Origin of the sequence: Nocardia neocaledoniensis (assembly GCF_029868625.1) — a bacterium.
GTDB lineage: Bacteria > Actinomycetota > Actinomycetes > Mycobacteriales > Mycobacteriaceae > Nocardia > Nocardia neocaledoniensis_A.
In genome coordinates, this window is the sequence record NZ_JARWOJ010000345.1 from 1 (window position 1) to 42,816 (window position 42,816).

Annotated in this window: 34 protein-coding genes and 3 pseudogenes; 20 read left to right on the forward strand and 17 right to left on the reverse strand. The window is 70.1% G+C overall.

Annotated features, from left to right (window positions below):
* Positions 1-494 precede the first annotated feature (494 nt).
* The 4 genes and pseudogenes from QH270_RS26805 to QH270_RS26820 all read right to left on the reverse strand — a co-directional run.
* Positions 495-4,994 (reverse strand): annotated as a pseudogene (locus tag QH270_RS26805) (amino acid adenylation domain-containing protein); the annotation flags it as partial.
* 146 nt (positions 4,995-5,140) lie between these two features.
* Positions 5,141-5,554, reverse strand: coding sequence for an AMP-binding protein (locus QH270_RS26810; protein ID WP_280346838.1), 414 nt, complete (start codon positions 5,552-5,554; stop codon positions 5,141-5,143).
* 181 nt (positions 5,555-5,735) lie between these two features.
* Positions 5,736-6,995: a PQQ-binding-like beta-propeller repeat protein gene (locus QH270_RS26815; protein WP_280346839.1), complete on the reverse strand. Its 1,260-nt coding sequence runs from the start codon at positions 6,993-6,995 to the stop codon at positions 5,736-5,738.
* 731 nt (positions 6,996-7,726) lie between these two features.
* Positions 7,727-8,530: a VOC family protein gene (locus QH270_RS26820; RefSeq protein ID WP_280346840.1), complete on the reverse strand. Its 804-nt coding sequence runs from the start codon at positions 8,528-8,530 to the stop codon at positions 7,727-7,729.
* 326 nt (positions 8,531-8,856) lie between these two features.
* Between QH270_RS26820 and ctaD the strand changes: the two genes are divergently transcribed.
* From ctaD to QH270_RS26865, 9 genes are all read left to right on the forward strand, one after another.
* On the forward strand, positions 8,857-10,599 hold the full coding sequence (gene ctaD, locus QH270_RS26825) for an aa3-type cytochrome oxidase subunit I (protein ID WP_280346841.1): 1,743 nt from the start codon (positions 8,857-8,859) through the stop codon (positions 10,597-10,599).
* A gap of 82 nt (positions 10,600-10,681) precedes the next feature.
* The gene (gene serB / locus QH270_RS26830) at positions 10,682-11,911 is read left to right on the forward strand and encodes a phosphoserine phosphatase SerB (RefSeq protein WP_280346865.1); all 1,230 of its coding nucleotides are present in this window, start codon (positions 10,682-10,684) and stop codon (positions 11,909-11,911) included.
* Between the two features lie 81 nt (positions 11,912-11,992).
* Complete coding sequence (locus QH270_RS26835) at positions 11,993-12,415, forward strand: protease inhibitor I42 family protein (protein WP_280346842.1); 423 nt, start codon at positions 11,993-11,995, stop codon at positions 12,413-12,415.
* A 78-nt stretch (positions 12,416-12,493) separates the two neighbouring features.
* Complete coding sequence (locus tag QH270_RS26840) at positions 12,494-13,273, forward strand: peptidyl-tRNA hydrolase (protein ID WP_280346843.1); 780 nt, start codon at positions 12,494-12,496, stop codon at positions 13,271-13,273.
* A gap of 59 nt (positions 13,274-13,332) precedes the next feature.
* Positions 13,333-14,166 carry an ABC transporter ATP-binding protein gene (locus QH270_RS26845; protein ID WP_110036206.1) on the forward strand — a complete coding sequence of 278 codons (834 nt, stop codon included), beginning with the start codon at positions 13,333-13,335 and terminating at the stop codon, positions 14,164-14,166.
* A 141-nt stretch (positions 14,167-14,307) separates the two neighbouring features.
* Positions 14,308-15,114, forward strand: coding sequence for an NUDIX hydrolase (locus QH270_RS26850; protein WP_280346844.1), 807 nt, complete (start codon positions 14,308-14,310; stop codon positions 15,112-15,114).
* 10 nt (positions 15,115-15,124) lie between these two features.
* Positions 15,125-15,901: an enoyl-CoA hydratase-related protein gene (locus QH270_RS26855; protein WP_280346845.1), complete on the forward strand. Its 777-nt coding sequence runs from the start codon at positions 15,125-15,127 to the stop codon at positions 15,899-15,901.
* Positions 15,902-15,988: 87 nt separating this feature from the next.
* Positions 15,989-16,966 (forward strand): class I SAM-dependent methyltransferase, encoded by a 978-nt coding sequence (locus QH270_RS26860; protein WP_280346846.1) that lies wholly within the window; start codon positions 15,989-15,991, stop codon positions 16,964-16,966.
* Complete coding sequence (locus tag QH270_RS26865; RefSeq protein WP_280346847.1) at positions 16,967-18,325, forward strand: THUMP-like domain-containing protein; 1,359 nt, start codon at positions 16,967-16,969, stop codon at positions 18,323-18,325.
* Here the strand turns inward: QH270_RS26865 and QH270_RS26870 are convergent.
* From QH270_RS26870 to QH270_RS26880, 3 genes are all read right to left on the reverse strand, one after another.
* Positions 18,257-18,946, reverse strand: coding sequence for an NUDIX hydrolase (locus QH270_RS26870; RefSeq protein WP_280346848.1), 690 nt, complete (start codon positions 18,944-18,946; stop codon positions 18,257-18,259). The genes QH270_RS26865 and QH270_RS26870 overlap by 69 nt on opposite strands.
* 95 nt (positions 18,947-19,041) lie before the next feature.
* Complete coding sequence (locus QH270_RS26875; protein WP_280346849.1) at positions 19,042-19,581, reverse strand: DUF1697 domain-containing protein; 540 nt, start codon at positions 19,579-19,581, stop codon at positions 19,042-19,044.
* A gap of 66 nt (positions 19,582-19,647) precedes the next feature.
* Complete coding sequence (locus QH270_RS26880; protein ID WP_280346866.1) at positions 19,648-20,385, reverse strand: acyltransferase; 738 nt, start codon at positions 20,383-20,385, stop codon at positions 19,648-19,650.
* Between the two features lie 146 nt (positions 20,386-20,531).
* Between QH270_RS26880 and QH270_RS26885 the strand changes: the two genes are divergently transcribed.
* The gene (locus QH270_RS26885; protein ID WP_280346850.1) at positions 20,532-21,827 is read left to right on the forward strand and encodes a PQQ-binding-like beta-propeller repeat protein; all 1,296 of its coding nucleotides are present in this window, start codon (positions 20,532-20,534) and stop codon (positions 21,825-21,827) included.
* Here the strand turns inward: QH270_RS26885 and QH270_RS26890 are convergent.
* Positions 21,821-22,822, reverse strand: coding sequence for a polysaccharide deacetylase family protein (locus tag QH270_RS26890; protein ID WP_280346851.1), 1,002 nt, complete (start codon positions 22,820-22,822; stop codon positions 21,821-21,823). The genes QH270_RS26885 and QH270_RS26890 overlap by 7 nt on opposite strands.
* A gap of 188 nt (positions 22,823-23,010) precedes the next feature.
* Between QH270_RS26890 and QH270_RS26895 the strand changes: the two genes are divergently transcribed.
* On the forward strand, positions 23,011-24,276 hold the full coding sequence (locus QH270_RS26895) for a putative glycoside hydrolase (RefSeq protein ID WP_280346852.1): 1,266 nt from the start codon (positions 23,011-23,013) through the stop codon (positions 24,274-24,276).
* Between the two features lie 17 nt (positions 24,277-24,293).
* Here QH270_RS26895 and QH270_RS26900 read toward each other — a convergent pair whose 3' ends face one another.
* From QH270_RS26900 to QH270_RS26920, 5 genes are all read right to left on the reverse strand, one after another.
* Complete coding sequence (locus QH270_RS26900) at positions 24,294-26,234, reverse strand: TerD family protein (protein ID WP_280346853.1); 1,941 nt, start codon at positions 26,232-26,234, stop codon at positions 24,294-24,296.
* Between the two features lie 190 nt (positions 26,235-26,424).
* Entirely contained in the window at positions 26,425-26,787 is a 363-nt protein-coding gene (locus QH270_RS26905) for an STAS/SEC14 domain-containing protein (protein ID WP_280346854.1), read from the reverse strand.
* 107 nt (positions 26,788-26,894) lie between these two features.
* Entirely contained in the window at positions 26,895-28,148 is a 1,254-nt protein-coding gene (locus QH270_RS26910) for a glycosyltransferase family 4 protein (protein WP_280346855.1), read from the reverse strand.
* An 8-nt stretch (positions 28,149-28,156) separates the two neighbouring features.
* On the reverse strand, positions 28,157-29,701 hold the full coding sequence (locus tag QH270_RS26915; protein ID WP_280346856.1) for a glycoside hydrolase family 57 protein: 1,545 nt from the start codon (positions 29,699-29,701) through the stop codon (positions 28,157-28,159).
* Positions 29,698-30,486 carry a class I SAM-dependent methyltransferase gene (locus tag QH270_RS26920; protein WP_280346857.1) on the reverse strand — a complete coding sequence of 263 codons (789 nt, stop codon included), beginning with the start codon at positions 30,484-30,486 and terminating at the stop codon, positions 29,698-29,700. The genes QH270_RS26915 and QH270_RS26920 overlap by 4 nt, the downstream gene beginning before the upstream one ends.
* A gap of 184 nt (positions 30,487-30,670) precedes the next feature.
* On the opposite strand from QH270_RS26920, the gene QH270_RS26925 reads away from it, so the two are divergent.
* The 6 genes from QH270_RS26925 (at position 30,671) to QH270_RS26950 (ending at position 35,221) form a co-directional block, all read left to right on the forward strand.
* Positions 30,671-31,456: an electron transfer flavoprotein subunit beta/FixA family protein gene (locus tag QH270_RS26925; RefSeq protein ID WP_280346858.1), complete on the forward strand. Its 786-nt coding sequence runs from the start codon at positions 30,671-30,673 to the stop codon at positions 31,454-31,456.
* A gap of 36 nt (positions 31,457-31,492) precedes the next feature.
* On the forward strand, positions 31,493-32,449 hold the full coding sequence (locus tag QH270_RS26930) for an electron transfer flavoprotein subunit alpha/FixB family protein (RefSeq protein WP_280346859.1): 957 nt from the start codon (positions 31,493-31,495) through the stop codon (positions 32,447-32,449).
* A 154-nt stretch (positions 32,450-32,603) separates the two neighbouring features.
* The gene (locus QH270_RS26935) at positions 32,604-32,867 is read left to right on the forward strand and encodes a phosphoribosyl-ATP diphosphatase (RefSeq protein WP_110041330.1); all 264 of its coding nucleotides are present in this window, start codon (positions 32,604-32,606) and stop codon (positions 32,865-32,867) included.
* A gap of 61 nt (positions 32,868-32,928) precedes the next feature.
* Complete coding sequence (hisG, locus tag QH270_RS26940; protein WP_110041259.1) at positions 32,929-33,780, forward strand: ATP phosphoribosyltransferase; 852 nt, start codon at positions 32,929-32,931, stop codon at positions 33,778-33,780.
* Between the two features lie 179 nt (positions 33,781-33,959).
* Positions 33,960-34,094, forward strand: coding sequence for a hypothetical protein (locus QH270_RS26945; RefSeq protein ID WP_261774652.1), 135 nt, complete (start codon positions 33,960-33,962; stop codon positions 34,092-34,094).
* The gene (locus QH270_RS26950; RefSeq protein WP_280346860.1) at positions 34,094-35,221 is read left to right on the forward strand and encodes a YeiH family protein; all 1,128 of its coding nucleotides are present in this window, start codon (positions 34,094-34,096) and stop codon (positions 35,219-35,221) included. The genes QH270_RS26945 and QH270_RS26950 overlap by 1 nt, the downstream gene beginning before the upstream one ends.
* A 139-nt stretch (positions 35,222-35,360) precedes the next feature.
* Here the strand turns inward: QH270_RS26950 and QH270_RS26955 are convergent, their stop codons facing one another.
* The gene (locus tag QH270_RS26955) at positions 35,361-36,257 is read right to left on the reverse strand and encodes a RecB family exonuclease (protein WP_280346861.1); all 897 of its coding nucleotides are present in this window, start codon (positions 36,255-36,257) and stop codon (positions 35,361-35,363) included.
* 77 nt (positions 36,258-36,334) lie between these two features.
* Between QH270_RS26955 and QH270_RS26960 the strand changes: the two genes are divergently transcribed.
* A complete protein-coding gene (locus QH270_RS26960) occupies positions 36,335-37,486 on the forward strand; it encodes a DUF7373 family lipoprotein (protein ID WP_280346862.1) in 1,152 nt (383 codons plus the stop codon).
* A 79-nt stretch (positions 37,487-37,565) separates the two neighbouring features.
* Positions 37,566-38,399, forward strand: a complete 834-nt coding sequence (locus tag QH270_RS26965) for a tRNA (adenine-N1)-methyltransferase (protein WP_280216562.1) — start codon at positions 37,566-37,568, stop codon at positions 38,397-38,399.
* Positions 38,400-38,712: 313 nt separating this feature from the next.
* Here QH270_RS26965 and QH270_RS26970 read toward each other — a convergent pair.
* Positions 38,713-39,759 (reverse strand): annotated as a pseudogene (locus QH270_RS26970) (acyltransferase family protein); the annotation flags it as partial.
* A 92-nt stretch (positions 39,760-39,851) separates the two neighbouring features.
* Positions 39,852-40,382 carry a hypothetical protein gene (locus QH270_RS26975; RefSeq protein ID WP_280346863.1) on the reverse strand — a complete coding sequence of 177 codons (531 nt, stop codon included), beginning with the start codon at positions 40,380-40,382 and terminating at the stop codon, positions 39,852-39,854.
* 187 nt (positions 40,383-40,569) lie between these two features.
* Between QH270_RS26975 and arc the strand changes: the two genes are divergently transcribed.
* Positions 40,570-42,330, forward strand: a complete 1,761-nt coding sequence (gene arc / locus QH270_RS26980; RefSeq protein WP_280346864.1) for a proteasome ATPase — start codon at positions 40,570-40,572, stop codon at positions 42,328-42,330.
* A 231-nt stretch (positions 42,331-42,561) separates the two neighbouring features.
* Here arc and QH270_RS26985 read toward each other — a convergent pair.
* Positions 42,562-42,816: pseudogene (locus tag QH270_RS26985) on the reverse strand (hypothetical protein); the annotation flags it as partial.

A 42,816-nucleotide genomic window follows, 5' to 3' on the forward strand; every position in this document is an offset into this window, starting at 1 on the left:
ACCTCGAGCAACTGGACTTCGCGCTGGTACGCGAGGCGCTGAAAGAGCGTGGGCTGCTGCTGAACACGCTCGCCCCGCACCTGGTCCATCCGGTGCCGTTCCTGTTCCCGCTGCAGCACCGCGTCTGGGAACGTGCCTACATCGGGGAGATCTTCCGTTCGGGCATCCAGTCGGTGGAGGCCGGCCAGCTCGAGGCGGCGCGGGCCATGGGCTTCGGGTACCGGCAGGCGATGACGCTGGTGGTGGGGGGGGAGGCGCCGCCGGTGGGCCGCGCGGCGCATGGGGGGGGCGTCGACCGTGCCCGCGAGGGTGAGCAGGGACTGCACCGTGTAGCCGTCGGCGGTGTCGGAGTCGTAGAGGGCGTGGAAGAGTAGGCCGTATTGCAGCGGGGACAGCGGCCAGACGTCCGCGAGCTGAGGGTAGGCGTGCTCCCACCGCTCGATCTGCGCCTGGTCGAGCGTGACCAGGGGGAAGTCCGACGGGGAGCGGCCGCCCGAGTCGGCGCCGCCCGTATGGGTGACCAGCGCGTCGAGCGCGGCGGACCAGAGATCGGCCAGCTCCCGCACGGCGGTCTCGTCGAGCAACCGGCTCGCGAAGGCCCAGGTGACCTCGAGACCCGCGTCGGTGTGCACGGCATTGATGTCGACGACCGCGGCCAGGGGCGCGTCGTCGTCGTTGGTCGCGGCGAAGCGGCGCGGGATCCACGGATCGGTGCCGCCGGTCACCGCGCGGCCGAGGTAGTTGAAGCTCAGCTGCGGTGTCGGGGCGTCGGCGAGTGCCAGCGCGGTCTCGTCGTCGAGGTAGCGGAGCAGACCGTAACCGACTCCTCGGTCCGGGATCGCGCGCAGCTGCTCCTTGGTGGTCTTGATCGCTGATCCCGCCGACCGGCCGCCGGCGAACGCGTCGGCGAGGTCGATCCCGGTCAGGTCGACCGCGACCGGGTAGACACTGGTGAACCAGCCGATCGTGCGCGCGACATCCGCGCCGGGCAGCAGGGATTCGTCGCGCCCGTGGCCCTCCAGTGTCAGCAGCGCGCCGGTGCGCTCGCGCCACCGGCACACCGCCAGCGCGAGCGCGGCGAGCAGCACATCGTCGGCGCCGCAATGGAATCGCTCCGGCACGGTGGTGAGTACCGAGTGCGCGAGCTCGGCCGGGATCGTCGTGCGGCACTGCGCCATGGTGGCGACGGTGTCACGTGCCGGGTCGAAGGCGTCGCTGCCGTACGCGGTGTCGGGAGTGGCGAGAATCCTTTGCCACAAAGCCAATTCGCCGCGCCGCGCCGTCGCCTGCTCGGGCTGGCTGTGCGCCCAGCGGCGGAACGAGGTGCCGACCGGATCGAGCGTGCCGCCGTAGGCGGCGCTGGCCAAGTCGGGCAGCAGGATTCGCCACGAGACGCCATCGGTGACGAGGTGGTGCAGAACCAGCCAGCACAGGGGTGAGTCATCCGGCCGTTCGATCAGGACGTACCGGGCGACGACACCGGAGGCGGGGTCGAGGCGGTCGGCGGCCTGCTGGAGTGCGTGGTCGATCGCGTCGCCGGGCGATACCGCGCTGGGATCGGTGTCGTCGCCCGCCGGTGCGTGGACGACCTCGATCAGCTGGCCGGCATCGACCGAACCTCGCTCGGACACACTCCATTCCCAGCGACCGTCGACCTGTCGCAGTGACGAGCGGAGCAGGTCGTGGTGCTCGGTGAGTGCCTGGATCGCCGTAGTCAGTGCCGCGCGATCGGTGCCTTCGGGCAGGCCGATGAGGACAGCTTGGGCGTAGCGGTGCCAGGTGTCGCCGTGTTCGAGCATGGCGTGCACGATCGGGGTGAGTTCCACCGAACCGACACCGCCGCCGGGCAATTCGTGTACCACCGTGGCTTCGGCGGTGGTGGCGACCGCCGCCAGGGCCGCGACGGTCTTGCGCTCGAAGACATCACGGGCACTGAAGGCCAGTCCGGCTGCCTTGGCGCGGGAAACCAGCTGGATGGAGACGATGCTGTCACCGCCGAGCGCGAAGAAGCTCTCGTCGACACCGACCACGTCCAGCCCGAGGACGTCGGCGAACAGGCCGGCCAGGAGTTGCTCACGGGGGTTCGATGGCGCCCGCAGCTCGACCGCTCTGGCGCTGAAGTCCGGTGCGGGCAGTGCCTTGCGGTCGACCTTGCCCAGCGGGGTCAGTGGCACCCGATCGAGCACCATCACCACCGACGGAACCATGTACGCCGGAAGCCGCTCGCCGACAGCGGCTTTCACCGCCTCGGGATGGACCTGCGCGCCCGGCGCCGCCGTCACATACGACACCAGTGCCGTCGCGCCCGACGGCGACTCCACGCCGAGGGTGATCGCGAAATCGATCTCGGGCAGCCGCTGCAGCGCGGCATCGATCTCGCCCAGCTCGATCCGGAACCCGCGTACCTTCACCTGGAAATCGCTGCGACCCTGGTAGGCCAGGGTGAGCCGGCCGTCGGACGCCGTCCACCGGACGAGATCGCCCGTCCGGTACATCCGCTCACCCGGCGCATGCGGATTCGGGACGAACCTGCTCGCCGTCAACCCGCTGCGACGGTGATACCCGCGCGCCACCCCGGGGCCGGCGAGATACAGCTCGCCCAGGCTGCCCGGCGCGACCGGACGCAGCCACGGATCGAGCACCAGCCCGGTGACACCGCGGACGAGCCCGCCGATGGTCATCGGCGCCCCCGGCGTCAGCGGATCGCTCAGCGTGGTGGTGATCGTGGTCTCGGTGGGCCCGTACCCGTTGAGCAGCACGCGGTCCGACCACTTCGACACCAGCTCCGGCGGGCAGGCGTCGCCGCCGACCACGATGGTGCGCAGGTCGGGCAGCGTCGCCGGGTCCAGTGAACCGACCACCGCCGGTGTGACATTGAGATGGGTGACCCGATGCGCGCGCAGCACCTGCGCCATGTCCTCGCCCGCGTACGCCGACGGCGGCACGATCGCCAGCGCGGCGCCGCTCGCGAGCGCCACCAGGATCTCCTCGACGGAGATGTCGAAACTCGGCGAGACAGCGTGCGCGACAACCGAACTCGACGTGACACCGAACCCCGCACTCGAACCCGCCACGAGATTGGCCAGGCCGCGATGCGACACCAGCACGCCCTTGGGCAGGCCGGTCGAGCCCGACGTGTAGATGATGTAGGCCGCCTGATCCAGGTGCAGCGCACCGCGCCGTTCGGCATCGGTGAGCGGTCCGGCATCCTGCTCGGCGATCCGCCGGATCATGGACTCGTCGTCGAGGCAGAGCCAGGAAACGTTGTCCGGCAGAGACTTCCGCGCTTGCGCTACCGTCACTCCGCCGACCACGCCGCTGTCACCGACCATGTGCTCGATCCGGTCGGCCGGATAGGTCGGATCGATCGGCACGAACGGCGCGCCCGTCTTCGCCACCGCGACGGTGGCCAGCACCGAATCGGCGGAGCGGGGAATCGAGAGCGCCACACCGTGTTCCGGGCCCGCGCCCGCGGCGATGAGCACGCGGGCCAGCCGGTTCGTGAACTCGTCCAGCGCGCGGTAGGTGAGCGTGTCACCGTCGCCCCAGCGCAGGGCGATGGCGTCCGGGTCGACGGCCGCGCCCGTCGCCAGGATGTCGGGCAGGGTGCGTGGCGCGACGCCCGCCGGACCCCGCGCCGGCACCGAGAGCGCCTGCTCGTCGGCGGACAATACGGGCACCGTGGACAGCGGCGCATCCGGTCCGGCGGCCAGGAATCGGTGCAGGAACAGCAGGAACCGCTCGTGATGGACCGCCAGCTCGGCCGGACTGTACAGATTGCCGTTGCCTTGCAGATCGATGTGGGTGCTCTCGCCGCCCACACCCGGATACAGATTGACGAACAGGTCGTCGATGAGACCCGAGGTGAGGACGTGCAGGCGGCCCACCACCGGGCCCAGCGCGATCCTGGTGTCGACCATCATGAGATTCACGGCGGGCCCGAACGAGGCCGCCTCGTCCATCGACCAGCCCAGATCGCGGACGATGTCCTCCTGCCGGTACCGCTGACGGCGCAGCGCGCCGGTCAGCTCGCCCTGCACGGCGAGGATCGCGGCGGCCACCGTCGTGGTCGGATCCAGGGCGACGCGCAGCGGGACGACATTGGCGAGCATGCCGCCGGACCGGCGCAGCGTCGCCGAGGTCCTGGCCGACACGGGCAGACTCAGCACCACCTCCGACGCGCCCGTCATCGCCGCGAGATACGCGCCGAACGCGGCCACCACCGTCGGCGCCACCCCCGAATTCACCTTCGCCGCGACGGTATCGAGCAGCGCGGCCGTGTCCGCGGGCAGCGCGCCCGACACCCGGACCGGATGGGCGTCGACGGGAGCCTCCCGACCGGCGAGGGTCACCGGGTCGGCCATTCCGGCCAGGTGCGTGCGCCAGTACTCGCGATCGGCCGCGAACCGCTCGGAGGTCCGGTACGCCAGGTCGGCCTCGACGATCTTCGACAGCGGCTCGGCCTTGGCCTGCGGCGCCTCGCGGCCCTCGACGATGGCGTTGTACAGCTCCCCGGTCCGCTGGACCAGCGCGAGCGCGCCCATCCCGTCCAGCACGATGTGGTGCATCCGCGCGTACCAGAACCAGCGGTCCTCGGTGACCCGCAGCAACGCGACGCGGACCAGCCGGTCGGTCATCACATCGAGCGGGGCGGAGTACTCCGCGCGCATCCAGGCGTTGGCGGCGGCCTCCGGGTCCGGTTCGTTCCGGAAGTCCAGTTCGGCGACGTCGTCGTCGAGGGAGAGGTCGACGAGCTGACGCGGCTCGCCGTCGACGTCGACCAGCCGCACGTACCCCGTGCCGAACTCCCGCCCGGTGCGCCGCACGGCCTCGGTGAGCGCCGCGTGATCGACCGGGCCGGTCAGCTCGACGTACTGGGCGATGGAGATGGGGGTGTCACCCGCGATGTGCTGGGCGAACCAGATGCCACGCTGGGCGGCGGACAGGGGAAGGGTGGCCTCGGCCGTCGACGCACGCGAGGAAGACTGGGTCATGAGCAGACCTGCGTTCTCAGGTGTGGAGTTAGGTGTTCACCATGGGTCCCCGACCCGGACGGGTCGCTACCTACGGGGAGGTAGTGCTCGCCGCTGCGCACTCACAAGATCCATTCTGAACCTGTGGGGACCTGACGGGAACAGGTTCAGGAAGCCGCGCGCAGATCCGTGATGGACAGCGGCGCGTCCGAGCTGACCAGGTAGCGCTGCAGCGTCCAGCGGTCGTCGAGGACCAGCCAGTCGATCGCGTCGGTGAGTTCGGGCCTGCGGTCGGCGGTGGTGATCCCGAAACGGGCGTCCTGGGCGGCCGACGCGTCCGCCGCGACGGGCGTCGCGCCGATCTTGCGCACCGCGGCCGCGGCGACGATCGCCTCGATGTCGGCGTCGATCGCCAGCGCGATCCGGTCGCCGATCGCGGCACCCCGGGTGAGCAGCAGCCGGGCCAGGCGGTTGGCCCAGCGGTCCAGGTCGGCGTCGGCGAGATGTCCGTCGGCGACCGAGGCGCCGGACTGCCTGCGCGGCAGCTGGATGACATTGTCGGCGGTGACCAGAGTGCTCATCGGGTGTCTCCTCGAGGGCGAGTCGGCGGTGTTTTTCGGTACACCTCCAATCTCGTCCCCGAGCGCCTTCCCCGACAGGAACCCCAGCGTTGGGGAGCCGACTCCCAGGGGGCGTCATTCCCACCCCAAGGTGATGAACCCGGCGGCGGGTGTTCTCGTTCCGCGAATACCGGACGAGGTGTCAACCGAAGCCGATGATCTCGATGTCGCGGTAGTCGTGATCGGTCGCGATCAGCACGAGCGAGCCCCCGAGGGTGATCCATCGCAGACCCACGGTCTCCGGTGGCACGGTGACCGGCCTGGCCTGACCCGGAAGGCCGGTCCGCTTGTCCCATGTTCGCAGCGTGTACTCATTGTTCCGACGGGTGACGACGACTACCTGGTCGGCGAGCATCGCGGTCGCGCGGGTGAACTGCGCGTGCTCCCCGACCGATGCTCGATCGAGCTCGGTCGTGTGTATGCCGTCGGCCGCCGACAGGACCGCCCACCCGCCCTCAGGATCGTCCGGGAGGGCTGAATTGATCAGGATGTCGTTGTCCGCCGCGAGCACACGGGGGTATTTGTCGCTCGATACGACCACAGCCGAGGCCAACGAGCCGTTCGGCGGGAGGAGAATTTCGGTCTCGCCGTCGTCGTGGCTGCACGTTGTCCAGACGAACCCGCTGTCGCGCACCTGGACGTCGCCATAGCAGGGCGTTCGCCTCTTCGGAGCGGGAAAACTGCGCTGGTCGCGTATCGCGCCGGATTCATCATCGAGCTCGGTGATGACCACCGCGCCGCTGTCGCCGGAACCGCAGAACTCGACTCGGTAGATCGCGGTCATGGTGGCGACGACACGCTGCAGTGCGGCGGCGCACCCGGACGCTTCCGGCGGGGAGCTCCACAGGGTGCGGCCGGTCCTGGCGTCGACCCGAATCACCGTCCCGCGGTGGGAGGTGAAGGCGAGCAGGTTCCCCCGCACGATGGGCTCGCTGAGGGCGAACAGGTTCCCCCGCACTATGCGGTCGATGAGGTCGTTGTCGGCGAGAAGATCCGTCGCAGTCCAGAGGAGTTCGCCGGTGGCGGTGTCGAAGGCCAGCCAGCCGCGCTTCTCCCAGTAGGTCAGCACGGCGTTCTCGCCGCGCAGGGCAACGGTCATTCTCGGCACGTTCGCGACGTCGTCGGACCCGACGCCGAGACGGCGGTAGTGCCAGCGCGCGGTCCCTGTCGCACCGTCGTACATCGTGATGCCATCCCGGGCCGAGACGACGAATCCGTTGCCGGTGACGATGATTCGGGAGCCGGGCCGATCAGGTTCCGCCGGAAGCCGCAAGCGGAACTGCTCCGGCCCGAGCACCGCTGGCGTGGCAATGTCCGGGCGGGGCCCGGCGGTGGCTCGATCGATCGAGCTCGTGTCGTCACCCAGCCGGACCGCGATCCCGGCGGCGGCGAGCACCGGCACGATGCCGACGACGACCGCCCCCGCCAGCGCCCACCGTCGGGGCCGCCCCGCCCGCGCCGGGGGGGGGGGCGCCCCCGTGCTCGGCCGCCCCGCGCCCCGCCCCCCGCCCCCCCCCCCGGGGGGGCCGGGGGGGGGGGGGGCGTCGCCACGAGCACGAAGACCAGCGCCGCGCCGAGGAGAACGAGGGCCAGCGCGGCGATGGCGGACGGCACCCGCGGTGTGGCGACGAAGATCGAGGTGAGTCGCTGATACGTCGACGGGATGTGCGCGGTGACCGCGAACGCGATGCCACCGATGAGGACCGCCACCATCGCGAGCACGCCACCGGCGGTGAAACCCGCGACGCGCTCGTCACCGCGGTGCTTACGGGCCAGTACCGCAGTCCCTATGAGCACCGCGGCCCCGACCAGTACGACCACTCCAGCGAGGACGAGGGAACCCCGGACGAGGTGGAGGGGGAATTCGCGGGTTTCCGCGTCGTCGTCGTCCAACGGCACCGGAATCGGCGCCGCGACGAACTGGCTGTACAGCGCGAGCACGACACCACCGGCGAGAAGCACGGCACCGACCACCCCGGCGAGGATCGGCAGCGCACTCCGCGAACGGGCGCGATCGATGGACGGATCGTCGGACATGTTCCCCCCGAAGAAGACTCGATCGACACCACCCCCGGGTGTCGCGTCGAGACTAGCGCTCGTCGTGGCGATGCCGACAACGCACCGCCACCACGCTCATCGGGGGTTGCCGCCGATGCTGAAGTGGGCGCCGGTGGGGTCGGTGAGGCCGGCCATGCGGCCGTAGGGGGTGTCCATCGGGTCGAAGACGACGGTGCCGCCGAGGGCCTCGGCGTGCTCGGCGGTCTTGTCGACGTCGTCGGCGCCGAAGTAGACGGTCCAGGCGCCGGGGACGCCCTCGGGGAGGTGGCCGCCGCCGTCCATCACGCCGCCGCGCATCGGCGAGGTGGCGTGGATGGTGGTGTAGCGGAACTCGGGGGAGTCGGCGACGGTGAACGCGTCGTTCCAGCCGAAGACCTCGCGGTAGAACGACAGCGAGGACTCGTAGGAGCGGGTCATCAGCTCGAACCACGACGGCACCCCGGCGTGCTCGCTCCAGACGCCGCCGCCGACCTCACCGATCGCCTCGAACCCCGGGAACTGATCGGCCTGCCAGACGCCGACGCCCACCCCGCCGACATCGGCCAGCACCGCCATCGTGCCCAGCTCGCCGACCGCCATCGGCTCGACGATCACATTGCCGCCCCCGTTCTCCGCCCGCCTGGTCGTGGCCGCGGCGTCGAGCGAGGACAGGTACACCGTCCAGCGATCGGGGAACGGATCGCCGTCGTCGGGCATCCGGTTCATCGCGCCGGCGACGGCCTTGCCGTCCTTGCGCAGCGTGGTGTACCCGCCGAATTCCTCGCCGCCGCGTTCGGCGGTCCAGCCGAACAGCTCGCCGTAGAAGGCGATGGCGCGGTCGAGATCGGCGGTGTAGAGATCGACCCAGGTGGGATCACCGGGTTGGCGGGTGACGGACATGGCGACTCCTCGGCTGCGGGGGACTGGCTCGACAGAGACGGTGGCGGCGCGCACCCACCGTCATCGATCATGACGCCCGCATGGCAGAAAAGTCATCGGCGACATCCGTTGCACCCGCGCGACCTGCGGAGGAAGATCGAGAACGGCGTCGGTTCGACACGCCGCAGATCGTCTACGGCGCGCTGAATACGACACAGAGTAGGACCCGCGCGTCGTGCTGCGGCAGCACGGTTTACGATTCACTCCAACGCATGCTGACCGTCGTCTGCCTCTGGCCCGAGGACGGAGAGCCCGCGAGTGACGTACAGGCATCTTCAGGAGGATCAGTGACTGCGGTAGAGCCCAGGCCAGTCCCTCAGTTGGAAGCGACTCGACCGTATCCTGCTCGGACCGGGCCCAAGGGCTCGTTCCTGTACAAGGCGGTCACCACCACCGACCCCAAGGTGCTCGGCACCATGTACCTGGTGACGGCGATCAGCTTCTTCCTGGTCGGCGGCCTCATGGCGCTGCTCATGCGCGCCGAGCTGGCGCGCCCGGGTCTGCAGTTCCTCTCGCCCGAGCAGTTCAACCAGCTGTTCACCATGCACGGCACGATCATGCTGCTGTTCTACGCGACGGCGATCGTGTTCGGCTTCGCCAACATCATCCTGCCGCTGCAGATCGGCGCCCCCGACGTCGCCTTCCCGCGACTGAACGCGTTCAGCTACTGGCTGTACCTGTTCGGCGGCACCATGGCGACGGCGGGCTTCGTGACCCCCGGTGGCGCGGCGGACTTCGGCTGGACGGCGTACGTGCCGCTGACCGACATCCTGCACTCGCCCGGTGTCGGCACCGACCTGTGGATCCTGGGCCTGGCCGTGTCCGGTCTGGGCACCATCCTCGGTGGCGTCAACATGCTCACCACCGTGGTCTGCCTGCGCGCGCCCGGTATGACCATGTTCCGCATGCCGATCTTCACCTGGAACATCGCGGTGACCTCGGTCCTGGTGCTGCTGGCCTTCCCGCTGCTGACCGCGGCGCTGTTCGGTCTGGCCTACGACCGCCACCTGGGCGGCCACATCTACGACCCGGCCACCGGCGGCATCCTGCTCTACCAGCACCTGTTCTGGTTCTTCGGCCACCCCGAGGTGTACATCATCGCGCTGCCGTTCTTCGGCATCGTCTCCGAGATCTTCCCGGTCTTCAGCCGTAAGCCGATCTTCGGTTACACCACGCTGGTCTACGCGACCCTCGGTATCGCCGCGCTGTCCATCGCCGTGTGGGCGCACCACATGTACGCCACCGGCGCCGTGCTGCTGCCGTACTTCTCCTTCATGACCTTCCTCATCGCGGTCCCGACCGGTGTGAAGTTCTTCAACTGGATCGGCACCATGTGGCGCGGTCAGCTGACGTTCGAATCTCCGATGCTGTGGTCGATCGGCTTCCTGGTGACCTTCCTCTTCGGTGGTCTGTCGGGCGTCATCCTGGCCTCGCCGCCGCTGGACTTCCACGTCACCGACTCGTACTTCGTCGTCGCGCACTTCCACTACGTGCTCTTCGGCACCATCGTGTTCGCCACCTTCGCGGGTATCTACTTCTGGTTCCCGAAGATCACCGGCCGCATGATGGACGAGCGCCTGGCGAAGTGGCACTTCTGGACCACCTTCGTCGGCTTCCACACCACCTTCCTGGTGCAGCACTGGCTGGGCGCCGAGGGCATGCCGCGTCGCTACGCCGACTACCTGCCCAGCGACGGCTTCACCACGCTGAACACGATCTCCACCATCGGCGCCTTCATCCTTGGCTCCTCGATGCTGCCGTTCGTGTGGAACACCTTCAAGAGCTACCGCTACGGCGAGGTCGTCACGGTGGACGACCCGTGGGGCTACGGCAACTCCCTCGAGTGGGCCACCACCTGCCCGCCGCCGCGGCACAACTTCTACGAGCTGCCGCGCATCCGTTCGGAGCGTCCGGCGTTCGAGCTGCACTACCCGCACATGATCGAGCGCATGAAGGCCGAAGCGCACGTGGGCTGGGGCTCGGGTAAGCACGCCACGCACGTCACCGAAGGCGCGCTCGCGAAGAAGTAGAAAACACCGTAAGACGAGGGTGTGCACCTGCTGGGTTCACCAGCGGGTGCACACTCTTTTTGTGGGTAATCGAACGGAGCAGATCGACTTGGCCGACACCACAGTTCTCGTGACCGTCACCGGCCCCGACCGACCCGGCGTCACGTCCGTACTGCTGACGGCGCTGTCCAAGCACCAGGTGAGCCTGCTGGACGTGGAACAGGTCGTCATCAGGGGCCGCCTCACCCTCGGCGTGCTGGTGTCGTGCCCCAACGACGCCGAGGCGCTGCAGGACGACCTCGAAGAGGCGATGAACACCGTCGGCATGCAGGTCGACGTCTCCGTCGACGCGCAGATCGGCAAGCCGCCGATGTCGACGCACGCCGTCGTCGTGCTCGGCGCCCCGGTCACCGCGCACGCGTTCAGCGCGATCTCGCGCATCCTGGCCGCCCTCGGTGCCAATATCGACACCATCCGCGGCATCGCCGACTACCCGGTGACCGGCATGGAACTGATGGTCACCGCGACCGACACCGGCGCCGACACCGACTCCCGGCTGCGCACCGCGCTGGCCGACGTGGCGGTCGCCGAGCAGGTCGACATCGCGGTCGAGCGGGCGGGGCTGGCCCGGCGGGCCAAGCGGCTCATCGTGTTCGACGTGGACTCCACCCTGATCCAGGGCGAGGTCATCGAGATGCTGGCCGCGCACGCCGGCGTCGAGGACCAGGTCCGCGAGGTCACCGAGGCCGCCATGCGCGGCGAACTGGACTTCGCCGAGTCGCTGCGTCAGCGCGTGGCCACCCTGGAAGGCCTCGACGAGTCGGTGATCGAGGAGGTCGCCGACCGCATCGAGCTCACCCCTGGCGCGCGCACCACCATCCGCACCCTGCGCCGGATCGGGTTCCGCTGCGGCGTGGTCTCGGGCGGTTTCCGACAGGTCATCGAGCCGCTCGCGCACGAGCTGGAACTCGATTTCGTACAGGCCAACACGCTCGAGATCGTCGACGGCAAGCTCACCGGCCGGGTCGTCGGCGAGATCGTCGACCGGGCGTTCAAGGCCACCGCGCTGCGCAAGTTCGCCGCCGACGCGGGGGTGCCGATGGAGCAGACCGTGGCCGTGGGCGACGGCGCCAACGACATCGACATGCTCAACGCCGCCGGGCTGGGCGTCGCGTTCAACGCCAAGCCCGCGCTGCGCGAGGTGGCCGACACGGCCCTGTCGCATCCCTACCTGGACGCGGTGCTGTTCATCCTCGGCGTGACCCGCGACGAGGTCGAGGCCGCCGACGCGCGCGACGGCGGCGTGCGCCGGGTCCCGCTGCTCGGCAGGTAGCCCTGGCGCGTCGCGACCGGCGAAACCCGGTCGCGGCGTTAGCCTCCAGCGCAGGGTGTCCTTCGGCGTTGGGAGCGTGCCATGCGGAAAATCCTGCTCGCGGTCTGTGTGGCGGTGGCCGTCACCGGGTGCGGAGACGACGACGACCCCGCCGACCGCCTGTCCTCGACCACGATCCGGTTGCCGGCCGCGGCGCCGCGGAGCGCCGCCGGACCGGTCGAGGTCGACGAGCGGTTCAACGGCAGCACCGTCGCCCTCGAACTCGGCCAGCGACTGCTGGTCCGGTTGCCGCAGAACTCGAACGACGCCGACTCGTGGACGCCGGTGAACATCGAGCGCGGTGTGCTCGCGCCAGAGCCGCCGGTGTCGGACGGCACCAGCATGGTGTGGCCGTTCCTCGGCGTCGGTCCGGGGGCCTCGACCATCCAATTCGCCTACGGACCGGCGAGCGAGGCGCCGATCGAGCCGGGGCCGGAGTTCGTCATCACTGTGCGGGTGGCCTAGTGCCGGTCGAGAGCCGTCACCGGCGGCGCAGATAGGCTGGTCGGCAGTGGTGGTGTCGATCGAATCGGGTGTTGTGGCATGGGCAGTGGGGAACTGAGCGTGGAGACCGAGGCGGAGGCGCGCGACGACGCGGCCGAATTCGCGCTCCGCCACGCCGAATTGGCGCGCGGCTACGGCGGCAACGGCGATCCCGACGACCCGGCCATGGTGCAGGCCATGCAGATGGTCCTGCACATCCCCAAGGCCGATCCGCCGGCCCGCAGCGCCCTGCTGGAAGCCGCCGCGGCCGCCGCGGTCGCGGTGTGCCTGGATCCACGCTCGGGGCCGGGCGGGGAGTGGGAAGCGCGGTACCTGGCGTGGAAGCTGTCCAGGATCAGGAAGGTCGCGCGGCGGGCCCGTGGCGCGCAGTGGCTGGCCGCGGGCGCGGTCGACGGGGTGACGATCGAGGTCGACGGGGCGCAGGCCCGCGCCTTCGTGCCCGGCCCGGTCGGCGCGATCGACCAGCGGATCCGCAAACTCCAGATCGGCGGCACCGATCTCGACCACGACGAACCCGGCCCGCCCGATCCGGAACTGCCCGTGCTGTGGGTGAACGCGGCGCTGGAGATGTCGGTCGGCAAGGCGGCCGCGCAGGTCGGGCACGCGAGCATGTTGCTGGCGGGGGCATTGCCGGTGGCGGCGGCCGCGGCCTGGGCCGAGCGCGAATTCCGGTGCGCGGTGCGCGATGCCGGATCCGACCGGTGGCCGGGCCTGGTCGCCGAGGTGTCGGCGGGCCGGGCGGTGGCCGTGCGCGACGCGGGTTTCACCGAGGTGGCGCCCGGCTCGATGACGGTGATCGCGGTGCCGGGCACCGCCTGACCAGCGGCGACGAATCCCACGCGGGCCGGTCGTTCCACTGACGGCTCCGGTGGGCCAAGATGGAGCGCGTGTCGCAACCCGATCCCGATCTGCTCATCGACTTCTCCGACGTGACCATCCGCCGCTCGGGCCGAACGCTCGTGGGCCCGGTCAGCTGGCAAGTCGAACTCGACGAACGCTGGGTGGTGCTCGGCCCGAACGGGGCGGGCAAGACCTCGCTGCTGAGAATGGCCGCCGCCGAGGTCCATCCGACCTCGGGCGCGGCGAACCTGTTGGGGGAGACGCTCGGTCGCGTCGATGTCACCGAACTGCGCCCGCGCATCGGGCTGTCCTCGGCCGCGGTCGCCAGCCGCATCCCCGTCGACGAGAAGGTCAGTGATCTGGTCGTGTCGGCCGGGTACGCGGTGCTGGGCCGGTGGCGGGAGCGCTACGACGAGATCGACACCGAACGCGCCATCGACATGCTGGAAACCCTGGGCGCCGAACATCTTTCCGATCGCACCTACGGCACCCTGTCCGAGGGCGAACGCAAGCGCGTGCTGATCGCCCGCGCCCTGATGACCGATCCGGAACTGCTGCTGCTCGACGAGCCCGCCGCGGGCCTCGACCTGGGCGGACGCGAGGAGCTCGTGGAGCGGCTCGGCAATCTGGCCGCCGATCCCGACGCGCCCGCGATGGTCCTGGTGACCCATCACGTGGAGGAGATCCCGCCCGGCTTCACCCACGCCCTGCTGCTCAAGGAGGGCGAGGTGGTGGGGCAGGGGCTGCTCGAGGACGTGCTCACCGCCGAGAACCTCAGCGCCGCGTTCAGCCAGTCCATCGCGCTGGACCGGGTCGACGGCCGCTGGTTCGCCCGCCGGGCTCGCCGCGCGGGGCAGCACCGCAGGGCCTGACCCACTCAGTGGGATGCGCCGGATCTCGCGTCCCGCCCGCCCTGCTGAATAGTTCGCAGAGCGAACCAACTGGGCGCTATGGTGCTGGAAGGCCGGGTCGGCGGTGGTCGGCTCGGCGAGCAGGCGGTGGAGAGGAACGGTATGAGTGAGTCCGGGGTGCCCGCACGGGCCGCGTCGACGGTGATGCTGGTGCGCGACGGTGTCGCGGGCCTCGAGGTGTTCCTGCAGCGCCGGGTGTCGGGGATGGCGTTCGCCGGCGGCGTCACCGTGTTCCCCGGCGGCGGGGTCGACGCCACCGACGGTGTCGCCGATATCGCCTGGACCGGTCCCGAACCGGCCTGGTGGGCGAAGCGTTTCGGCACCGACGAGCCCGCGGCGCAGGCCCTGGTCGCCGCCGCGGTGCGGGAGACCTTCGAGGAATGCGGGGTGTTGCTGGCCGGGCCGACCGCCGATTCCGTGGTCGACGACTCGACCCGCTACCGCGAGGCCAGGGGCAAGCTCGAACGCCGGGAACTGTCGCTGGCCGACTTCCTGACCGCCGAGGGCCTGGTACTGCGCGCCGATCTGCTGCGCCCGTGGTCGAACTGGATCACCCCGGAGTCCGAGCCCCGCCGCTACGACACCCACTTCTTCGTGGCGGTGCTGCCCCAGGGCCAGATCGCCGACGGCGCGACCTCCGAGGCCGCGCACGTCGCCTGGTGTACACCCGAGACCGCGCTGGCGAGCTGGCGGGCGGGCGAGCACGTGCTGATGCCGCCGACCTGGTCGCAGCTCGACGCGCTGTGCGGATTCGCCGACACGACCGCCGTGCTGGCCGCCGAGCGCGAGATCGTGCCGATCATGCCCAGGTACTCGCCCGGTCCCGAGGGCAGGCCGCTGTCGGACTTCCCGGACAACGAACGGTATTTCACGGAACTCCCGCAGCAGGCGGGTTTCGGCGGCCGGTAGGTTTGGCCGCATGGCCGAATTCGTCACCATCGAGCTGCCCACCGACCCGACCGCTCGGGGCGTGGCGGTGCTGCGCATCGACCGTCCGCCACTGAACCTGGTCGACGCCCAGCTGGCTCGTGAGGTCGCTGCCGCCGCACGCACGGTGGCAGAGCATCCCGGCGTCGCCGCGCTCATCGTCTACGGCGACGAGCGGGTGTTCAGCGCGGGCGACGAGATGCGCGAACTCGCCGAGCTCGACGCGGGCCAGGCCGCGGCGATGGCGGCCGATCTCCAGGCGGCGCTGGGCTGCCTGACCCGGGTGCCGCAGCCGACGGTCGCCGCGATCACCGGCTACTGCCTCGGCGCCGGTCTCGAACTGGCGCTCGGCGCCGATCACCGGATCGTCGGCGACAATGTCAAGCTCGGGTTGCCGCAGATCAAGGCCGGCCTGATCCCGCTGTCGGGAATCCGCAGGCTCTCGCTGCTGATCGGCGCGAGCCGGGCCAAGGACCTCGTCTACACCGGCCGCTTCGTCGACGCCGAGGAGGCCGCGGCGCTCGGTCTGGTCGACGAGGTCGTCGCGCCCGACGACGTCCTCACCGCCGCCCGCCGCTGGGCCGAACAGTTCGTGACGGCCGCGCCGCGGGCACTCGCCGCCGCCAAGGCGGTCTTCGAGGCGGGTCCGCACGGTCACTCCGCGGCCGTCACCGAATGGTCGGCGTTGTTCGAGACCGACGACGCCCGCATCGGCACGCGCGCCTTCGCCGCCGACGGTCCGAACAGCGCCGTTTTCACCGGACGCTGAGCTGAGACCGGTCAATCGACCAATTGGAACGGCCGGAACCAAGACCGCCCATTGCGTGCTGAGGGTCTCCTATTACTCTTGGCGGTTATGACGGTCCACCCCGATGACCCGGCGCCGAACCCGCACGCCACCGAGGCCGAGGTCGAAGCAGCGCTCAAGGACACCAAGCTCGCCCAGGTCCTGTATCACGACTGGGAAGCCGAGACGTACGACGACAAGTGGTCGATCTCGTATGACGAACGCTGTATCGCCTATGCCCGCGGCCGGTTCGACCTCGCCGTAGGCCCCGCCCCGCTGCCCTACGAGCGTGCGCTCGAGCTCGGCTGTGGCACGGGGTTCTTCCTGCTGAACCTGATGCAGGGTGGCATCGCGAAGAAGGGTTCGGTCACCGACCTCTCGCCCGGCATGGTGAAGGTCGCGCTGCGCAACGCCGAACACCTCGGCCTCGATGTCGACGGCCGGGTCGCCGACGCCGAGACCATCCCGTACGACGACGACACCTTCGATCTGGTCTGCGGCCACGCCGTGCTGCACCACATCCCCGACGTGGAACTGGCGCTCAAGGAGTGCCTGCGCGTGCTCAAGCCGGGCGGGCGCTTCGTCTTCGCCGGTGAGCCCACCACGGTCGGCAACTTCTACGCCCGCAAGCTCGGCCAGGCCACCTGGAAGGTGACCACCGAGATCACCAAGCTGCCGTTCCTGTCCGGCTGGCGTCGTCCGCAGACCGAGCTGGACGAGTCCTCCCGCGCCGCCGCGCTCGAGGCCGTCGTCGACCTGCACACCTTCGATCCGACCGAGCTGGAGAAGATGGCGAAGTCGGCGGGCGCCGTCGACGTGAAGGCCACCACCGAGGAGTTCGCCGCGGCCCTGTGGGGCTGGCCGGTGCGCACCTTCGAGGCCGCCGTGCCCGACGAGAAGCTCACCATCGGCTACCGCATGGCGCAGTACCGGGCCTGGCTGGGCCTGAGCTGGCTCGACGAGAACGTCCTGCGCAAGGTCGTTCCGCGCGAGTTCTTCTACAACGCCATGATCACCGGTGTGAAGCCGGGCGCGGCGCAGAAGTAGGTGGGCTACCGCTTCGGCCGCGACGACGTCGCCCATCTCGGCAGCGCGGCGGGCCGTGCCGCGCTCGCCGAGGTCGACCGGCTGGAGCTGACCACCGCGACGCACCTGCGCGATATCGAGCGGGTGCGTCGCTCGCATCCCGAGCACGCCGCCGCGCTGATCGAGACGGTGCGTCTGCGGCGCAAGGCCGGGGTGAAGCTGCCAGCGGCCGCCGAGTGGCTGTTCACCGACGACGCGCTGCAGCAGGCCACGCCCGCCCCGGTCGCCAGGCACCGGGCCGCGCGGCTGGCCGGTCGCGCCGTGCACGATGTCACCTGTTCGATCGGCGCCGAGCTCGCTGAGTTGGCGCCGGTGTGTCCGGCGGTGGTCGGCAGCGATCTCGACGACGTGCGGCTCGCCATGGCCGCGCACAATCTCGCGGTCAGCCCACTCGCGGCGCCGGTCGCCGACCCGGGCAGGCCGGACCTCGGTGATGAGGAATCCGCCCGCGTCCCGAGCGGCGGTGTCGCCGCACAACCAGCGTCGACCGTGGCGGACAGTAGCCGAAACATCGTGCTGGCCAAGGCCGATGCCCTCGTCCCGAGCACCCGCGACACGGTGATCATCGCCGACCCGGCGCGCCGTGCCGACGGCCGCCGCACCTACGATCCGGCGAAACTCCAACCCCCACTGCCCGATCTGCTCGCCGCCTACCCGGGCCGTGACATCGCGGTGAAGTCGGCGCCCGGCCTGGACTTCGACCGGCTCGGCTGGGACGGGGAAATCGAGATCGTCTCCCTCGACGGCGCGGTCCGGGAAGCGTGCCTGTGGTCGGCCGGGCTCACGGAACCCGGTGTCACCCGGCGCGCCACCGTCCTCGATTCTCGCGGCGGCGCGACCACTCTCACCGACGCCGAGCCCGACGACATTCCCGAACGCGCGCCCGGCGACTGGATCGTCGACCCCGACGGCGCCGTCGTCCGCGCGGGCCTGGTCCGCCACTACGCCGCGAAACACGGCCTGTGGCAACTCGACCCGCACATCGCCTACCTCACCGGCGACGCGGTCCCGGCCGGCATGCGCGGGTTCCGCATCGAGGACCGCTTCGAGCTGCGCGAGAAGACACTGCGCCAGGAACTCGCCCGCCGCGACTGCGGTGCGCTCGAGATCCTGGTCCGCGGCGTCGACATCGACCCCGACGCCCTCCGCAAGAAACTCAAGCCACGCGGCACCATCCCCTACACCCTCGTCCTCACCCGCATCGGCCGCACCGGCACCGCCTTCCTCTGCACCGCGGTCGCCCCCTGGACGTCAGTGCTTGGTCCAGTCGGGCTGGGTGAAGTGGGCGACCCGGGAATCGGCGGGGGAGTGGCCGAGTAGCACGACCGCGCGGAATTGCCATAGCATGGCGCCGGTGGGGGCGTGGATGGTCATGTTCGGGGCGATGCGCATCTGGAGCAGCCCGGCGGCATCCGCCTCCGGGAGATCGCCGCGCAGTTCGTGCTGGAGGGTGGCGTGTTCGGGGCGCACCCAGTGCGGGACGTCCTCGGCGGCGAGCTGGGCGAGGTCGACCTGGTGGACCGAGAACACCTCGTCCGGGTTGGGTCGCAGGGAGTCGATGTCGTCGACCGTGACCACGATCGGGGTGATCGCGAAGCCGGAGGTGGCCGGGAAATCGTCGAGCAGGCCGAGCACATCGGCCGGTTTCGCGGTCAGATTCAGTTCCTCGTGCAGTTCCCGCAGCGCCGCCAGCTCAGGGGTCTCACCGGGCTCGAGCCGCCCGCCCGGCAACCCCCACTGGCCCGCGTTGCGACCGCGGTAGGCGCGCTTCATCACGATCACCGAGAGAGCGTCGCCGGCGCCCGGCACCACGCACAGCGTCACGCCCGCGCGGCGCATGCCCGGGGCATCGGGGACGGCGATCCGGGGAAACGCCGTCAACCGGGCGGTGGCGAGGGCGCGGAATTCCTCGATGCTGCGCGGGAGGTGCGGGTGACTCACCCCTCGATCTTGCCCCAGCAGCCGGCGTGCCCCCTACCGTGTCGGCGTCAGGCAGGAACAGGCGGCGCGGGGTCTCTCGTTCGCCTCCCGCGGAGTCAGGACTCCATCTTCTTCACCACGCGCTGGATTGTGAGCCAGGTGCGGGTGGTGATGTCCTTGCCGTAGGTCTTCTCGAGGCGGGCCATGAAGTCCGGTGTCTTGCCGGTACTGTTGTCGATCACGGTGAGGAAGGCGCGGGCGTCGGCGTCGTAGCCGATGACGCGGGTCAGTGGATCGTCGTCGAAGGCCGTCGTATCCGCCTGGCGCATGCGGTCTTTGAAGAAGGTGACCGTGAGATAGGAGCCGCGTTCGTGTGGCAGGCCCTCGAACGGGTCGCGGTCGAGCAGGGCGCGCAGTTCGGGGTGGCTGCGGATGATGGTGCCGCCAGGGATACCCAGCTCGGCCGACAGCCCCTCCTGGATGCGGTCCTCGAGGTCGGCCGGATCGTCGGCGGTGCGGAACACGATGTTGCCGCTCGTCAGCACCGAGGCCACCTTCGTGAACCCGAGCCCCTCGAACACCCCGCGCAACTTCTCGTTCCGCATGTTCGGATTCGTGGGCATGATGCCCCGCAGCAGCGCCGCATAGCTCTCCACGAAGCAGACCGTACCCATCCCCGCCGACACGCACCATCGAATGGCGGCGCGTCGGCGGGCGGACGATCACGCCTGGGCGGCGGCGTTCTTCTTGCGCTCGATATCGGCCAGCGCGGCCAGGTAGGCCTCGCGCTCCTCGGCGCTCGCGTCCCAGGCGACCTTGCGGTTCTTGACCACCTTGGCGGGCGCGCCGACGGCGATGCTGTAGTCGGGGACGTCGCCGCGCACCACCGCGTGCGCGCCGAGCACACAGCCACGGCCGACGCGGGTATCGCGCAGCACCGTCACCTTGGCCGCGATCCAGGTGTCCGGGCCGATCCGGACGGGGCTCTTCACGATGCCCTGGTCCTTGATGGGCAGGGTGATGTCGTCCATCTTGTGGTCGAAGTCGCAGATGTAGCACCAGTCGGCGACCAGCGTGGATTCGCCGATCTCGATGTCGAGGTAGGTGTTGACGACATTGTCCTTGCCGAACACCACCTTGTCGCCGATGCGCAGCGAACCCTCGTGGCAACGGATGGCGTTGCCGTCGCCGATGTGCACCCAGCGGCCGATCTCCATGCGGGCCAGTTCCGGGGTCGCGTGGATCTCCACATTGCGCCCCAGGAACACCATGCCGCGCAGCACGATGTGCGGGTTGGTGAGCCGGAACTTGGCCAGCCGGTAGTACCGCACCAGGTACCAGGGAGTGTAGGCGCGATTGGCGAGCACCCAGCGCAGCGAATCCCTGGTCAGAAAGCGTGCCTGCTGCGGATCGCGGCGGCGTGATCCACGCCAGCGCGCGCTCAGCGGCGCGCCCCACATGCTCGTCACGAACTACTCTCCCGTCGTGATCCGCCGGGCCTGGTACCCGGGGAGTCGGTCATCGGGTAAACAGAGTACTTTCGGAGCGCACAGCAACTGTGCGATACCCCGATCCTCGGCTTCGAACATCACAGGGAGAACAGCAGGTGCGAACTCGGACTCGTGTCGCGGTCGCGTTCGCTGCCGCCGGTGTGGTGGCGCTGACCGGTTGCGGCACCTATGTCGACGACATCACCGTCGGCACCGGATTGGGCTGGCCCGCAGCGCATCACGACGGCCGCAACGGCGGCGCCAGCCCCGTGACCGGCGCCGAGTCGGTGACGCTGAGCTGGTCACGGCCGGTGGGCGGCCCCATCGCCCAGCCGCTGACGATCGGCCCCGAAGGCCAGATGTTCGTGACCACGAGCACCGGCAACTGCGCGATCTTCTCCTTCCAGATGCACACCGGACGCAAGCGGTTCTGCAACCCGCTGGGGCCGTCCACCATCGAGGCGCCGAACGTCGTCGACGGCACCAACAACGTCTACGCCGGTGACGACGGCGCGGTGAACTCCTTCAACTACCTCGGTCAGCCGCGCTGGCGCACGCCGGTCGCCGGGGTGCCGGTGGCGATCCAGTTCACCGGCGACGGCAAGCTGCTCACCATCACCCAGTCCGGCCAGGTGGACGTGCTCAGCAGGCAGACCGGCGGGCGCGAGGTCCCCACCCTGCAATTGCTGGGCGAGCCCGACTTCCTGCAGTACCCCGGGCTCACCCGCCCCGCCTCCGGCGACGGTCTCGACGACTGCCGCACCGGCGGCCCGCGCTGCGCTGTCGCCAACACCACCGCCGTCGACCCGGAATCGGGCCGCTTCTTCGTGACCGTGTGGGAGCCGGGCAAGGCGGTCGCCGCGCTGCGCGCCCTGCGCTACGCCGACGGCAGGGTCACGCAGGTGTGGAGCGCCGACATGCTGACCGGCGGCAGCGCCACCAGCCCCACGCTGTCCGCCGACGGCGCGACCGTCTACGTCGGCGACAACAGCGGCCGCCTGATCGCGGTGAACACCGAGGACGGCAGCACCCGCTGGACCCACGCGCTCGGCTGGACCCCCAGCGGCGGGATCTCGGTGGTCGACGACCTGATCATTCCCGCCGGCGACGACGGCTATCTGATGGCGGTGCACGACCGCGGTGATCGCGTCGAGCCGGCCTGGGAGCGCAAGGACCTGGCCCTGCGCGGCACCCCCGCCCAGGCCGCGGGCGACATCGGGTACACCGTCGCGGCCATCGGCGCCGGGCTCAACCTCATCACCTTCGACACCACCACCGGCAACACCGTCGACTCCGATGTCCTGCCCGGCGCGACCGGAACCACCACCGGCACATCGATCGGGCCGGAGGGCGAGGTCGTCGTCGCGACCCGGCTCGGCGAGATCTTCACGTTCCAACCGGACGCTCAGTAGGGGTTGGCCCGGTCCGACCAGCGTGCGTCGACCTCGGCGGCGAGCTGCCGGGGGAACGAGATGCGCGCGGGGTCGCCGTCGGCGGTGTAGCGCTGATCCGGGTGCGCGGCCAGCCAGTCGAGCCAGTGTGCCGAGTCGAAGGGGACGGTGCCCCGGCCCGACCGGATTCGCGGTATTCCGCCGGGATCGACGGCGCCGTAGGGTGTGGGCGCGGGCTCGGCGCCCACCAGCATGACCGCGTCGAAGCGGTAGCCGGTGCCGTCCCAGCTGCCGGCACGGGCCAGGTCTCGCTCGCGGGGCGCGATGCCGAGCGGTAATGCCATGGTGCGCACCGTGACTCCGGGCGCCGCCGCGGTGACTGCCCGCACGTTCAGCACCAGCTGGCGTTGCACGGCCTCGGTATCCAGGTTCGCGAGGTTCGCGTGCTCGGCGGTGTGCGCGCCGATCTCGTGGCCGTTGGCCGCCAGCCAGGGGAGTGCGCGCGGGTCACCGCCGAAGGGCTCGTTGTTGACGTAGAAGGTGGCGACCGGCCGGAAATCCGGGTGACGCGTGCCGAATTCGGCGAGTACGCCCGCCGCGCTGTCCGGGGCCGGCGCGCCCACGGCGGTGAACGCGAGCTGACTGCTGGTGGAATCGTCGAAGGTGAGCACCACCGGGTGCGTGCCCGCCGGCAGGTCGAGCTCGCCGGAGATGTACTGCGCGACGGTCACCGGGCGATAGCCCTCGCGATACAGCCGCTCCAGTTCCTCGCGGAACTCCGCCGGGGTCTGGTCGTATTCGCCCGCCGGGTCCGGCGTGATCTGGTGATACATCAGGATCGGGACGAAACCCAGTTCGTTGGCGGCGATCCCGGCCGGATCCGGTGGTCTGCTCGGCGCGGGAGCCGGTGGTGACTCGACGACCGGCGGCGGAGCCTCGGCCGCGCACGCGGTGAGAGTCAGGGCGAGCAGGACCGCGCCGAAGAGCCGGGATATCGCCGTCGAACCGCCCGTCATCGCGGCAATGTTACGCGGCGGCAGAGGTTTTCCCTCGATCTTGCGATAACCGGTGGACCCCGGACACGACTGCGCCATAGTGGCCTGGCGAACCGTAGTGAAAGTTGGTGTGGGCGTTGGGATTGCGAATCTGGGCGAGGGATCGGAAGCGGTGGGCGACGATCGGCGGGGGCGCTGTCCTCGCTGCCGTGATCATCGCGCTGCTGGCCGGATTCGCGTTGACCAGATCCGGGAGCGAGTCGGCCGCCGACACCACGCCACCGGCGCTGCGGGTGCGCGCGCCGGAGCCGGTGTCGTCCTATCGGGCGCCGATCGTGGTGCGGGGCACGGCGATCGACGCGGTGCGCGTGTCCATCGGCGCCGACGCGGTGGCGCCCGCCGCGGACGGGACCTTCGAACTCTCGGTGCCGTGGGCGCCCGCTGTCGAGGTCGTCGCGGTCGACGCGGCGGGCAATCGCAGCAGCGCGATCGCGGTCACGGCCTTCGCGCTGCCGCGGGTGCGCGCCGTGCACGTCACCGCGCACGCCTGGTCGCACGAAGGGCTGCGGGAGGCGGTGCTCGCCATGGCGCGCGCGGGACGCGTCGATACCGTGCAGCTCGACATCAAGGACGAGGACGGCGTGGTCGGGTACGACTCGCAGGTGCCGCTTGCTCGCGAATCCGGCGCTGTCGCGGCCATTTACGACGCGCCGGCCGCCTTACGTCAGCTGCACGAGCTCGGCGTGCGGGTGGTGGGACGCATCGTCGCGTTCCGCGACCCGACCGTTGCCGCGTGGGCGTGGCACAGTGGCAGGCCGGACTGGGTCGTCCAGAATCCCTCCGGCCAGCCCTATTCCAGCCACTACGGCCCGATCGCCTTCACCAATGTCGCCCATCCCGAGGTGCGCCGCTACAACATCGATCTCGCGGTGGAAGCAGCCCGGCTCGGTTTCGACGGCATCATGTACGACTACGTGCGCCGCCCCGACGGCAGTCTGCCCAGCATGCGTTTCGCCGGCCTCACCGAGACGCCCACCGACGCGGTGGCGGGCTTCGTGGCCGAGAGCCGCTACCCGGTCCACGCCGCGGGCGCGCACCTGAGCGCCGCGGTCTACGGCATCGCCGCCACCCGCCCCGACCAGATCGCCCAGGACATCCCCCGCATCGCCCGCCACGTCGACTACGTGGCCCCCATGGTCTACCCCTCGCACTGGAACCCCGGCGAATACGGCGTCGCGAACCCCAACGCCCAGCCCTACGACATCACCCTCGCCTCCCTCCGCGACTTCCAGACCACCACCGCGGGCACCGGCGCGAAGGTGATCCCCTGGCTCCAGGACTTCACCCTCGGCGTCCCCTACGGCGACACCGAGGTCCGCGCCCAGATCGACGCCACCCGAGCCGCGGGCATAGACAGCTTCTTCCTCTGGAACGCCGCCACCCGCTACCACGCCGACGGCATCCCCCCGGCCTGAGCTGCGTCGTCGGCGTCTCAGTCGGTGGCGGCGACCTCGGTCTGGATCGGCGCGGCGGGGACCCATTCGCGCAGTGGTTGGACGACGGAGCCGTAGAACGAATCGGTCGCCGAGGTCACGCTGGTGATGAAGCTGGCGGCGGTGCCGGAGCGTTTGTTGCCCATCGGGAAGGTCTGTTCGAGGGTGAACGAGACGATCGAGCCGGGCCGCCCTTCGGTGAGCGATTTCGGGGTCGCGCGGACGGTTTCGAGGAACTCGCAGGTCTCCGCGCCCCGTTCGGTGAACACCGCCTCGATCTGGAGATTGCCGGGCGCCTCGGTGAGCTGCTTGGTCAGCCAGGCGACGCGCCGCAAGGCGGTGCCTTCGTCGGGCGCGGCGATCGTGGTGCGGCAGCGTACTTTTCCGGTACGGATGTCGGCGGTGACGGTGAGATCACCTGCGGTGTCGGGGATTCGCAACACCGCCTCGAACGAGCCGTCGGTGGCCAGTCGCTCGGCGACGGCGGTGGCGCGGGCGGCCGGGTCGGTCCGGTGTTTGCGGGCGAGCACATGCTTGACCTCGACGCCCAACTCCGCTGTCAGTCGCAGAGCGAGATGCCTGCTCAACGACACCCAGGTGTCGGCCACCGTGAGCGCCTTCTGATCGCCCGCCCGCAGCGTGCCGGTGGTGACCGCGTCCCTGACGGTGACCCAGTGCCTGCCCATGTCGACGAATTCCGCGGCGCCCGAACGTGGATGGTCGAGGAAGCGCAAGAATTCGGCGAGGATCCAGGATTGCAACGGGTCCTCGATACCGCCGTGCGACAGCAGCATCCTGGCCTCGTGGGCGACTTCGGCCCAGGACAGATGCCGCAGCGCCACTTTCGTCAGTTTTCGGCGATCGACCTGCACCGGCAGCTCGCCGGGACCGGCGGGAATGTCGTTGGACAGGCTGACGACTACGTCATATTTCTTCCGGCGCGCGACATCGAGGTAACTCTCCAGCTGGTCCTTGCGCAGCCGCCCGTTGCCGGTCTTGACCTCGAGCAATCCGGTCCACTGCTTGCTGCCACGAACCACCTTGAGGACGGCGTCGGGAATCACCTTCGAATCGCCCGCCTCGTACTGGACTTCGAGGTAGCCCTCGAAAGCGCCTGCGGGCGCGCCCATCCGAGCGCAGACAGCACGGGCGAACGGCCGCACCGCCTGCATGGTCGCGATGAGCGCCGATGTGGTGCGGCGCTCCTGTTCCTCGCCCGAGCCGACCCCGACGATCGAGAACAACCGGGCCGGTTGCCAAGCTTCCGACTCGGCTTGGCGGAACTCGATCGGCTTCGCCTTGCGTACCGGCCGTTTCGCGGTGCGGACGCCACTGGTACGCGCCGGTGTGGGCTCCGGAGCAGTTTCCGGCGTGGCGGGTTCAGGCGCCGCGGCGGCCGACGCAGGTTCATCGTCGATCGCCACGCCGAAGTCGGTCGCGAGGCCACTCAAGCCCGAATCCCAGCCTTGCCCGACGGCGCGGATCTTCCACACCCCGTCGCGTCGGTAGACCTCGCCGAACACGAACGCGGACTCGGTGTCCGCGTCGGCCGTCAGGTATTCGGCCAGCGACTGTCCTGCTGGGTCGATCACGTGAAATGCCAGTTTGCCGAGGTCGCCGAAGGTTCCTGTGCCGACGCTGCCCGCCAGTGCCACCGTGTGGACGTGCGCAGGCACCGCGCCGAGATCGATCGTCATCTTGGCTTGCATGCCCTCCTCGGTGGCGCTGGTGCCGAGGAAGCGCACGGACCCGTCCTGGGATTCGGGCTGGTTGTAGAACACGAAGTCGGCATCGGATCCGACCCGGCGATCGGCACCGAGGAGCAGTGCCGAGGCATCCACCTCGACGGCGGGCTCCGGCCAGCCGATCACGATGTCGACGCGGTCGACATCCTCCGGCAACGCGATGTTCTGGCCCTTGGACAACAGCGGAGACGACACAGCAGCAGCTCACCCTTCGAGGCTCGGCACGACCCGCAAGGCTGATGCAGCCGACCCGCTCGCTGACCCCCTTGCCGCACATCGCGATTCACCGGCGATGCCGAGGAATGTCGGCGGCTGCGGCGGTGGTGTTACACATCTCACGTTTGGGCGCGAGAATACGTGACTACCTGCTGCTGAGCAGCCGGTTTCACGCCACCCAGGCGATGGCGTCGGGTTCGGCGGCGACGGGGAAGACGCGGATTTCGGCGGGGAGGAGGAAGGCGAAGAGGTGGATGGCTTCGGCGAGGGTTTTGTGGTCGGTGACCAGGGCGATGCGGCCCCAGGCGCTGCGGGGGACCTCGATGAGTTTCAGGTCCTGCCACATGGCGTCGAGGGAGTAGCGGTCGAAGTCGGGGCCGAGGACGTAGACGACGTTGATCGGCTGTTGGTGCCGGAGCGCCGACTCGATCGCCGGATCCAGGTGGGTGGTGTAGTCCTCGGCGGTGACGGTGCCGGACGCGCGGAAGCCGATCGTCGCGGCGGGTAGGTCGGGAATCGGCTGCAAGGGCATGACACGGCTCCTTCGTCCTGGTGGTCGACACCTGGGACGGTAGAGCCGGACCGACGGCGCGGCGTCATGCGTTGCGGGTGAGATCGGCACGCCCGCCGAGTCCGGTACTACTTCGGATCGCGCTCCGGCAGCGGGCGTTCGACGATGTCGGGGCGGCCGAGGGAGGTGCGGACGCGGCGCTTGGCGGCCGAATACACCTGGGCGGTCTCGGCGGCGACCACGTCCCAGGCGAAGTCGGCGGTGAGGCGCTCGCGGGCGTTGTAGGCGCGGTCCTGGGCGGTGGCCGGATCGTCGAGGACGGCGCGGGCCGCGTCGACGAGTCCGTCGATGTCGGCGGGTTCGAAGGACGCGCCGGTGACACCGTCGATGACGGCCTCGCCGAGACCACCCGCGGTGGAGGCGATGAGCGGCACACCGGCGGCCGCGGCCTCGAGCGCGACGATCCCGAACGGCTCGTAGCGGCTCGGCAGGACGATCGCGTCGGCGCCGTGCAACCAGCCGAGCAGTTCGGCGTGACCGAGGCTGCCGACGAAGTTCACCGCTCTGGCGACCCGGTGCACCCGAGCCCGCTCACGCAGCCACTCGAACTGGGTGCCGACACCGGCCACGGTCAGGGTGGTGCCGGGATGCGCGCGGCGGATGCGGGGCAGCGCCGCGATCGCGTCCTGCACGCCCTTCTCGTATTCGAGCCGCCCCACGTACAGCAGCTTGGGCGGCCCGCTGCGCGGCGCGCGCGGCCGGAAGGTCCACGCGCCGACGTCGATCCCGTTGCGGATCACCGTGATCGGCGAGAGCTCGGGCCCGTAGAGGCGTTCCACCTCGTCCTGCATCGAGGTCGAGCAGGTGATGAGCTGGTCGGCCTCGTTGCACAGCCACCACTCCACCGAGTGGACCTGCTTGTTGACCCGCCCCGACACCCAGCCGCTGTGCCTGCCCGCCTCGGTGGCGTGGATGGTCGCCACCAGCGGCACGTCGTAGAACTCGGCCAGCGCGATCGACGGATGCGCGACGAGCCAGTCGTGCGCGTGCACCACATCCGGCGTCCAGCCCTCGCCGACCCCCGGCTTGCCCAGCGCGACACCGGCCCTGACCATGGCGTGCCCCATCGCCAGGGTCCAGGCGAGCATGTCCTCGCCGAAGTCGAAGCAAGGCGGGTCCTCGGCCACGGCGACGACGAGCACGCCGTCGGCGACATAGGAGTGCGTGGGATGGGTGAGCGAATCGGTGCCCGTTGGCCTGCGCGCCAGCACGACCACCTCGTGCCCGGCCGCGGCCAGTTCCACGGCCAGGTGGTGCACGTGCCGACCGAGCCCGCCGACCACGACCGGCGGGTACTCCCACGACACCATCAAAATCTTCATGCGAATCCTTAAGGGGCGGCCGACGGGACAGCGGTCGGCAACCGCCGCGCGTCCAGACCAGGGAAGAATCCGTCGGCCAGGCTCCATCCTGCCGCGAGACGGGTCGCTTTGGCGAACTGTCCGGCCCCGATGGCCTCGGCGAGTTCGCGTACGGCGTGCGCGTGCTCGTGCGCGCGGTCGCGGGCGTACCCGGCGGCGGAGTCCTTGCTGACCATGAACGCCCAGTCGCTGGAGACGGTCAGGATCGCCTCGCGCAGCAATTGATCGGCCACCGGATCGCGCAGCGAACCGTCGCGGCGCACCTTGTCGAGGGTGTCCAGCGCCAGCCGGACGACGTCGGCGTTGAGCTCGACGAGATCGGCGACCTGGTCGCCCGCCCACACCCGCCAGTCCTTGCCCGAACCCCACGACGAGTCGTTGAGCTGCACGGGTTCGCCCACGTACCCGTTGTCGCGGGCATCGGCGAGGGTGCCGACGTTCACCCCCGCCTCGGGCAGCGCGCGCAGCACCTGCTCGAGCCATTCGGGACCCTCGTGCCACCAGTGCCCGAAGAGTTCGGTGTCGAAGGCGGCCACCACGAGGGCGGGGCGCCCGATCCGCGCGGACTCCTCGATGAGTCGGGCGCGCACGGTCTCGACGAAGTCGGCGACGTCGCGGGTGATCGCGGTGGCGGCGAGCTCGGGATCGTAAGGGGCCTTGTCAGGACCGGCCACGGTTTTGCCGGTCACCCGCGACGGTTTGAGACCGGTCGCGTGATCGTAGTGATGGAAATCACGGTAGGCGCTCTGTCCCGGGTACCCCTGTTTCGGTGACCAGACCCGGTAGCTCACCTGGAGATCGCGGCCGAACGCGAGCACCTCGGAGTCGCGCACCGGCCTGCCGAGGGTGGTGTCGCCGCGCAGCGACGGGCCGTCGACCATGAAATGCGTCACACCCGCGTCGTCGTAGCCGCGCTCCATGCCGGGGGTGTAACCGCACTCCGGCGCCCAGATGCCGGTGGGGGTGGTGCCCCAGCGCTGCCGCGCGTCGGCCAGGCCCTCGGTGAGCTGGAATCGGCGCAGCCGCTCGTCCAGCAGGGGCTGGAACGGATGCGCCAGCGGGCCGCCGAGCAGCTCGATCGCGTCGGCGTCGATGAGCGAGCGCCACACCGGCGAGCCGCCGTGTCGCCAGTCGCGTTCGAATTCGGCCGAAGCCGTTGCGGCGAGCCGGTGTTCGTGGCGGCCGAGGGCGACGTTGCCCGACATCGACGCCTCGTCGGCGCGCAGCTGCCAGTTGCCCAGCCAGTGGTGCATACCGGCCAGGCAGTGCGGGTCGTCGAGCTGGGCGGCGAGCACGGGCGTGATGCCCAGGCTCAGCAGATGCGTACGACCCTCGGCCGCAAGGTTTTTCAGCACCCGGACCACGGGCAGGTAGGACGCGGCCCAGGACTGGTAGAGCCATTCCTCGCCGACCGGCCAGCGCCCGTGGTGGGCCAGCCAGGGCAGGTGGGAGTGCAGGACGAGCGTGAACTGGCCCGGCACGGCGCCGGACCGGGCGGAGCGGGAATCTGTCAACGCCGTGCCTTCTGCGCGATCGCGACCAGGTCCAGGCTCGCGTCGATATCGCCTTCGCGCAGGTCGAAATCGTCGATGGTCACGGCGGCGACGTCGGCGGTCAGGTCGGCGGGCCACGGCTCACCGGCCAGCGCGCGCTCGATCTGGGCGTCGATGAAGGACCCACCGTGCTTGGCGTCCAGTGCTTTCAGGCTCGCCCCGTGGTGCACGCCGAGCATCTCCTCGACGGTGAAGCCCGCCTCGACCAGCAGCTCGGTCAGTTCGGCGGCGTTGAGCTCGCGTGTGTGGAACGGGTTGAGCGGGGTGTCGCGGCCGGGGGAGAAGGTGATCCGGTTGGGGGTGCTGATCAGCAGCAGGCCGCCGGGGCGCAGCACGCGCAGGCACTCGCGGAGGAACTGCGCCTGATCCCAAAGGTGTTCGATCACTTGGAAATTCACCACGACGTCGACCGAGTCGTCGTCGAGTGGCAGCGCGGCCAGATTGCCCTGGATCATCTCCACCCGCGGGTAGCGCGCGCGCACGTGCGCGACGGCGCTCTCGTCGTAGTCCACGCCGACGACGCGCGCGGCGACCCCGGCGATCATGTCGGCGCCGTAGCCCTCGCCCGAGCCTGCCTCGAGCACGGTCTTGCCGGTGCAGCGATCGAGCAGGCGGGCATAGGCGATCTCGTGCCGACGGAACCAGTAGTTCTCCTCGGCGATGCCGGGCACGGTCCGCTCGCCGGTCAACGGCAGTGGTTCATGTGTGGCGGCCACGGGTGCGGCAGGGATCACAGCCTCGCTCATGGCTCCGACGTTACTGGTACCGCCGGTTCGCCCAGGAGTCAGGGATGCCCTTGTCATGTAGGTTACCCACGAGTAACTTAGCGTAGGGTAGTGTTCCGCCCTGAGCAGTTTTCTCACCCGGACGTACGGCCCAGCTCGTGCGGCCACCACACACGTGTCCCCAGAAGGAGGTCGACGAAGACCGATGCCGAACATCGTCGTACTCATCAAGCAGGTCCCCGACACCTGGTCCGAGCGCAAGCTCACCGATGGTGACTTCACCCTCGACCGCGAGGCTGCCGACGCCGTCCTCGACGAGATCAACGAGCGCGCCGTCGAGGAGGCGCTGCTGATCAAGGAGGCGCAGGGCGGCGAGGTCACCGTGCTGGCCGCCGGTCCGGATCGCGCCACCGAGGCCATCCGCAAGGCGCTGTCCATGGGCGCCGACAAGGCCATCCACATCAACGACCCGGCGATCCACGGCTCCGACGCCGTGCAGACCGCGTGGGTGCTGGCCGGCGCGCTCGGCCAGGTCGAGGGTGTCGAGCTGGTCATCGCCGGTAACGAGGCCACCGACGGTCGCGCCGGTGCCGTGCCCGCGATCATCGCCGAGTACCTGGGCATCCCGCAGCTGACGCACCTGCGCAAGCTGACCGTCGACGGCGACAAGATCACCGGCGAGCGCGAGACCGACGAGGGCGTCTTCAAGCTCGAGGCCTCGCTGCCCGCGATCGTCTCGGTCACCGAGAAGATCAACGAGCCGCGCTTCCCGTCCTTCAAGGGCATCATGGCCGCGAAGAAGAAGGAAGTCACCGTCTTCACGCTGGCCGATCTGGGCATCGACCCGTCGACCGTCGGTGTCGCCAACGCGGGCACCCAGGTCACCGGTTCCACCCCGAAGCCGCCGCGCACCGCGGGCGAGAAGATCGCGGACGAGGGCGAGGGCGGCAACCAGATCGCGTCCTACCTCATCGGTCAGAAGATCATCTGATCCGGCCGTCCGAGACTTCCCCAAGGAGAAAGAACAATGGCTGAAGTACTTGTGCTCGTCGAGCACGCCGACGGTGCCGTGAAGAAGGTCAGCACCGAACTGCTCACCGCCGCCCGCGCCCTGGGCGAGCCCGCCGCCGTCGTCACCGGCCCGGCCGGTACCGCCGAGAAGCTGGCCTCCGCGCTGGCCGCCGCGGGCGCCGAGAAGATCTACGTCGCCGAGTCCGACGACGTCGACGGCTTCCTGGTCACCCCGAAGGTCGACGTGCTCGCCGGTCTGGTCGAGTCCGCCTCGCCCGCCGCCGTGCTGGTCGCCGCCACCGCCGAGGGCAAGGAGGTGTCGGGCCGCCTCGCCGCGCGCATCGGCTCCGGTCTGCTCGTCGACGTCATCGGCGTCAACGCCGACGGCTCGGCCGTGCACTCCATCTTCGGTGGCGCGTTCACCGTCGACGCCAAGGCCACCGGCGACGTGCCGGTGATCTCGATCCGCCCCGGCGCCATCGAGGCCGCCGCGCAGGCCGGTGCCGGCGAGCAGGTCACCGTGGCTGTGCCCGCGCAGGAAGAGGGCGTCGTCAAGGTCGTCTCGCGCGAGCCGATCGTCGCCGGTGACCGTCCGGAGCTCACCGAGGCCGGCATCGTCGTCTCCGGTGGTCGCGGTGTCGGTTCCGCCGACAACTTCGCGGTCGTCGAGGCGCTGGCCGACTCGCTCGGTGCCGCCGTCGGCGCCTCGCGTGCCGCTGTCGACTCGGGCTACTACCCGGGCCAGTTCCAGGTGGGTCAGACCGGTAAGACGGTCTCCCCGCAGCTCTACATCGCCCTCGGCATCTCCGGCGCCATCCAGCACCGCGCCGGCATGCAGACCTCGAAGACCATCGTCGCGGTCAACAAGGACGAAGAGGCCCCGATCTTCGAGATCGCGGACTACGGCATCGTGGGCGACCTGTTCAACGTCGCGCCCCAGCTGACCGAGGCGGTCAAGTCCCACAAGGGCTGATCGTTTCGACGCCGAACGCGTAGGCGGCCCCCCCCCGGGGGGCCCGCGGGGGGCCGCCGGGCGCGCGGGGGGGGGGGGGGGGGGGGGGGGCGCCCCCCCGGGGGGGGGGGGCCCGGGGAAAAGCGGTGTACACGGTGTGAAACAATGTCTCATCGTGAAGAACTTCGAATCCCTGTTCGCCGAGCTGACCGAGCGCGCCCAGACCCGCCCCGAGGGGTCGGGCACCGTGGCCGCACTGGACGCCGGCGTCCATTTCCAGGGTAAGAAGGTGCTCGAGGAGGCCGGGGAGATCTGGCTGGCCGCCGAGCACGAGAGCGACGAAGCCCTCGCCGAGGAGATCTCCCAGTTGCTGTACTGGGTCCAGGTGATGATGGTGGGTCGCGGGCTGAAGCTCGAGGACGTGTACCGACATCTGTGACGGCTGATCCGTCCCGTCGACGTCCACCCCCACTGCTTCTCCCCGAAAGGTCCCCATTCCCATGTTGCGCGTCGCTGTTCCCAACAAGGGTTCGCTGTCGGAATCGGCCGTCTCCATCCTGAGTGAGGCCGGTTACCGCAAACGCACCGATTCTCGCGAGCTCACCGTGCTCGACCCCGTCAACCAGGTCGAGTTCTTCTTCCTGCGGCCCAAGGACATCGCCATCTACGTCGGCTCCGGTGAGCTCGACCTCGGCATCACCGGCCGTGATCTGGCGCTGGACTCCGGCTCGCCGGTGACCGAGCGGCTCTCGCTCGGCTTCGGCCGCTCGACGTTCCGCTACGCCGCCCCGGCCGGGGACGAGTGGAAGGTCGAGGATCTCGCGGGCAAGCGCATCGCCACCTCCTACCCGAATCTGGTGCGCGCGGATCTGGCGCGGTTCGGGATCGAGGCCGAGGTGATCCGGCTCGACGGCGCCGTGGAGATCTCGATCCAGCTCGGCGTGGCCGACGCGATCGCCGACGTCGTCGGTTCGGGTCGCACCCTGCGTCAGCACAATCTGGTCGCCTTCGGTGAGTCGCTGTGCGACTCGGAGGGCGTGCTCATCGAGCGCACCGGCTCCGACCGCGACGACCGCGCCCGCAATCAGCTCATCGCCCGCATCCAGGGCGTGGTGTTCGCCCAGCAGTACCTGATGCTCGACTACGACTGCCCCAAGTCGCTGCTCGACGAGGCCGTCGCCATCACCCCCGGCCTCGAGTCGCCCACGGTGTCCCCACTGACCGACCCCGAATGGGTCGCGGTGCGCGCCCTGGTCCCGCGCAAGCAGGGCAACGACCTGATGGACCGGCTCGCCGACCTCGGCGCCAAGGCGATTCTCGCCACCGACATCCGGTCCTGCCGCGCCTTCTGATCCGGTGCGCTGACGGCCCGGCGAGCACGACCGCTCGCCGGGCCGTCGCCGTGCGTGCGCCATTGTCGCGCCCGCGGCGCCGCGATCCACGAGATCCGCTCAGGCTGAACGCAATCGGTGTGGGGCGGGGCGCGCGTTGCTACCTTGCGGTTTCTCGATGAGGAAACCGAGGAGTCACCGTGTCGCAGACACCACCCGAGCCGCGCCCGGGTAGCGCGTTCACCTGGAACGAGGACTGGCTGGCGACCGTCGTCGGCCTCGCGCTGATCGGCCTGGTGCTGGTCGGCGCGATTCCCGGATGGCTGGTGCCGTGATGAGCGAGCCGCGCACCACCACCGAAACCGCCGCGCTGCAAGCCAACCCGAAACCGACGGCCGCCGATGTGGTGGCCGGGATCGCGCTGGTGCTCGCGCTGGGCGCGCTCACCCGCTTCTTCGACACCCAGGCGCCGCGGTGGGCGGAGGGCACACCGTTCCAGCGGGTCGCCAAGACGGTCGAATACCCGGTATACGCGATCGCGATCGGCCTGCTCGGCAATGTCGTGCTGGGCAAGCTGGGGCTGCGGGATCGGCTCTCGGCCGGGTTCCGGACCGAGTTCTTCATCAAGACCGGGGTGGTGCTGCTCGGCGCGTCGATCAATCTGAAGATCCTGGTGACGGCCGCCGCGCCGGCGATCGTGCAGGCGCTGGCGCTGATCACGATCGTCTTCGGATTCACCTGGTGGTTCGGCGGTCTGCTCGGGCTCGACGACAAGCTGCGCGCGCTGCTGTCCTCGGCGGTCTCCATCTGCGGCGTCAGCGCGGCCATCGCGGCGGCGGGAGCGGTGCAGGCGCGCCGGGAGCAGATCGCCTACGCTGCGTCGCTGGTGATCATCTTCGCGCTGCCGTCGATCTTCCTGCTGCCCTGGCTCGCCGACGTGCTCGGGCTGTCGGCGCCGGTCGCGGGGGCGTGGATCGGCGGCAACATCGACACCACGGCGGCGGTGGCGGCGGCGGGCGCGCTCGCGGGGGAGGACGCGCTGAAGATCGCCACCATCGTCAAGACCACCCAGAACGCGCTCATCGGGCTCGTCGCGATCGCGCTGACCGCCTGGTTCGCCTTCCGCGTCGACCGCACCCCGGGCGCGGCCCGGCCGAGTCTCGGCGAATTCTGGTCCAGATTCCCGAAATTCGTGCTCGGCTTCCTCGCCGCCTCGGTCATCGGCACCCTCTACCTGCAGTCGGTCGACAAGAAGACGGGTGCCGCGCACCTCGCGGTGATCAACGACCTGCGCACCTGGTTCCTGATCCTGGCGTTCGTCTCGATCGGCCTGGAGTTCTCGCTGCGCGGCCTGCGCGAGGCGGGCTGGCGGCCGATCGCGGTGTTCGGCGCCGCCGTGGTGGTGAATCTCGCTGTCGGTCTGGGCCTTTCGGTGCTGCTGTTCCGCGACTTCACAGTGTGAGGCCGCGGTGCCGAGGCGACTGGTTCGGCGCTGGGCCGGGCGCGTCGGCGGCCGAGCGTGGCGTCCGCGTCCGGGTGAGCGGTTCCGCCACAGCGACCACCCGGTGGCGCACCGCCGTGGCCGGGGACCGCGCCGGGGCTCACACGTCCTCGTCGGCCCGCACGTCGGGGATGCCCAGCTCGGTCGGCGCCGGTTCGCCCCGGGGCCAGCCCGGATACGGTGGCGGGGTGCCGCCGAATTCCGGGCACAGGTGCTGGAATTCGCAGTACCGGCACATCGTGTTGCGCACGGCGGGGAAGTCCCCGGTGCGGCCCGCCGCGAGGATGGCCTCCCACAGCGCGGTGAGGATCCGGGCGAAGCGTTCCAGTTCCGCCCGCTCGGGGGTGTAGGTGAGCAGCACCTTGTCGGCCAGGTAGATCAGCCGCAGCTGCGCGGGCACGATGTCGCGGGTGCGCAGGATCATCAGCGCGTAGAACTTGAGCTGGAACAGCGCCCGCGCCTCGTGCAGCGGGCCGGGGGAGCGGCCCGTCTTGTAGTCGACCACCCGGAGCAGGCCGTTGGGCGCGATATCGATGCGGTCGACGAACCCCCGCAGCGGGACGGCGCCGTCGAGGTCGACCTCGACCCGCTCCTCCAGCGCGTGCGGTTCGAACCCGGTCGGATTCTCGAGCTCGTAATAGCTCGCGACCAGGCGGCGAACCTCCTCGAACAGCGCCTCCGGACCGCCCGCGGCCACCAGTTCGTCGAGTCCGTCGCGGTCCGCGCGCACCCGCTCCCACGCGCCCGGCACCAGCTCGGCCGCCCGTTCGGGACGGCGCTGTTCGGCGGGCAGTCCGAACAGGTCCTCGAGCACCGCGTGCACGACCGTCCCGCGCACCGCGGCCCGCGTCGGCGGCTCGGGTATCCGATCGATCGCCCGGAACCGGTACTTCAACGGGCACTGCTTGAAATCGCTTGCCCGCGAAGGCGACAGCGCCGGACGCGACCGCGCGACCGGTTCGTCGGTGGCGAGGGAGACGGGCACAGGCACTGACATACTTCGCAGGGTATCGGCAGGCACCGACACCGCTCGCCGGATTCGATCTCGGCCGGTCGGTCTGCCAGGATCGGCGCATGCGTCGAAGGATTCGGGTGGGGGCGGCTGCGGCCGCGATGATCGTGCTGAGTGCGTGTGAGGAACCGGGGAAGACGGTGCGGGTGCCCGCACCGACCACGACATCGGCGGCGGCGACCACCACGAGCGACCCCGGACAGGCCCTGCGCACGGGCAAGCTGGCCGAGGGCATGCGGATCGCTGAGGTCCTGGCGCTGCCCACCGCGATCGATCCCCGTTTCGTCCGGCACGGCGGTTCCGACGTGCTCACCTCCGCGAGACTGACGATCGTGACCGGTCACAACAACCCGCTCGGGGCGGTCGCCGAGGATCACGATCTGCTGGCGGGCTTCGTCAGCCAGCGCTCCAACGGCGGCAAGGAACTGGCCGAGAGCGAGTGGCTCACCCACGGTGTCATGCGCTTTCCCGATCCGGACACCGCGATCGCGGCGGCCGACGAGTTCGCCGCGGTGGCGATCGCGAACCGAGGCATGCTGCAGACGGTCGAGTGGGCGAAGGCGACCCTGCCCGGTGCGCCGGACACCCGGTTCGTCCAGCTGACCGACCGGGGCCGGGTCGAAGGCATGGCTTTCACGCCGGTGCGCGACTACGTGGTGTTCACCAAGGTGCGGACCGGCTCGGCCGAGGATCTCGCGGCGATCAGCCGGGGCGCGCTGGAACGCCAACGGCCGCTGCTGGATTCGTTCACCCCGACCCCCGCCGCCGAGCTGGCCCGCCTGCCCTACGATCCGGACGGCGTGTACGAGCTGTCGGTCGGTGACAACGGCAGTGGCCGCGGTGCCTACCGGCAGCACGCCGCGCTGCTGTTCGCCGAGGACCAACCCGCGGCCGTGGCGCTGTATCCCCGGCTCGGCGTGAGCGCCATGGCGATCAAGGGCAGCACCGTCTACCGCGCGACCGACGCCGCCGCGGCGAGCGAGCTCGCCGGGGCCACCGCGACCGCGATCGCCCGTGCCTGGGACAAGACATCGGCCGCCGCTCCGGACGATGTGCCGGGCGCGTCCTGCGCCTCCGACGGCGCGGAACACGCGAACTCCTGGGTCTGCGTGGTGACCGCCGGACGGTACGTGGGCGAGGTGTGGGCGAAATCCCAGGACGCCGCGCACCGCGACGCCCGCGAGCAGTATCGGGTGCTCGCCGCCGCGCGGTAGCCGACGGGGATCACCCCGGTGCGGAGCCGGGCGCGGTTCACCTGGCAGGCTGGAGTGTCCATTCGAAGAACGGAGATCCATGACGGCCAGACGGACCGGTCCATTCGCCATCGGGGACCGGGTGCAGCTGACCGATGCCAAGGGGCGCCTCTACACGGTCGTGTTGGAGGAAGGGAAGGAATTCCACACCCACCGCGGCGGCATCAAGCACGACGAGCTCATCGGCACCGACGAGGGCAGCGTCGTGAAGTCCACCAACGGCACCCCCTACCTGGCGCTGCGGCCGCTGCTGGTCGACTACGTGCTGTCGATGCCGCGCGGCGCCGCCGTCATCTACCCCAAGGACGCCGCGCAGATCGTGCACGAGGGTGACGTGTTCCCCGGCGCCAGGGTGCTCGAGGCCGGCGCCGGTTCGGGCGCGCTGACCTGTTCGCTGCTGCGCGCGGTCGGGCCCGAGGGCGAGGTGATCTCCTACGAGATCCGCGACGACCACGCCGAGCACGCGGTGCGCAACGTGGAGACGTTCTTCGGCGAGCGCCCGTCGAACTGGTCGCTCACGGTGGCCGATGTGGCCCAGTACGAGGGCGACCCGGTCGATCGGGTGGTCCTGGACATGCTCGCGCCGTGGGACGCGCTGCCCGCGGTGTCGAAGGCGCTGGTGCCCGGCGGTGTGCTCATCGTCTACGTCGCGACCGTCACCCAGCTGTCGAAGGTTGTCGAGGCGCTGCGCGAGCAGGAGTGCTGGACCGAACCGCGCTCGTGGGAGTCGATGGTGCGCGGCTGGCACGTGGTCGGTCTGGCCGTGCGTCCCGAGCACCGGATGCAGGGGCACACGGCGTTCCTGGTGAGCGCGCGGCGCCTGGCCGAGGGGACCGTGACTCCCAAGCCGCAGCGCCGGCCCTCCAAGGGCTGAGTGGCCGGAGCGGGGGGGGGGGGGGGGGGCCCCCCCCCCCCCCCCGCGGGGCCCCCCCCCCCCCCCCCCCCCCCCCCCCCCCCGCCCGGGTCAGCAGCCGCGCGGCCACCAGCGCCGCCGCGGCGACGGCGAACCAGCGCCACCCCTCCGTGGTCAGCCCGAAACGGGTGGCCTGCAGGATCGCCGACCCCGCCGCGGCCACCGCGCCCACGGTCAGTGCCGAGCGCACCCCGCGAACCGGCGCGACCGTGCCGTCCCACCAGCGCAGCGGCGCGTTCTCCCGGCCGCGCAGCGCCAGGAACAGCACGCAGGTCAGCGCGAGGGTGGCGCCGACCTGTACCGCCGTCTGCGCCCAGAACCCGGGATGCGCCGGGCCCGAACGGTCGACGCCGGCCAGGTGCGCGAGCACGATCACGGTGAGCAGGGCGGGCATGTGCCACAGGTACAGCGTCATGGCGCCGGTGTTGCCGATCACCGTCACCCACCACACGCGGGGTCGCTGGGCGATCCGGCGCAGCCAGGGCGCGGCGGCCACGGCCGCGCAGCACAGCATCACCGCGTGCCCGGCCAGCAGCAGCGACGGCGGCGCCAGATTCGACAGCCGCTGGCCCGGCACGGTCACCATGCTCGTGTCGTAGGGGCCGAACGCCACCAGCAGCACGTCGGCGACCAGCACGGTCGCGGCGACGGCCGCCGCGGTCCGGCGGGGGAGCGCTCCGCGCAGATAGCCGATGCCCAGCGCGGCCGGGATCAACCAGGCGAGCAGATTCAGGTATCCGAGCGCGGCCGGGCCACCGTTGAGGCGCACCGCGTCCACGACGGCCGTCAGCCCGACGAGGACCGCGACGGTGGCGAACAGCCGGCGACCGTCGGTGACGACGGCGGCGAGTGCCGGCACACACGCCAGGACCACCAGGTACGTGCCGAGGAACCACAGCAGCTGCACGCTCGTCACCGCGAGCGGACGATCCCAGCCCGGTCCCAGCACCCGGCCGGCGATCAGCACCAGCAGCGTGGACGCGGCGAGGAAGTACACCAGCGGACGGACCAGCCGCTGGGTCCGCCGGAACAGCCAAGGGCCCCAGGCCGTCCCGGCGGCGAGACCACGCGCGCCCGCGGCGGCGCCGGCGAAGAAGAACAGTGGCAGCACCTGCAACAGCCAGGTCAGCGGCTGCAGGACGGGCAGGTCGGCGAGGACGTTGCCGAAATGGGCCTGCCCGTCGCGCACCGTCACCGTCAGCATCAGGCAGTGGCCGACCACGACGACCACGAGCGAGGACAACCGCAGCAGATCCAGCACCCGGTCACGATCGGCGGGGGTGTTCGCCGCGACGACCGCGACACCGGGAACGACACTCATACCGGAGACCTTCGCAGACCCTCGCTCCCCGCGCCCACCGCGGTTCTACGCGTCCGGCGCGGGGAAACTACTCAGGCGCCCGGTGACGGCCCTCAGGCCGGGGTGCAGGGAGCCTGCGCGAAGCCGAGCAGCAGGCAGCCGCTCGTGTCGGACAGCTTCCAGGTGCCGTCCACGTTCTCCCAGGTGACGGGGAACGCGGGGGCGGTGCCGTGCGGCGAGGTGATGGTCACGTCGGCGGTGGCGCTGTTCCCGCTGGGCACCACGTTGGCGACGGCGAAGGAGAGGGTGTACCCGGCGAGCATGCCGTTCATCTGATCGATGTTGGCCTTGCGCGCCTCGCCGTTGACGATCAGCTTCGACTTCTCGTCGGTCGACAGCGCCGGGTCGGCGAACTGCACCAGCGTCGCCTTCAGGGAATCGGTGGAGGGGGCGGCGGCGTTGTCACCGGACGGAGCCGGAGTTGCCGAAATGCTGGACGGAGCGGCCGAGATACTGGTACTGCTGCTGGTGGCGTTCGTCGAGGAATCGTCGGAGCCGCCGCAACCGGTCAGTCCGACGGTAACGGCGAGCGCCGCTGCGGCGGTAGCGACGGTGACACGGATCGTGCGGGCAGGAAGGAGCATGCTCAGCAACCTTTCGGTTCGACGGCGAGTGCCCCGGTCGGGGTGTTAGGGGAGCCTAACAGGCGAGTATTCGTCGCTTGATGTCGTACCGACCGTACAAGATGTGATCACGACGAAACCATGTCGGAAAGCGAGAACGGACCGCGCCCGGTAGCGTTGAAAGACCGGGACTGGGAGGAGCAGCATCATGAGCCCCAACGAGAATTCGGATTCGGCGGCCTGGCGAGAGCTCGAGGCGGTACGCGCCGAGGCGGCTGCTCTCCGCAGGCAACTCGCCGACTCGCCGGATCGCACACGCGAATTGGAAGCACGGATCGATTCGCTGACCATCCGCAACGGCAAGCTGATGGACACGCTCAAGGAAGCGCGTCAGCAGCTGATCGCCCTGCGGGAGGAAGTCGATCGGCTCGGGCAGCCGCCCAGCGGTTACGGCATCGTCATCCACGCCTACGAGGACCAGACGGTCGACGTCTTCACCTCCGGTCGCAAGATGCGCCTCACCTGCTCGCCCAACATCGACGTCGCCACGCTCGAGTACGGCCAGACCGTCCGCCTCAACGAGGCGCTCACCGTCGTCGAGGCGGGCACCTTCGACGCCATCGGTGAAATCGGCACGCTGCGCGAGATTCTCGACGACAACCGCCGCGCCCTGGTGGTCGGCCACGCCGACGAGGAGCGCGTGGTGTGGTTGTCCGGCCCGCTGAGCAAGCTGGCCGAGTTCGACGACCTCGACGACCCGGACGCCCCGATTCGCCGTCTGCGGCCGGGTGATTCGCTGCTGGTCGACACCAAAGCCGGCTTCGCCTTCGAGCGCATCCCCAAGGCCGAGGTCGAAGACCTTGTCCTGGAAGAGGTTCCCGACGTCGACTACACCGACATCGGTGGTCTCGGCAGGCAGATCGAGCAGATCCGCGACGCGGTGGAACTGCCCTTCCTGCACAAGGATCTGTTCCGCGAGTACGCGCTGCGCCCGCCCAAGGGTGTGCTGCTCTACGGTCCGCCCGGCTGCGGTAAGACCCTGATCGCCAAGGCCGTCGCCAACTCGCTGGCCAAGAAGATCGCCGAAGCCCGTGGTGAGGACGCCAAGGAGGCCAAGTCCTTCTTCCTCAACATCAAGGGCCCGGAACTGCTCAACAAGTTCGTCGGCGAGACCGAACGCCACATCCGGATCATCTTCCAGCGGGCGCGGGAGAAGGCCTCCGAGGGCACCCCGGTGATCGTGTTCTTCGACGAGATGGACTCGATCTTCCGCACCCGTGGTTCGGGCGTCTCCTCCGATGTGGAGACCACCGTTGTGCCGCAGCTGCTTTCGGAGATCGACGGCGTGGAGGGTCTCGAGAACGTCATCGTGATCGGTGCCTCCAACCGCGAGGACATGATCGACCCCGCGATCCTGCGGCCCGGCCGCCTGGACGTGAAGATCAAGATCGAGCGGCCGGACGCGGAGTCCGCGCAGGACATCTTCTCCAAGTACCTCACCGAGACGCTGCCGCTGCACGAGAGCGATCTGCGCGAGTTCGACGGCGACAAGGCCGCGTGCGTGGAGGCGATGATCGAGAAGGTCGTCGAGCGGATGTACGCCGAGAGCGACGACAACCGGTTCCTGGAGGTCACCTACGCCAACGGTGACAAGGAGGTCCTCTACTTCAAGGACTTCAACTCCGGCGCGATGATCCAGAACATCGTGGACCGGGCGAAGAAGTACGCGATCAAGTCCGTGCTCGACACCGGCAACCCGGGTCTGCGGATACAGCACCTGTTCGACTCGATCGTCGACGAGTTCGCCGAGAACGAGGACCTGCCCAACACCACCAACCCCGACGACTGGGCGCGGATCTCGGGCAAGAAGGGCGAACGGATCGTCTACATCCGCACCCTCGTCACGGGCAAGAACGCCTCGGCGAGCCGCGCGATCGACACCGAGTCCAACACCGGTCAGTACCTGTAGAACGATCGAGTGGAGGCCGCGTTCCCACGGGGGCGCGGCCTTACCGCCTAGCGGGCCGTGTGAGCGTTTTTCACGAAAACGCCGCGCGACCCGAAGTGAATAGGGCATGCTTCACTTGTTCGTCACACCTGATGAGGACGCGTAACCGAGGAGTGTGCCCCATGGCCGGTTCAGCTGCTGAGTTCCTGACCGAAGTGATCCTGCAGACGATCCAGAATCTGTTCAGCTCGATCAGCGCGGGCTGATCCACCGCACGGCGCGGGGCCCGGGGGGGCCGCACCCCCGGGCCGCCCCCCCCCCCGGCGGGGGGGGGGTGGGGGGGGGGGGCGGGGTGCTGGTCGGGTCGCCACCGGGGGGGCCCGACCTGTCGGCGAACAGGACGACCGCGCCGGCGGTGAGCGCCACGGCCAATGCCGCCGCGCCGAGTGACCACGCGGTTCGGTGCCGGGAGGAGGGCCGGGTGTCCGGTGGCGGGGGAGCGGGCGG

Excerpts from the sequence above, each read along its gene's own strand:
- QH270_RS26850 (WP_280346844.1), top strand. The coding sequence starts at position 14,308 with ATGAGTGAGTCCGGGGTGCCCGCACGGGCCGCGTCGACGGTGATGCTG.
- QH270_RS26975 (WP_280346863.1), bottom strand. The coding sequence starts at position 40,382 with ATGCTCCTTCCTGCCCGCACGATCCGTGTCACCGTCGCTACCGCCGCA.
- QH270_RS26920 (WP_280346857.1), bottom strand. The coding sequence starts at position 30,486 with ATGAGCGAGGCTGTGATCCCTGCCGCACCCGTGGCCGCCACACATGAA.
- QH270_RS26840 (WP_280346843.1), top strand. The coding sequence starts at position 12,494 with ATGGGCAGTGGGGAACTGAGCGTGGAGACCGAGGCGGAGGCGCGCGAC.
- arc (WP_280346864.1), top strand. The coding sequence starts at position 40,570 with ATGAGCCCCAACGAGAATTCGGATTCGGCGGCCTGGCGAGAGCTCGAG.
- QH270_RS26845 (WP_110036206.1), top strand. The coding sequence starts at position 13,333 with ATGGAGCGCGTGTCGCAACCCGATCCCGATCTGCTCATCGACTTCTCC.
- QH270_RS26860 (WP_280346846.1), top strand. The coding sequence starts at position 15,989 with ATGACGGTCCACCCCGATGACCCGGCGCCGAACCCGCACGCCACCGAG.
- QH270_RS26910 (WP_280346855.1), bottom strand. The coding sequence starts at position 28,148 with ATGAAGATTTTGATGGTGTCGTGGGAGTACCCGCCGGTCGTGGTCGGC.
- hisG (WP_110041259.1), top strand. The coding sequence starts at position 32,929 with ATGTTGCGCGTCGCTGTTCCCAACAAGGGTTCGCTGTCGGAATCGGCC.
- QH270_RS26960 (WP_280346862.1), top strand. The coding sequence starts at position 36,335 with ATGCGTCGAAGGATTCGGGTGGGGGCGGCTGCGGCCGCGATGATCGTG.
- QH270_RS26955 (WP_280346861.1), bottom strand. The coding sequence starts at position 36,257 with ATGTCAGTGCCTGTGCCCGTCTCCCTCGCCACCGACGAACCGGTCGCG.
- QH270_RS26835 (WP_280346842.1), top strand. The coding sequence starts at position 11,993 with ATGCGGAAAATCCTGCTCGCGGTCTGTGTGGCGGTGGCCGTCACCGGG.
- QH270_RS26930 (WP_280346859.1), top strand. The coding sequence starts at position 31,493 with ATGGCTGAAGTACTTGTGCTCGTCGAGCACGCCGACGGTGCCGTGAAG.
- QH270_RS26820 (WP_280346840.1), bottom strand. The coding sequence starts at position 8,530 with ATGTCCGTCACCCGCCAACCCGGTGATCCCACCTGGGTCGATCTCTAC.
- QH270_RS26905 (WP_280346854.1), bottom strand. The coding sequence starts at position 26,787 with ATGCCCTTGCAGCCGATTCCCGACCTACCCGCCGCGACGATCGGCTTC.
- QH270_RS26880 (WP_280346866.1), bottom strand. The coding sequence starts at position 20,385 with ATGTGGGGCGCGCCGCTGAGCGCGCGCTGGCGTGGATCACGCCGCCGC.
- QH270_RS26965 (WP_280216562.1), top strand. The coding sequence starts at position 37,566 with ATGACGGCCAGACGGACCGGTCCATTCGCCATCGGGGACCGGGTGCAG.
- QH270_RS26810 (WP_280346838.1), bottom strand. The coding sequence starts at position 5,554 with ATGAGCACTCTGGTCACCGCCGACAATGTCATCCAGCTGCCGCGCAGG.
- QH270_RS26855 (WP_280346845.1), top strand. The coding sequence starts at position 15,125 with ATGGCCGAATTCGTCACCATCGAGCTGCCCACCGACCCGACCGCTCGG.
- QH270_RS26890 (WP_280346851.1), bottom strand. The coding sequence starts at position 22,822 with ATGACGGGCGGTTCGACGGCGATATCCCGGCTCTTCGGCGCGGTCCTG.
- QH270_RS26925 (WP_280346858.1), top strand. The coding sequence starts at position 30,671 with ATGCCGAACATCGTCGTACTCATCAAGCAGGTCCCCGACACCTGGTCC.
- QH270_RS26950 (WP_280346860.1), top strand. The coding sequence starts at position 34,094 with ATGAGCGAGCCGCGCACCACCACCGAAACCGCCGCGCTGCAAGCCAAC.